This window comes from Rhizobium laguerreae, from assembly GCF_019778565.1.
Classification (GTDB): domain Bacteria; phylum Pseudomonadota; class Alphaproteobacteria; order Rhizobiales; family Rhizobiaceae; genus Rhizobium; species Rhizobium laguerreae.
Window position 1 is genome coordinate 1 of record NZ_JAAXQT010000015.1, and the last position, 55,638, is coordinate 55,638.

At 59.8% G+C, this 55,638-nt stretch carries 57 protein-coding genes and 7 pseudogenes (1 of these 64 only partly in view); 35 read left to right on the forward strand and 29 right to left on the reverse strand.

The annotated features are described in order from the left end of the window. Window positions 1–443: 443 nt before the first annotated feature. On the reverse strand, window positions 444–1,355 hold the full coding sequence (locus HFO71_RS32575; protein ID WP_113544320.1) for a LysR family transcriptional regulator: 912 nt from the start codon (window positions 1,353–1,355) through the stop codon (window positions 444–446). Between the two features lie 502 nt (window positions 1,356–1,857). Here HFO71_RS32575 and HFO71_RS32580 point away from each other — a divergent pair. The 3 genes and pseudogenes from HFO71_RS32580 to HFO71_RS32590 all read left to right on the forward strand — a co-directional run. Next, entirely contained in the window at window positions 1,858–3,336 is a 1,479-nt protein-coding gene (locus tag HFO71_RS32580) for an aldehyde dehydrogenase family protein (protein WP_131586794.1), read from the forward strand. A gap of 40 nt (window positions 3,337–3,376) precedes the next feature. Beyond that, on the forward strand, window positions 3,377–3,886 hold the full coding sequence (locus tag HFO71_RS32585) for a nuclear transport factor 2 family protein (protein WP_026158247.1): 510 nt from the start codon (window positions 3,377–3,379) through the stop codon (window positions 3,884–3,886). Between the two features lie 150 nt (window positions 3,887–4,036). Beyond that, window positions 4,037–4,264, forward strand: a pseudogene (locus HFO71_RS32590) (MFS transporter); the annotation flags it as partial. A gap of 125 nt (window positions 4,265–4,389) precedes the next feature. Here the strand turns inward: HFO71_RS32590 and HFO71_RS32595 are convergent. Together HFO71_RS32595 and HFO71_RS32600 are read right to left on the reverse strand one after the other, a co-directional pair. Continuing rightward, window positions 4,390–5,199, reverse strand: coding sequence for a carbon-nitrogen hydrolase family protein (locus tag HFO71_RS32595; RefSeq protein ID WP_221988886.1), 810 nt, complete (start codon window positions 5,197–5,199; stop codon window positions 4,390–4,392). Window positions 5,200–5,335: 136 nt separating this feature from the next. Then, a complete protein-coding gene (locus HFO71_RS32600) occupies window positions 5,336–5,902 on the reverse strand; it encodes a TetR/AcrR family transcriptional regulator (RefSeq protein ID WP_017957028.1) in 567 nt (188 codons plus the stop codon). A gap of 132 nt (window positions 5,903–6,034) precedes the next feature. Between HFO71_RS32600 and HFO71_RS32605 the strand changes: the two genes are divergently transcribed. The 6 genes and pseudogenes from HFO71_RS32605 to HFO71_RS32630 all read left to right on the forward strand — a co-directional run. Further along, window positions 6,035–6,892 (forward strand): alpha/beta fold hydrolase, encoded by an 858-nt coding sequence (locus HFO71_RS32605; protein WP_221988887.1) that lies wholly within the window; start codon window positions 6,035–6,037, stop codon window positions 6,890–6,892. Window positions 6,893–7,156: 264 nt separating this feature from the next. Continuing rightward, entirely contained in the window at window positions 7,157–7,897 is a 741-nt protein-coding gene (locus HFO71_RS32610) for an SDR family NAD(P)-dependent oxidoreductase (protein WP_017957030.1), read from the forward strand. 127 nt (window positions 7,898–8,024) lie between these two features. Next, entirely contained in the window at window positions 8,025–8,426 is a 402-nt protein-coding gene (locus HFO71_RS32615; protein ID WP_017957031.1) for a RidA family protein, read from the forward strand. A gap of 125 nt (window positions 8,427–8,551) precedes the next feature. Further along, a complete protein-coding gene (locus HFO71_RS32620; RefSeq protein WP_245007048.1) occupies window positions 8,552–8,854 on the forward strand; it encodes a hypothetical protein in 303 nt (100 codons plus the stop codon). Window positions 8,855–8,949: 95 nt separating this feature from the next. Next, window positions 8,950–9,099 carry a hypothetical protein gene (locus HFO71_RS32625; RefSeq protein WP_017957033.1) on the forward strand — a complete coding sequence of 50 codons (150 nt, stop codon included), beginning with the start codon at window positions 8,950–8,952 and terminating at the stop codon, window positions 9,097–9,099. Between the two features lie 306 nt (window positions 9,100–9,405). Continuing rightward, window positions 9,406–9,672: pseudogene (locus HFO71_RS32630) on the forward strand (GMC oxidoreductase); the annotation flags it as partial. Between the two features lie 162 nt (window positions 9,673–9,834). On the opposite strand, the pseudogene HFO71_RS36360 reads toward HFO71_RS32630, so the two are convergent. Then, a pseudogene (locus HFO71_RS36360) lies at window positions 9,835–9,972 on the reverse strand (AraC family transcriptional regulator); the annotation flags it as partial. Between the two features lie 95 nt (window positions 9,973–10,067). Between HFO71_RS36360 and HFO71_RS32635 the strand changes: the two are divergent. From HFO71_RS32635 to HFO71_RS32655, 5 genes and pseudogenes are all read left to right on the forward strand, one after another. Further along, entirely contained in the window at window positions 10,068–10,445 is a 378-nt protein-coding gene (locus tag HFO71_RS32635; RefSeq protein WP_221988889.1) for a DUF1127 domain-containing protein, read from the forward strand. Window positions 10,446–10,488: 43 nt separating this feature from the next. Continuing rightward, a pseudogene (locus HFO71_RS32640) lies at window positions 10,489–11,025 on the forward strand (class I SAM-dependent DNA methyltransferase); the annotation flags it as partial. 87 nt (window positions 11,026–11,112) lie between these two features. Further along, window positions 11,113–11,373 (forward strand): hypothetical protein, encoded by a 261-nt coding sequence (locus tag HFO71_RS32645; protein WP_221988891.1) that lies wholly within the window; start codon window positions 11,113–11,115, stop codon window positions 11,371–11,373. A gap of 315 nt (window positions 11,374–11,688) precedes the next feature. Beyond that, window positions 11,689–11,919: a hypothetical protein gene (locus tag HFO71_RS32650; protein ID WP_221988892.1), complete on the forward strand. Its 231-nt coding sequence runs from the start codon at window positions 11,689–11,691 to the stop codon at window positions 11,917–11,919. A gap of 337 nt (window positions 11,920–12,256) precedes the next feature. Continuing rightward, window positions 12,257–12,655, forward strand: a pseudogene (locus HFO71_RS32655) (P-loop NTPase family protein); the annotation flags it as partial. Between the two features lie 193 nt (window positions 12,656–12,848). Here the strand turns inward: HFO71_RS32655 and HFO71_RS32660 are convergent. Both HFO71_RS32660 and HFO71_RS32665 read right to left on the reverse strand, forming a co-directional pair. Further along, complete coding sequence (locus HFO71_RS32660) at window positions 12,849–13,928, reverse strand: MBL fold metallo-hydrolase (RefSeq protein WP_221988895.1); 1,080 nt, start codon at window positions 13,926–13,928, stop codon at window positions 12,849–12,851. Between the two features lie 43 nt (window positions 13,929–13,971). Further along, window positions 13,972–15,150, reverse strand: a complete 1,179-nt coding sequence (locus HFO71_RS32665; RefSeq protein ID WP_221988896.1) for an NAD(P)-dependent alcohol dehydrogenase — start codon at window positions 15,148–15,150, stop codon at window positions 13,972–13,974. Between the two features lie 120 nt (window positions 15,151–15,270). On the opposite strand from HFO71_RS32665, the gene HFO71_RS32670 reads away from it, so the two are divergent. Next, entirely contained in the window at window positions 15,271–16,170 is a 900-nt protein-coding gene (locus HFO71_RS32670) for a LysR family transcriptional regulator (RefSeq protein ID WP_113544313.1), read from the forward strand. A gap of 13 nt (window positions 16,171–16,183) precedes the next feature. Here HFO71_RS32670 and HFO71_RS32675 read toward each other — a convergent pair whose 3' ends face one another. From HFO71_RS32675 to HFO71_RS32705, 7 genes and pseudogenes are all read right to left on the reverse strand, one after another. Further along, window positions 16,184–16,834: a hypothetical protein gene (locus HFO71_RS32675; RefSeq protein ID WP_221988897.1), complete on the reverse strand. Its 651-nt coding sequence runs from the start codon at window positions 16,832–16,834 to the stop codon at window positions 16,184–16,186. A 126-nt stretch (window positions 16,835–16,960) separates the two neighbouring features. After that, entirely contained in the window at window positions 16,961–17,272 is a 312-nt protein-coding gene (locus HFO71_RS32680; protein ID WP_245007050.1) for a hypothetical protein, read from the reverse strand. Window positions 17,273–17,824: 552 nt separating this feature from the next. Beyond that, window positions 17,825–17,974 (reverse strand): hypothetical protein, encoded by a 150-nt coding sequence (locus HFO71_RS32685; RefSeq protein WP_017957044.1) that lies wholly within the window; start codon window positions 17,972–17,974, stop codon window positions 17,825–17,827. 46 nt (window positions 17,975–18,020) lie between these two features. Next, window positions 18,021–18,276 (reverse strand): annotated as a pseudogene (locus HFO71_RS32690) (ArsR/SmtB family transcription factor); the annotation flags it as partial. A 166-nt stretch (window positions 18,277–18,442) separates the two neighbouring features. Continuing rightward, a complete protein-coding gene (locus tag HFO71_RS32695; RefSeq protein ID WP_221988898.1) occupies window positions 18,443–19,180 on the reverse strand; it encodes an SDR family NAD(P)-dependent oxidoreductase in 738 nt (245 codons plus the stop codon). Between the two features lie 95 nt (window positions 19,181–19,275). Continuing rightward, window positions 19,276–20,229, reverse strand: a complete 954-nt coding sequence (locus tag HFO71_RS32700) for a zinc-binding dehydrogenase (protein WP_338150499.1) — start codon at window positions 20,227–20,229, stop codon at window positions 19,276–19,278. A gap of 68 nt (window positions 20,230–20,297) precedes the next feature. After that, window positions 20,298–21,041 carry an NADPH-dependent F420 reductase gene (locus HFO71_RS32705; protein WP_420910167.1) on the reverse strand — a complete coding sequence of 248 codons (744 nt, stop codon included), beginning with the start codon at window positions 21,039–21,041 and terminating at the stop codon, window positions 20,298–20,300. Between the two features lie 45 nt (window positions 21,042–21,086). On the opposite strand from HFO71_RS32705, the gene HFO71_RS32710 reads away from it, so the two are divergent. From HFO71_RS32710 to HFO71_RS32760, 12 genes and pseudogenes are all read left to right on the forward strand, one after another. Continuing rightward, a complete protein-coding gene (locus HFO71_RS32710; protein ID WP_221988900.1) occupies window positions 21,087–22,016 on the forward strand; it encodes a LysR family transcriptional regulator in 930 nt (309 codons plus the stop codon). Window positions 22,017–22,182: 166 nt separating this feature from the next. Further along, complete coding sequence (locus HFO71_RS32715; RefSeq protein ID WP_221988901.1) at window positions 22,183–22,947, forward strand: 3-oxoacyl-ACP reductase family protein; 765 nt, start codon at window positions 22,183–22,185, stop codon at window positions 22,945–22,947. A 649-nt stretch (window positions 22,948–23,596) separates the two neighbouring features. Then, on the forward strand, window positions 23,597–24,457 hold the full coding sequence (locus HFO71_RS32720) for a pirin family protein (protein ID WP_221988902.1): 861 nt from the start codon (window positions 23,597–23,599) through the stop codon (window positions 24,455–24,457). Window positions 24,458–24,509: 52 nt separating this feature from the next. Further along, window positions 24,510–24,803 carry an alcohol dehydrogenase catalytic domain-containing protein gene (locus tag HFO71_RS32725; RefSeq protein ID WP_221988903.1) on the forward strand — a complete coding sequence of 98 codons (294 nt, stop codon included), beginning with the start codon at window positions 24,510–24,512 and terminating at the stop codon, window positions 24,801–24,803. A gap of 86 nt (window positions 24,804–24,889) precedes the next feature. Further along, window positions 24,890–25,108: pseudogene (locus tag HFO71_RS36070) on the forward strand (zinc-binding dehydrogenase); the annotation flags it as partial. 52 nt (window positions 25,109–25,160) lie between these two features. After that, window positions 25,161–25,460 carry an MDR/zinc-dependent alcohol dehydrogenase-like family protein gene (locus HFO71_RS32730; RefSeq protein WP_245007063.1) on the forward strand — a complete coding sequence of 100 codons (300 nt, stop codon included), beginning with the start codon at window positions 25,161–25,163 and terminating at the stop codon, window positions 25,458–25,460. Window positions 25,461–25,509: 49 nt separating this feature from the next. Beyond that, window positions 25,510–26,469, forward strand: a complete 960-nt coding sequence (locus HFO71_RS32735) for a LysR family transcriptional regulator (protein ID WP_221988904.1) — start codon at window positions 25,510–25,512, stop codon at window positions 26,467–26,469. Between the two features lie 138 nt (window positions 26,470–26,607). Then, on the forward strand, window positions 26,608–27,711 hold the full coding sequence (locus tag HFO71_RS32740; RefSeq protein WP_017957055.1) for a Gfo/Idh/MocA family protein: 1,104 nt from the start codon (window positions 26,608–26,610) through the stop codon (window positions 27,709–27,711). Between the two features lie 68 nt (window positions 27,712–27,779). Beyond that, the gene (locus tag HFO71_RS32745; protein ID WP_221988906.1) at window positions 27,780–28,796 is read left to right on the forward strand and encodes an aldo/keto reductase; all 1,017 of its coding nucleotides are present in this window, start codon (window positions 27,780–27,782) and stop codon (window positions 28,794–28,796) included. Next, entirely contained in the window at window positions 28,793–29,665 is an 873-nt protein-coding gene (locus tag HFO71_RS32750; protein ID WP_338150500.1) for an alpha/beta fold hydrolase, read from the forward strand. The genes HFO71_RS32745 and HFO71_RS32750 overlap by 4 nt, the downstream gene beginning before the upstream one ends. A gap of 60 nt (window positions 29,666–29,725) precedes the next feature. Then, window positions 29,726–30,970 (forward strand): Gfo/Idh/MocA family protein, encoded by a 1,245-nt coding sequence (locus HFO71_RS32755; protein ID WP_245007051.1) that lies wholly within the window; start codon window positions 29,726–29,728, stop codon window positions 30,968–30,970. 179 nt (window positions 30,971–31,149) lie between these two features. Then, window positions 31,150–31,824 (forward strand): response regulator, encoded by a 675-nt coding sequence (locus tag HFO71_RS32760; protein ID WP_014989611.1) that lies wholly within the window; start codon window positions 31,150–31,152, stop codon window positions 31,822–31,824. Window positions 31,825–31,838: 14 nt separating this feature from the next. On the opposite strand, the gene HFO71_RS36075 is transcribed toward HFO71_RS32760, so the two are convergent. Next, window positions 31,839–32,150, reverse strand: a complete 312-nt coding sequence (locus HFO71_RS36075; RefSeq protein ID WP_245007052.1) for a hypothetical protein — start codon at window positions 32,148–32,150, stop codon at window positions 31,839–31,841. Between the two features lie 93 nt (window positions 32,151–32,243). Between HFO71_RS36075 and HFO71_RS32765 the strand changes: the two genes are divergently transcribed. Both HFO71_RS32765 and HFO71_RS32770 read left to right on the forward strand, forming a co-directional pair. After that, window positions 32,244–33,143 carry a sensor histidine kinase gene (locus HFO71_RS32765; protein ID WP_245007053.1) on the forward strand — a complete coding sequence of 300 codons (900 nt, stop codon included), beginning with the start codon at window positions 32,244–32,246 and terminating at the stop codon, window positions 33,141–33,143. 151 nt (window positions 33,144–33,294) lie between these two features. After that, window positions 33,295–33,981, forward strand: a complete 687-nt coding sequence (locus HFO71_RS32770; protein ID WP_221988908.1) for a CPBP family intramembrane glutamic endopeptidase — start codon at window positions 33,295–33,297, stop codon at window positions 33,979–33,981. A 114-nt stretch (window positions 33,982–34,095) separates the two neighbouring features. On the opposite strand, the gene HFO71_RS32775 is transcribed toward HFO71_RS32770, so the two are convergent. From HFO71_RS32775 to HFO71_RS32790, 4 genes are all read right to left on the reverse strand, one after another. Next, complete coding sequence (locus tag HFO71_RS32775; RefSeq protein WP_221988909.1) at window positions 34,096–34,440, reverse strand: hypothetical protein; 345 nt, start codon at window positions 34,438–34,440, stop codon at window positions 34,096–34,098. 47 nt (window positions 34,441–34,487) lie between these two features. Then, the gene (locus HFO71_RS32780; RefSeq protein ID WP_245007054.1) at window positions 34,488–35,051 is read right to left on the reverse strand and encodes a hypothetical protein; all 564 of its coding nucleotides are present in this window, start codon (window positions 35,049–35,051) and stop codon (window positions 34,488–34,490) included. 179 nt (window positions 35,052–35,230) lie between these two features. Beyond that, on the reverse strand, window positions 35,231–35,959 hold the full coding sequence (locus tag HFO71_RS32785; protein WP_221988911.1) for a L,D-transpeptidase family protein: 729 nt from the start codon (window positions 35,957–35,959) through the stop codon (window positions 35,231–35,233). A 120-nt stretch (window positions 35,960–36,079) separates the two neighbouring features. Further along, on the reverse strand, window positions 36,080–37,015 hold the full coding sequence (locus HFO71_RS32790) for a LysR family transcriptional regulator (protein WP_014989617.1): 936 nt from the start codon (window positions 37,013–37,015) through the stop codon (window positions 36,080–36,082). Window positions 37,016–37,859: 844 nt separating this feature from the next. Here HFO71_RS32790 and HFO71_RS32795 point away from each other — a divergent pair. Then, entirely contained in the window at window positions 37,860–40,076 is a 2,217-nt protein-coding gene (locus HFO71_RS32795; RefSeq protein ID WP_245007055.1) for a prolyl oligopeptidase family serine peptidase, read from the forward strand. 352 nt (window positions 40,077–40,428) lie between these two features. Next, window positions 40,429–40,629: a helix-turn-helix domain-containing protein gene (locus tag HFO71_RS32800; RefSeq protein ID WP_017957066.1), complete on the forward strand. Its 201-nt coding sequence runs from the start codon at window positions 40,429–40,431 to the stop codon at window positions 40,627–40,629. 75 nt (window positions 40,630–40,704) lie between these two features. On the opposite strand, the gene HFO71_RS32805 is transcribed toward HFO71_RS32800, so the two are convergent. Genes HFO71_RS32805 through HFO71_RS32815 form a run of 3 tightly spaced genes read right to left on the reverse strand, consistent with a single transcriptional unit; the run spans window position 40,705 to window position 46,143 of the window. Next, window positions 40,705–43,962, reverse strand: coding sequence for an error-prone DNA polymerase (locus HFO71_RS32805; protein ID WP_221988912.1), 3,258 nt, complete (start codon window positions 43,960–43,962; stop codon window positions 40,705–40,707). After that, a complete protein-coding gene (locus tag HFO71_RS32810) occupies window positions 43,959–45,470 on the reverse strand; it encodes a Y-family DNA polymerase (protein WP_221976912.1) in 1,512 nt (503 codons plus the stop codon). The genes HFO71_RS32805 and HFO71_RS32810 overlap by 4 nt, the downstream gene beginning before the upstream one ends. Continuing rightward, complete coding sequence (locus HFO71_RS32815; RefSeq protein WP_025395830.1) at window positions 45,391–46,143, reverse strand: ImuA family protein; 753 nt, start codon at window positions 46,141–46,143, stop codon at window positions 45,391–45,393. The genes HFO71_RS32810 and HFO71_RS32815 overlap by 80 nt, the downstream gene beginning before the upstream one ends. Before the next feature lie 282 nt (window positions 46,144–46,425). On the opposite strand from HFO71_RS32815, the gene ligD reads away from it, so the two are divergent. Next, complete coding sequence (ligD, locus tag HFO71_RS32820) at window positions 46,426–47,490, forward strand: non-homologous end-joining DNA ligase (RefSeq protein ID WP_221976913.1); 1,065 nt, start codon at window positions 46,426–46,428, stop codon at window positions 47,488–47,490. Between the two features lie 61 nt (window positions 47,491–47,551). Then, entirely contained in the window at window positions 47,552–48,325 is a 774-nt protein-coding gene (locus HFO71_RS32825) for an SOS response-associated peptidase family protein (protein ID WP_221976914.1), read from the forward strand. A gap of 291 nt (window positions 48,326–48,616) precedes the next feature. Here HFO71_RS32825 and HFO71_RS36080 read toward each other — a convergent pair whose 3' ends face one another. Genes HFO71_RS36080 through HFO71_RS32840 form a run of 4 tightly spaced genes read right to left on the reverse strand, consistent with a single transcriptional unit; the run spans window position 48,617 to window position 50,990 of the window. Continuing rightward, window positions 48,617–48,931 carry a hypothetical protein gene (locus tag HFO71_RS36080; RefSeq protein ID WP_245007056.1) on the reverse strand — a complete coding sequence of 105 codons (315 nt, stop codon included), beginning with the start codon at window positions 48,929–48,931 and terminating at the stop codon, window positions 48,617–48,619. 59 nt (window positions 48,932–48,990) lie between these two features. Next, the gene (locus HFO71_RS32830) at window positions 48,991–49,830 is read right to left on the reverse strand and encodes a type 1 glutamine amidotransferase domain-containing protein (protein WP_221976915.1); all 840 of its coding nucleotides are present in this window, start codon (window positions 49,828–49,830) and stop codon (window positions 48,991–48,993) included. 53 nt (window positions 49,831–49,883) lie between these two features. Next, window positions 49,884–50,186 (reverse strand): putative quinol monooxygenase, encoded by a 303-nt coding sequence (locus tag HFO71_RS32835; RefSeq protein WP_221976917.1) that lies wholly within the window; start codon window positions 50,184–50,186, stop codon window positions 49,884–49,886. A gap of 12 nt (window positions 50,187–50,198) precedes the next feature. After that, window positions 50,199–50,990: an SDR family NAD(P)-dependent oxidoreductase gene (locus HFO71_RS32840; RefSeq protein ID WP_221988913.1), complete on the reverse strand. Its 792-nt coding sequence runs from the start codon at window positions 50,988–50,990 to the stop codon at window positions 50,199–50,201. A 97-nt stretch (window positions 50,991–51,087) separates the two neighbouring features. Here HFO71_RS32840 and HFO71_RS32845 point away from each other — a divergent pair, with 97 nt between their 5' ends. Next, window positions 51,088–52,008, forward strand: a complete 921-nt coding sequence (locus HFO71_RS32845; RefSeq protein WP_221976920.1) for a LysR family transcriptional regulator — start codon at window positions 51,088–51,090, stop codon at window positions 52,006–52,008. Window positions 52,009–52,060: 52 nt separating this feature from the next. On the opposite strand, the gene HFO71_RS32850 is transcribed toward HFO71_RS32845, so the two are convergent. Both HFO71_RS32850 and HFO71_RS32855 read right to left on the reverse strand, forming a co-directional pair. Beyond that, on the reverse strand, window positions 52,061–52,852 hold the full coding sequence (locus HFO71_RS32850) for an aldolase (RefSeq protein ID WP_221976922.1): 792 nt from the start codon (window positions 52,850–52,852) through the stop codon (window positions 52,061–52,063). A 15-nt stretch (window positions 52,853–52,867) separates the two neighbouring features. Beyond that, window positions 52,868–53,569, reverse strand: a complete 702-nt coding sequence (locus HFO71_RS32855) for a haloacid dehalogenase type II (protein ID WP_221976923.1) — start codon at window positions 53,567–53,569, stop codon at window positions 52,868–52,870. An 87-nt stretch (window positions 53,570–53,656) separates the two neighbouring features. Between HFO71_RS32855 and HFO71_RS32860 the strand changes: the two genes are divergently transcribed. Then, on the forward strand, window positions 53,657–54,523 hold the full coding sequence (locus tag HFO71_RS32860; RefSeq protein ID WP_221969924.1) for a LysR family transcriptional regulator: 867 nt from the start codon (window positions 53,657–53,659) through the stop codon (window positions 54,521–54,523). A gap of 30 nt (window positions 54,524–54,553) precedes the next feature. Here the strand turns inward: HFO71_RS32860 and HFO71_RS36085 are convergent, their stop codons facing one another. Beyond that, the gene (locus HFO71_RS36085; protein ID WP_312885914.1) at window positions 54,554–54,736 is read right to left on the reverse strand and encodes a TetR/AcrR family transcriptional regulator C-terminal domain-containing protein; all 183 of its coding nucleotides are present in this window, start codon (window positions 54,734–54,736) and stop codon (window positions 54,554–54,556) included. A gap of 200 nt (window positions 54,737–54,936) precedes the next feature. Beyond that, window positions 54,937–55,638, reverse strand: the 3' portion of a protein-coding gene (locus HFO71_RS32870) for a LysR family transcriptional regulator (RefSeq protein ID WP_221969925.1). The gene runs 213 nt beyond the window's last position; the window shows 702 of its 915 coding nt (coding positions 214–915); its start codon lies off the right edge, out of view; the stop codon is at window positions 54,937–54,939.

Genomic DNA, 55,638 nt, shown 5'->3' on the forward strand with positions numbered 1-55,638 from the left:
TCATCAACCTGATCGGCGAAGGAGATAGCATCGCTGCTGAGGCGCGATCGCAGGCAACCACGAAGTCCGGCAAGATCTACGAGAACGAATACTTTATTCTGTTCAAGATCCGCGATGGAAAGATTGCGAGCGTAAGGGAATACACCGACCTTATGCATGTCCAGGAAACCTTCGGCTAGTCTAAGGCCATTGCGACCAAGCCCGCTTCCCGCTTTGAGCGCCGCGCAGCGGACGGAACCGGCTCGACGTTAATCGGCCTTCTATCAGAAATCGCTCATTCTGCCCGTTGGCGCCGCGATGCGCATCGCTGGTCTTGAACGGATACGACCTTCGGCTCCTGCGCTTCTGATGTTAAGTGGCTTGAATTAAAAAGCATTTCCCATGAGACCGATCCCAAACAGCAATCTGTCCCATAGCAGTGGACAGAAATCTTAGGTGCCGACTCAATAAAGCTTTTGGGAAACGCGCTCGGCCATGAAATCAATGAAGGCGCGAACTTTGGGCGCTCGTGCCGACATAGGGGGCCAGACGAGCGAAACGCTGCCACGTTCGTCCGTGTAATCTGCGAGGACAGCTTGAAGCCGTCCCGCCGCAATGTCTTCGCTTACGAGATAGCTCGGCGCCTGAATAATCCCCAAGCCACCCAGTGCGGCGGATGCAAGTGCCTCGCCGTCATTTAAAACGACAGAAGGCTTGATTGGCGTTGGTTGGAGTGAATTTTTGAACGCCCAAACTTCCGGCCGACCGGTGGTTGGAAAACGATAAAAAACACAGCAGTGATTATTGAGATCTGACGGAGTTTGCGGGGTGCCGCGGTGTGCGAGATATTCCGGCGAGGCGCACGTTATGAATGTGTGTGGTCCGATCCTCCGTGCGCGTAACGTCGAATCGTCCAGCTCACCTAGCCGCAGCACCACGTCATACCCACCATTGATAATATCAACCTTGACGTCATCGAGGCTGATCTCGGTCGTCACATCTGGAAAGCGGATGCGAAAATCGAGGAGCGCCGGCATGATGATCTTGCGACCTAAGACTGTGGGCACACTCACCTTAATGCGGCCTCGGGGTGCCTTTTGAACCAAGTGAAGCTCTTGCTCAGCGTCATGCAGTTCTTTCAATATGCGGGCGACGTATCGATATAGAATGTCGCCTTCCCCGGTCACGGCTAGCGATCTGGTCGTACGGTTCAGCAATCGCAGGCCTAGACGCGCCTCAAGTCGCTCCACCGCTTTTCCCACGGCCGATGCAGACAGACCAAGCTTCCTTCCCGCAGCCGCAAAACTTCCGGTTTCGACGGCGACTGAAAACGCGACGAGGCCGCTAAGGGATTCTATTGAGACGATTGAAGACATTATGTCCGGTATGATGCGACGAAGACCCCCATTCCGTCAACAGCCGCGATTCTCCAATATCTACACAGCAACTGTTCGCGCAGACCGCTACTAGAACGTCGAGCTAAGCATTGGGAGGAAGTAATCATGTCTCACACTCATGCACGCGTCCCCCGTCGTTGATCATTCAACGCGCCGGGTAAAGGATCAAGCAAGCAATGACAGGATTGCGGCAGGTAATATTCGAACGCCTGAAAACGACTGCGATGGTGTGGCTCGCCGTCTACCCAAGCGTCCTTCTGATTGTTTGGATTGTAGGCGACTGCATGCAGGATTGGCCAATGCCGCTGCGAGTACTGGGCGCAACGCTCATGGTTGTGCCAATTGCCACCAACGTTAGCCAACCCGCAGTCAGGACAATTGTCGGCAAAATCGAACAGGTAATGGTGCAGTGGCAATCACGTAACCGGCTCTAGCCTCGTCCTGTCCGGACGGATACTCGAAAGTGGAAGGATCCACAGATATGACGATGCCCCTCGACAACATACCGAGCCGCAAAGCCTTCAATTGGATCAGCGGATCTCAATGCCAAGAAGGTCAGTTGAAACAGTCAATAGACCCAGCGACTTATAACGTAATCGGCCACTACCCCGACTACGGCCTTGAGGCAGCGAAATTTGCGGTGGCAGCAGCCTCTAAAGCCTTTCGCGAAACAATGTGGGCGCATGATCATGAATTACGGGCTCGTGTGCTCGACCAACTAGCGTGCGCCTTCGAACGCAATCGCGACAGACTACTCGAAATTCTGTCGTTGGAGAACGGCAAGGTAAAGGCTGAAGCTGCATTCGAGCTGGACATGGTTGCGAGCAAACTCCGCTACTCGGCAGCCACTGCCCTGGTCGAAGGTGGACGGGCATTGACACCAAAGCCCGGGAGCATCTCCGTGATCCTTCGGCAACCGATGGGAGTCGCGGCGGTCATTGCACCTTGGAACTCTCCGGTTATTCTGACGATCCGATCACTCGCCCCAGCGCTCGCTGCTGGTTGCACCACCGTCATCAAACTCCCGGCGCAAGTCGCACAGACGGCAAGCGTCATGGCCGAGATTATGGCGGAAGCAGAGGATCTTCCGAATGGCGTGATCAATCTGTTTTTCGAAAGCGGTCCTGAGGGCTCCGCTTATCTCGTGGACTCGCCGGAGGTTCCAGTCGTCAGTTTCACCGGATCTACCCGTACCGGCCGAGCCATTAGCAGCGCCGGCGCGAGATACCTCAAACGTTTCGGAATGGAGCTCGGCGGCAAGACGCCGATGATCGTTTTTGACGATGCAGACCTTGATGCCGCCTTGCCGGCACTGGAAAAGGCGCTGACTGTCTTCAGCGGTCAGTTCTGCATGACGGGGTCCCGCTTGCTCGTGCAGGATGGAAAATATGAGGCCGTGCGCAACGGCTTGGCGGAGAGATTGCGCAACGTCAAGGTTGGCCCCGCCGCCGACCCCTCCAGCGATATGGGCCCGCTGATCGACCGCGCTAACGTTGCGCGGGTCGATGGTGTGGTCGAGGCCGCTATCGCAGCCGGCGCGAAGGTCGTCGAGCGGGGCGGACCCATCAATGTGGGTCCCCTTGCAAACGGCGCTTTCTTCCGCCCGGCCCTTCTGGAAGTCTCCGACAACAGTCTTGCTATCGTACAGGAGGAGACTTTTGGCCCAGTGCTGACGATTCAGCGGTTCTCTGACGAGGCGGAAGCGATCCGTCTTGCCAACGACAATGAGTACGGACTGTCGGCCAGCATCTGGACACGCGATGTAGATCGATCCTTGCGCGTCGCGCAGGCGCTCGAAGCGGGCTCGGTGTGGATCAATGACTGGGCGAAGGTCTACGACGGTACCGAGGAGGGCGGATTCAAGCAGTCTGGCGTTGGCCGCTTGAACGGTCTGGCCGCGCTGGACGATTTCATCGAACACAAGCACATCGCGCTCAAGCCGGGCTTGGCGCAACGCTGACACCTCAATTCCCAAAGTCACTTAGAAGGAGGAATATACGATGTCTATCAATGCGCACGCTAAGAAGTTGTCAAAAGCCGAGCCTGCATCCCCCACGTCACCGTTGGGGGTATTGCAGTCGATCCTGTCGAACCCGACTGACCTGGATTTCGTAAAACAATTCACGACGGACGATTTCATTTATGTTTCGCTGAACTATGAGCACGCGGAGCTGAAGCGGATCATGCCTTGGGCCGGTACCAACGAAGGTACCGAAGGGCTGGTTCAGACTTTTATCGATGTCGGCCGTTACTGGACGACAGACAACTTCGAAATTCAGGACAGCTTCGAAAATAAGAACGGAGCAGCGATCTTCGGCACGTTCACCTACACATCAAACGTTTTGGGCAATACGGTGACGTCGCCCTTTTCGGTTCTGGCGCGCGGTGAGAACGGCAAGCTGTCTTATGTGCAGTTTATGGAAGATACTTTCGCAACGGTCCGCAGTTTCAGAAACGGTGGCGAGTATTCCATCAAAGCGAACCCAGACGGGTCCGAAATCACTGTCTGAATGCAGGTCTGCCCTCGCGGCAACGATCACTAACTTGATGTAATAGGTTTCGGGCAGCAAGTAATCGCTAGGCGAACTGAACGAAACTTTGGTCAGTTTTCGGCAAAACAACGCCGAAAAAACAATCCTGATCCTGCATGCGACACCTCTCGCAGGAGCGATGGCGCCTATGGCTGGGGCGTGACCGAGGATTCTGCCGATCCGCAAAAGATGGTCGAATGGTTCATGGTCGATTCCTGGGCGAAGCACCTGCGCCAGCACAAACGGGTTTCGCAGGCCGATGCCGACCTCCAGGCCAAGGTACTTGCCTACCACTCGGGTCCCGACAGGCCTGTTATTCGACATTTCCTGGCGATCAACCGGCCGGGAAAAGCCTGACACGAAGACGTCTTTGGCAGGAACAGGCAGGATCAAGGTCCTCCTAAGAGCGGGAGGACCGGCAATACGGCAGTGCAACGTAGTGGCAGTCCTGCAGAGAACTACAGTGACTGGTTTTTTGACAATTAAATATCGATATCAGGGACCCCGATGCCGCCAGGGTCACGCAGTTCGTCCACGTAACAGGGATATTCCTGCCGCTGTCGGGCAGAAACCTGCGCATCAATGTCCATTAGCATGATGGAAGAACTGGTTTCTGTCCGCCCAGCCAGATCGCCCCCGGGGGTGATGGCGAAGCCGCCTCCGCCGAAGCGTGGACCATCCGTAGAATGCCCGACCCTGTTCGAACTGACGACGTAACTCCCAGAGACGATTGAGGCCATCTTGCCGGCAGTTATCCAGCTTTCGTGGGCAGAACCGGTCGCCCGAGGAACGGCAATCAAATCGGCTCCGCATCGGCCGTATTGTCTGGCATGTTCGTTGAACATGAGTTCGGTACACAAAAGGACGCCTACACCTAGCCCGCAAATAATCTGGATGTTGAAGCGCCCATCGCCTCGACTGAACCAGGACACCTCGGACCAACCAGGCTCCTGCGGAAGGTAGGTCTTCGTATGCAGGGGGCGAACTTCGCCGTTCTCGATGACGATCGCCTCATTGGCAAGGCGGTCGGCGAGCAGCATTGGACGGCTTGTTATAACGGCCGGAATGTTCAGCGCAGCGAGAGCAGCGGTTCCAGCTTCGTGGATCTCAACACTTTGCTGTGCGTCCTCGACTACGAAATCATTCTTTCGAGCCAGCCACTGACCGAAAGGCATCTCATTCATTAACAGTATATCGGGCCTGCACTTGCCAATAGCTTGGGCAAATTGCTCCCACGCCGGTCCATGCGGCTGCAAGCCATCGGTCATTTCGACGTAAGCACAAACAGGCATTATTATCCTCCACCTCAAGGGATTGAGCTTAGTACTTGGCGTAGGGTCAAAGTTCCAGGGCTGCCATGAGCTTCCCGATGGACGGACGGGTATTCTCAATGCGGTAGCGGATACGGTAACCGGCACGGCTTAGGCGTTATCGGCTAGACAGTGACTTCGCAGCGGCTGCATTTTTAGCTTCTTCGATGGAAAGGCGAACCGCTCGTTTCATGGCATCCTTCTCGCCGAATATCGCAACAAAAGCCGTGGCACCTTCCAAACGGGCTAACGTGTCAGTCGCAATGTCGCGAGCTACATCGACAGGCATGGCGCGGGACAGGATGCTCGACAGATGATCGCGATGCGCTTGAAAAAATGCTCGAACGGCATGCTTCGCAATCGGGGTCTCGTCACTTGTGCCGTAGGCTAGATGCAGACCTACGCATCTGCCGCGATCAGTGAGAGTGGTCGCGATAAATTCGATGACCTCGACGAATTCATCATCCCATTGCCCGGAGGCTGAGTCTCTTTGACCGAATGTCTCTTGCAAAGTGAGATCAAGTACCGCCGGAACGAGAGCTTCCTTATTGGGGAAGCGGACGTACAGCGATGATTTCTTCAGGCCCACGGCATCCGCGAGGTCATTCATCGACGCGCCTGCATAACCTTTTGATCGAAACAACTCCCTCGCAGTCGATACGATCGTTTCTCTCATGACTTTCATACGTCTTCTCCGAGCCAGGGTTCTCCGCATTTGATACAGGAAATCTAAGGGGTTGACAACCGACCGTTCGGTCGTATTTTACCTTCACTCGTGACTGTTGGTTTGTCGAATCCTTTGAGAAGGAGTTCTAAAATGGCCGTAAGCTACAAAACGCAAAAGGTACAAGACGTCGAGGTTTTCTACAGAGAGGCCGGTTCAAAGGAAGCACCAGTCCTTCTTCTGCTCCACGGTTTTCCGTCATCCAGCCACATGTTCCGTGATCTGATCCCGCTGTTGGCAGATCGATACCGCGTCATCGCACCAGACCTTCCCGGGTTCGGTCGAACGAGTTCACCTGCACGTGGAGAATTCCCTTACACATTCGATAAACTCGCCGCTGTCATGACGGGCTTCACAGAGGCACTCGGCCTCAGCCGCTATGCACTTTACGTTTTCGACTATGGTGCACCGATCGGGTTCAGGATGGCGACGGCCAATCCGGACCGAATCTCCGCCATCATCAGCCAGAATGGCAACGCCTATATCGAAGGGTTCAGTGATGAATGGACGGCGTGGGAGGCATATTGGCGTGACCCCTCCGCTCAAAACAGAGAGGCATGTCGGGCATCTCTGTCTCCTGAGGTGATCGAGAACTGGCAATACCGCACCGGGACATCAAAGGAGCGTCTTTCACCCGATGGTTATCAACTTGATATCGCGTTCATGTCGCGGCCGGGTGCTGAAGACATTCAACTGGATCTAATCCTCGACTACAGAACAAACATCGACCGGTATCCGGAGTTTCAGGCGTATTTTCGGGATCACCAACCACCGTTCCTGGCGGTCTGGGGCAGACATGATCCAGCATTCGTACCCGCGGGTGCCGAGGCCTATAAGCGTGACCTCCCCACCGCGGAGGTCCATCTGCTCGATACCGGCCATTTTGCCTTGGAAACACATGCAGACGAGATCGCTCAGTTCATTCGGAGCTTCCTGATCAGACATGTCTAAGCTCGATACGACTGTCGTCGTCGGGCTTGGCTCAAGTGGCCACTGAAAAGCGGACAATCGCGAAGCTTCACGGGGAAGACAGGTACGGGTTTTACGACCTATTCCAAGTGTTCCTGTTCAAGCAACGGAGTTTTGCACGTCTGGCACCTACAGGATGCCAGCAATCCCCGCGAAATAGTGTTCGCTTGTTCGGTTGGATCCGACGGTGTCCTTCGCAAATAACTTGAAACACATCAACCTATCCTGGTGGAAAGGAACAGATACATGATCAATCTTGAAGGCAAACGCGCACTGGTAACTGGCGGGTCGCGAGGCATTGGTGCTGCGATCGCATTGGCGCTGGCAGAAAACGGCGCGGATGTCGCGTTCACCTACCAACGCTCCGCCGAAAAGGCCTCGAAGGTAACGGAAGCGATCGAAAAGATGGGGCGTCGCGTGGCTGCAATCCAAGCAGACAGCGCCGACCCCGAGGCAATTGCTAGCTCAGTAAGCGAGGCCGTCTCCGCTTTGGGCGGGCTGGACATCCTTGTGAACAGCGCCGCGATTGGCCACAACGGCATGATCGTCGACTTGGATGTCTCAGCGTATCAGACCTTGATGGATGTCAATGTACGAGCTCCGGTCCTGTTCGCGAAAGCCGTCATCCCGCATCTCGGCAAAGGCGGCCGCATCGTCACAATCGGCTCGGCTCTGGGCGAGCGGGTACCGTTTCCCGGCATAACACCCTATGCAATGTCCAAGGCAGCACTCACATCCTTCACACGCGGTCTTTCGCGTGAACTTGGTCCAAGTGGTATCACCGTCAATCTCGTGCAACCCGGAGCAACCGATACTGAAAGCAACCCAGCGGACGGCCCGGCTGCAGACTTGCAGAAAAGCTTGACTTCCTTGGGACGCTACGGCGAACCGCGGGAGATTGCCAACGCTGTGGTATTTCTCGCAAGCCCGGCCGCGAGTGTCATCACGGGCGCTATTCTCACCGCAGACGGCGGTGCAATCGCCTGACTTGCTCGTGCAAGATTCTGATGGAGCGATGGTGCCCACCTTTTCGATCGCCCGGACTAACCGGCAACACACCATTTCGGTGGGCGCCATCTCCATGCTTATACCTTCCTCACAATAGGAGACCACAATGGCAAAGCCTGAACTTTTCGTCACGCCTGGGTTCGGGCAGAAATTCCATGAGCTTTTGCACTTTTCACAAGCGCTCAAGATTGGTGATCGCATCGAGATCTCCGGCCAGGGCGGATGGAACGATGAACTCGAAATTCCGGAGTCAATCGTGACCGAGATCGAGAGAGCATTTGAGAATGTCCGGCGAACCTTGGCCACGGCTGGCGCGGACTGGAAGGATGTCGTCCATGTCAACTCTTATCACGTCGGAGGCTTTCCACCGATCGTGAACGAAACGATTGCCGGTCTTTTCCGTGAGTACATGCCCGATCGAGCTCCGATCTGGACGCAGACCGGTGTGGAAGCCCTTGGGCTCCCTGCGATGCGAATTGAGATCCGTGTCACTGCCATCCTGGAATGACTCTGGCGCCTACCACGGCTGCATTACGATGCAAAGGCTAGTCGCGTTTAGCAACGACCGACCCATGGCCAAAGCCTGTGACCGCCTTAATGCGATCAGAATCTCAGCCTCCCAAGGAGAATGTAATGAACACCGACAGTTGCCCCATTCCCACACCGCAGGAGCGCTCCTTCCTAGCCATCCAGCAAGCGGCCGAACAGACGATGCTTGAGAAGGTGTCGCGCGCCATCTCCGATGCGACAGCCGAAGTCACGAGGAACGTTCAAGACGCTGGTTTGGAATTTGAACCGACCAGTGAAGGCTACTTCATGTTCGCGGTTCAGCAGGGCAACATTCGTGCGCCTTTGCGGAGGCAATCCGGATACGCTGCGGGGAGGAAACCCGGAGGTTGGCGAACATGTCATTCGGAACTGTCGCAACATCATTGACACCTATTGGAAGAGCCACACAGCACAGACCGCGGTGCCCTGAAAAGCACTTTCCTGTCCCAGGCAATCGGTCACAGCAATAAACGAGGTCCATCATGAAATGGGAATACCTGACAGTCGACAAGACACTCGATAACCAGCAGATGAACGAACTTGGTGACGCCGGGTGGGAATTAGTTGCGGTCGTTTCACCAGCGCATTTCGTCTTTCATTATTTCTTCAAGCGGGAAGCTCAGCCGCTATAGCAACTATCGAAGGACTGAAGCGTTTACAGGCGTCTTGCCTTCTAGCAATGCAAATGGCGCCCGGTAGCACGGGCGGGACGACCGCGATCCGGCCCCGCAATCGCTGGGCAATCCCTTATCAGTGGAATTCAGCAGATTGGGCTGAGCGCTGCAAGTTGGGTTCATCGGTGAATGACAGTTAGCCCGTGCAGTTACGGAACCGGATCCTGCCTGCGGGCCGGGCAATGTGCTCATTGCCGTAGAGGCTATTTCCATTGAGGGAGGCGACCTCATTGGTGAATTGCACTGAGAGCTGACCCAGGCTCCACCCGCTTCATGTTTCGGACATGGTTCCGCAAGACCATGTGCATCGGCGCTGCCATCCACGAGACGGGCGGCGCGCGGATGGGAGAGACTCCGGAGATATCCATCAGTGCTCAATCGCTACAACAAGTTTGGGACGCGCCTAACCTCATCGTCACCGACGCCAGCGCCTTCCCCGGCAGTGGAGTTGCCGGCACCACCCTCACCGTCATGGCCCTGACCCTTTGCGCCTGCCGTCATCTCGTTGATGGAGAAGAGTATTCCTCTTAAAAAGGCTCTAACGCAGATGAGCAACTGCCCGATTACACCAGGTCTTGAGTGGAATCGAACCGCCGACGGCCTTATTTGGGACAGAAATCCAGCTGGATTTCTTAGTGAAAATTCCTGCTCTTCACCTTCAGCGTATCGATATGATGGTCAGGCACAAACATGTCGCGCCCGGTGGTGCGTATGAAAAGCGTAGGTCCGCCCGGCGGGCTCCGCTCCGCCCTGAGCGACAGCGGTATGCGGATAATCTCCGAACCCGTCTTCCGGCAAATGAACGTTGATCAGGTTGTCGCGGGCAATCATGGCGGCTCAGAGACATAATTTGTCAGACTGCCGATAACACGTCTGACGGCAATTCACTAGGTTGGCATTAACTCAGCACAACTTGGACGAAGGTCATGACACTGGAATTCCAAATAGCGGAAATCCCGGAGCGCCTTGCCCGCGGCCTTCTGACGAAGCTACCAGCTTTGAGGTTCGGAGCCTCCGTCGCTGTGGGCTGGTGGCAACGGAGCGAGACCGAACACGCACTGCACCGACTATCGGATCGTGATCTGGCGGACATAGGTATTGCGCGTCGCGATATTCGCGAGTTCGCTTGGACTGGCACCGTCGCAGCCAGCGAGCGACGAAACAGATCACCGGCCGCCGCCATGGATGCGCTTGCCTGCGGGGAATCCCATGCCCCGAGCGGATGGGTGGAAGCCCTCGCTGATCCCTTTCGCGACGGCTCACGAATTAATGCGATGTCCACGAAGCCGCGGTCAACGCGATAGCGCCGTCGGTCTTGAAACAAGCGTTACCAGAGAGGCAGACAGAATGCATGATGACCGGCTTTTCGACGAGAAGATCGCTGCGACCTACGATGATGACAAAGGCATCTCTGCGCCAGAGGTGATCGAGCCGGCCGTTGATCTCCTGGCCGAGCTCGCAGGAGGCGGGCGCGCCTTGGAATTCGCGATCGGAACCGGACGTATCGCACTTCCTCTCGCGCGGAAAGGGGTGCAGGTGGAGGGCATCGAGCTTTCGAGGCCGATGGTGTCTCGCCTTCGCGCTAAAGAAGGAGGCGCGGAGATCTCGGTAGCGATCGGCGATATGGTAACGACGGATGTCGCGAGACGGTTCTCACTCGTCTACCTGGTTTTCAATACGATAAACAACCTGACATCGCAGGACGCTCAGCTCGCCTGCTTCCGGAACGCAGCCGCGCATCTCGAACCTGGTGGACACTTCCTGATAGAGGTCGGCGTGCCACCGCTTCAGCGGCTGCCGGTCGGCGAGACGATCCTGGCGTTCGACCACGGCGAAACGCATTGGGGCATCGACGAGTACGACGTGGTGAACCAGAATTTCTCGGTCCGGTTCCCATTCGTGTATGGCGACGGCGACGGACATCTTGAATCTCTTCCCAAGTATGTCGGCTCCTAGCATCCGGCGCAACGCATGAGCACGATCCCCCATCGTGACATCGCCACAGCGATGAAGCTGGCGCTGAACGGCTCATTCGATCGGCGCGTCGTAAACGTTGCGGACGAGGCGCCAGCGTCCATCTATGAGATTTCAGACATGCTCGGTGCACGGATGGACTCGAGCGCTGAGCCTCTTTCGAACCCTTGGTACCTGCTCGTCGACAGTTCTCTCGCCCGCAGCCTGGGCTTTCGCGCCAGTGTTCGGACCGTCTATCAGGCCCAGCAAGAGGCTTGATGTGACACATGCTTCTGAAGCTCCACTCGATATTTGTTCAATGTGAACTCTACGAACAAATAAGCCGAAGTCGGGTGTTACTTGGCCGCGAAAATTGGGGCAACGACTGACTGCCGATCAGACTGCCCTTACCGTAATGGCACTTTCAGCGGCCGCAAGAATAGTTTCCTTTGCAGACCGGGGCCGCCGCGCTGCCACCCGATTCCAGACGTAGCAGTCTTGTCGATTTTTCGCAGAGTGAGTTCTGTCTTCTCCTTTCCACAAATACACTCTACCATCGCTTGCATTGATGGTCGCAAGGCTCGGGGAGCGGCTATGCGCAAAACACAATCGAGAGATGGTCTGAAAGTGGTCGCCGTTGCTGGCACCTTTGTCGTATTGCTGGGTCTCGACCTGAAGCGCGAAGACTGTGCTGGTCTGCTCGGCTTTTCGATCCGCGCCGGACACGGCGCGGGCAAGCCGATCGGGAAGGTGCTCGACGAGATGGCCGATCTTTGGACGTTTGCGGCATACTGGACTGGTCTGGAGGTAGGAGCGGCAGACTGACCGATGCAGGTCACCCACGAAGACCTAAGACCAAAGTCGCCGCGGTTTGGCATTGCGGGCTTGAACGCATTCTCCGAGCAAACCGCCGGATGACTTACAGCATTCCGACAGAACGGACGCAAAAGTCGATTTCCGGTTTCCGTGGAAGTCGGAACCGGCACAAGCGGTGCAACTCGAGTTCAGTTGAGAATAATCTGGTCACGCCGTTTCCCTGTCTTTGTACGCAGTACGACGACCACATTTCGGTTGTTGTAATGCACTGATTTCTTCCACTCATCCCCGATCCCGACGTGGCGGCCACTTACCAGAATCGGAGGCAATCCTTCACGGCGCGCGCATGCTGCGCACGGCCCTCGGGCCGGGGATCGCCCAATTTCTGGAAGATCCCACGATCGTCGAGGTGATGCTCAACCCCGATGGGCGGCTCTGGATCGACCGCCTCTCCGAGGGACTCTCCGACACGGGTGAACGGCTGTCACCGGCCGATGGCGAACGCATCGTTAGCCTCGTCGCGCACCACGTCGGCGCGGAGGTTCATCCCGGCAGCCCGCGCGTCTCAGCGGAGTTGCCGGAAACAGGAGAGCGGTTCGAGGGGCAGCTGCCGCCGTTGGTCGCCGTTCCAGCCTTCGCGATCCGAAAGCCCGCCGTCGCCGTCTTTACGCTCGACGACTATGTCGCGGCTGGCATCATGGCGGCCGACCAAGCTGAAGCGCTGCGGGTCGCCGTCGCTGAGCGCCGCACTCGCCGACGAAACGAACGCGCCATTGATCCAATTCTTGGCAGAATAAGTCGTCATCTAAAGTCCTTAGATAGCTGCATGACATGACGGTCCCTCCACCGCCGTGAATGGACTGGTGTTGCTAGAGAGCTGCTGCTCGTGCTTGCGTCCGCTGCGACCTCGCTTCAGCGGGCACAGACCGCGCCGGGGATCAGGTCAGGAATGGCGGAGCATTTTCGCCGCGCAGGCGATAGTTGGGACGCGGGCGTTCAAGACGGATCGATTCGAGCACCGTGTAGGCGTGATACTTGGTCTGTGTGGTCACGCCGGCGAGCCGCTCCGACCAAAGCTGGCCGTTGCTGCTGCGCTTCTCGAGTACATATTTGGTGGCGTAGTTCGCCATCGAGTTGATCCAGTTCTCGGTGCCGACGAACACTTTGTCCCAGCCGGCGCCGTCCAAGATGCTGATCAGGGCATCCGACCGCGAGAACCGGTCGACGGCCGCTTGCGCGCCGTCAAGAACGTCGGCGAAATACTCAATCGATGCCTTGACCGTCTCAGGCGTGCCGTACTTCATGTGGTGACCGGCCACGAGGAAGTCGAAGTCGAACTCGAGGAGCTGTTCCTGGGCCTGATACCAGCCGGTTATGTTCTGCGAAGCATCGCAGTGCATGAAGGTGGCGCTGCCGGGGCTGATGATGTCGATGACGGTCAGCGCCTTCTGCGCCGGCGCGTAGATGAAGATGTTGCCGGGGCAGTGGTTCTCGCCCTTGTACGACAGCTCCAGGGTCACGCCGCCGACCGTCAGCGTGTGTTCCTTGTCGAAGGTCAGCGTCGGGATCGGACGGTTCGGATCGGGAAAGCGCTCGAGCAGTTCCTTGGTGATCTCGTGAGCGACGATCTCGACGTTTGGCCCGAACACGGAGGCGGCGCCGATGTGATCGGTGTGCCAGTGGCTGTAGATGACATGCGTCACCGGTTTGTCGGTGACACCCTCGATCGCTGCGAGCATGTTCTCACCGATCGTGGGCGGGGCATCAATCGCGATCACGCCGTCGTCCGTCACCACGAACGCCGCATCATAGCCGCCGCTGGTGACCCAGTAGAAGCCGCCGCGCAGCTCCTCGACATGGTAGCCCAGCTTCTGGAAGCGCTCGCTGGTGAAATAGGCTGGATAGTAGTTCGGGGGATCGGCTGGATGCTCACCGGCCTCGGGAAAGCCGTAATTGTCGATCGCGAAGAATGCTGGCGTATCGCTGGCATTGATGGCTTTCTGATGGTTGTTGCACATGATCCGCTTCCTTTGCTGATGAATTGGGAGTCGCGCGGAACGCTCAGGCGTCCGTGGCGCCGAACCGGAGGACCGCCTTGATGACGCGACCGGCGGCGACGTCTTCGAACGCCTGGTTGATGTCCGCGAAGTCGTAGAAGGTGATCAGGCGGTCGAACGGGAACCGGCCCGTGCGGTAAAGCCCGATCAGTTCGGGGATCATCAGCGCCGACACGGCATCGCCTTGAATGATACCCTGGAGCGTCTGCCCGACTGTCAGACGCGATGCGTCCACCATCGCGCCCGAATGGGCGTTGAAGGCGACGAAGCCGAAATGTCCCATCGGCGCGAGGGCACCAACCCCAGCATCGAGATTGGCGGCGCGCCCGCTGGTGTCCAGGACGAACTCGACGCCCCTCGGCTCGATCTTCCGGATCGCCGCGGATACATCCGCCTGGGCGACCGCGTTGACGGCGTGGGTCGCGCCAAGCTCCCTGGCGAGCTGCAGGCGTTCCGCATTCACGTCGATGGCAATGACCGTCGCCGCGTCGGCAACCTTGGCGGCCATGATCGCGGCCAGACCGACCGCGCCGACGCCGAAGACGGCGACAGTGGCGCCGACCGGAACTTTCATCGCCTTCAGGAGTGCACCGGCGCCGGTCTGGAAGCCGCAGCCGAGCGGCCCCAGAATCTCCAGCGGAATGTCGCTGGGCACCTTGATGGTGTTGCGCTGATGCGCAAGCGCATAGGTCGCGAAAGAGGATTGGCCGAAGAAATGGGCATGCAGGTCGTCCGCGCCGTTCCGCTCGACACCGATGGAGCCATCCAACCTCGCGCCCGCAAAGTTGGCCTCCCACACTTTCTCGCAATATGCGGCGTGAGACGACAGGCAGGGTTTGCACTGTCCACACGAGTGGTAGGAAAGTACGACATGGTCGCCAGGCTTAATGTGGCCGACCGATACTCCAGTACGCACGACGATGCCCGCGCCCTCGTGGCCGAGGATTGCCGGTAGTGGCGTCGGCATCAGCTGTTGCCGGACATGGGCATCGGTCGCGCAGATCCCCGTTGCGACCATGCGGACGAGCACCTCATCTGGCCGGGGCGCTTCAAGTGTCACATCCTGCATCACGAAGGGTGCATCCTTTCGCTCGACCACGGCTGCGCGAGCACGCGTGATCGTGCTCTGCCCACGCGGATTGCTGGGAATATTCGTTGCTTCAGAGTTTCGCGAACTTGTCATCGGCGGCCTCCAGGGAGTTCGATTGCAAGGGAGGCGGATGTTGTTTCCGCTGCCCTTTCCTCGAAAATACCGATCCTGTAGTGTTGCAGTAGTCGCCAAGGCAGAAACGTGGAGTTGCTGATGCCGGAACCTATACCCGTTGACTTGTTGGACGTGATCGCATTCGTCCGAGTGGTGGAGACCGGGAGCATTGCAAATGCCGCCGCGCGCCTTGGCATCGCCAAGTCTATCGTGAGCCGACGCGTCAGTCGGCTCGAGGCCGTTCTTGGTGCTCAGTTGCTGACCCGCACGCCGAGGGGCACGAGGTTGACCGATATTGGTCGCGAATATCATGCGCATGCGGCCGCAGGCCTATCGCAACTGGAATCGGCGCAGGAGGTCGTCAGCAAGTCGACCAGCGAGATTTCTGGCCAGCTGCGAATTCAGGTTCCAGCCGCCTTTGGCGAGTATCTGCTGGCGCCGCTACTGGCGGAATTCGCGCTTCTCTATCCGCTTATCCAGTTCGATGTTCGCTTTACCGATCGTCAGGTGGACATGGTCGCCGAGGCGTATGATCTTGCGATCTGGCCCGGCGCCGTTCCGGACTCGATTCTTATCACCCGCAAGTTCGCCAAGGTTCGCTGGGCAGTGGTAGCCAGCCCGGCCTATCTCGATGCGCGCGGACGCCCTGCGGCCCCTGCTGACCTGGCGGCGCACGACACGATTCTCTACGCGTTGGATGCTGGCCGTTGGCGCTTTCAGGGCCGCGAAGACTGGGAGCACGTGCGCATGAACTCCCGGTTCCGCACCGATAACGGGCAAATGCTCTTGGCCGCTGCGCGTGCAGGTCTGGGGGTTGTACTTGTTCCAATGTTCATGGTCGAAGGCCCTTTGGAGCGAGGCGAACTCGAAGCGGTCCTGCCCGATTTCCCGCACGAAGGGGGTGACCTGCAGATCTTCATGCCGCCTGCGCGCGCCGGTATCGCGCGTGTGCGGGCATTGGTGGATTTCCTCTACGAGAAGTTCGACCGGGAAATCTGAGTCGTTCGCCGGGTCACGGTAATCTCCAGGCCGTCAGAACCAGCAGCGCACCACCAATCGCGATCGCGGCCAGTGCGGCAGTAACACCTCGGCCAAGGCGTGGCGGCTGCCAGCCACCATCACTCGATGCACCATGGGGGCCGCCCGCGGCCGCGGGTTGATCGATTGTGTTGGCGCTGCGCTGAAGCCGCAGTTCCGCCATCTTCCGCCGGATGCGTAAAGCGAGGATAACCGCCAAATATGCCGTCGTGAGCGCCGCCAGTGCGGCCACGAGATGGAGCGTATCCGATTGCGCCGTGAGCGGAGCGGCGCCAGCTGCCACGCGCCCGTCCATGTAGCTTCCCAGCAGCGCAGGTCCGGCAAGCGCGCCGAGTGCGTTGACGACGCCGAACAGCACGATGAAACTGATCAATTCCCTGCTACCGTACTGGAGTGCGTTGGTGATGCCGAGCAGTAGCGCCGGACCCAGGAAGAACGTCCCCGCGAACGCGATCCCCGCCTGCGATACATAGAAGCGCCACAGATCATGCGGATTCGCCGAGGTGCTCTCACCAAAGGCCGCGATCGCCACGACCCCGATGGCCAGCATCATCGGCCGCGCAAGCTTCTCGACATTCAACGAGAGGGCGCTGGCGAAGACGCCGGCGGCGGCAGCGGGTGCCAAACCGGAGGCAACGGACCTTTCGGTTCTGCCATAACTCGTCCGCTTTGGGCTTTCGTCGGGAAACCTGCAAAGCAGACGTCCGGCCCGACCTGACCTATCGACCAAGATCAACCCGAAGTGGCCATTTCATCGAGCCGGCGCACGTTCCCCAGGCTGAACCGTCAGATAGCTGGTTGGAGTATGGCTGGTGACCACAGCCGGCCCCTCCGGTTCTCCTGGATCGTAAAACAGACGATTGACCGAGTCATAGAGCAGGAAATGGTCCCCATCGACGTGGACGACGGCCACACCTTGAATATCACTCCAATCGCTGGTTCTTATCGGCGCGCCGATAGGCCAGCCGAGCGACCTCAACACCCGGCAGACGTCATCCCACCTCGTATAATGGACTGACCTGTCGCCCCAATCCACCATGGCCGCGACCTGATCATAGGTCATGCCAGTGAGCATTTGCAGGACGCGTACCCCGCAGCCGTCATCCCTTGGCAATTGTGAGTGAAGGGAAATCGAACTTGGCCGGGCTGGCGCAGTGACATGGTTGAACTCCTTGAGATTCACCAGTCTCGGCATATTGGGCAGCAAAGCAAGGTGGCAACGCCAACCTTGGCCCCTAGCTCAAAGACGCTTCGGCGTATGTAGCGTGGTCTGCTCACTGGAGGGGCCGAAACTGAACTAGAACCTTGTCGGCGGCGGGCAATTGGTGGAGGTAGCTCGTCAAGAATCGCGGAATTTTATTTCTGTCCTGTCGTGCTTCATGCGTCTATTCAAAATCACTATTGCCGCCTTCATCATTTCTTTGTTTTCGGTAGCCACCGCCAAATCGCGGCAGCAACTTACCGCGCCAACGCCGAGCGGGGAGACTTTGGTTGAGAGCTTCGGGAGCTGCGCAAACGCAACCTGTCCGGCAGTTCTGATCTTGAGCGGCAGCAGGGGCCTTGCAGCGCCCCTTTATGACGAAATCGGGTAGACGTTCCGGGCGGCGCGTGGGGATCATGCCTTGCCTTGCCGGTTCCAGCAGCATCTCGGCCGCGCGGTTGATGGCGGCCGGATGCCGCTCGCCTCCGCCAGCCGCTTGAACTTGTAGAGCACCGTGAGATCGCCGATGCCGTCGCCCTTTATTGCGCTATAGGTCGATTGCACCAGGATTTTTTCGAGACCGGAATCCTTAAGCGTGCCTCTCGATCTATGCCGCCTCTTCCTCCAGTCCGAGCAGGCCGAGCTTGCAGGTTCGCACCCGGCCGACTTTCTCCGTGGTGACGAGTCCCGCCTGCTCCAGGACGCCGACGTGCTTCTTCATGCCCGTGAGGGTCATGTGGAATTTCTCGGCAAGCTCCGTGATCGAAGCGTTCTGACGTCCAAGCTGCTCCAGGATGCCGCGTCGGGTGGGCGTCCGAAAGCGCCGCGAAAGAGGCATCGAGGCGGGTCCGCCGCTGTTGCTCGATTCCCCGCGCGACGGGTCGGTCCGCTCCTGAAAGACACGCGACCTACACGCCGTTCGAACACGCTGATGATGGTGCAAAGTGGAATGAGAGTGGAGAGCTAGTAGGTGGTAGTATCTAGTTAGCTCCCACTCTCCTATGTACAAGTCGCGGACCCGCGGGAGTGTATTTAGGTCAGCGTGCCGCCATCAACGGTCAGGATGGTTCCGGTGATTTGTCGGGCCGCAGCAGATGCGAGGAATGCTACCGCAGCCGCGATATCCTCCGGCTCGCCGTACCGGCCGAGCGGAATTAGGGCACGCTGAAAATCTCCGAACTCGCCCTCGGCCGGGTTCATTTCCGTGTTGGTTGATCCCGGCTGAATGAGGTTGACAGTGATGTCACGGGCCCCAAGTTCTCGCGCCAGACCGCGGGTAAATGATTGAAGTGCCGATTTGGTCATTGAATAAACCGTCGATGGTCCGACAATGCGTTCTGCGCCTGCGGAGCCGATTGTGACGATCCGGCCACCTTTGCCAAGATACGGCATCGCGGCTTGCGATGCCAGGATCGGGGAGCGAGCGTTGACAGCAAAAAGGGCGTCGATCTCGGCGACGGTGAAATCTGCCACATCCTTGTAGATCGCGATAGCCGCATTGTTCACCAATATGTCGAGGCCGCCCAACACTTGCGCCGCTTGATCAACCGACCGCTTGACCGCGTCGGGGTCCATGCTATCAGCCTGGATAGCCAACGCCTTGCGCCCTTTGCCCTCGATCGTCGCGACAACTTGCGCTGCCCGATCAGCGGCGCGTTCGTACGTTATCGCAACGTCGGCGCCTTTTTCGGCCAGAGCGATCGCGATCGCGGCGCCAATGCCGCGGGACGCACCAGTCACAAGCGCACGTTTACCTGCTAATTCACTCATCGATCATTCCTTTCGTTATCGACAGGGGAAATGTTTCGCCCGGCCGCCTCGCGGCGGGCGTCCGTGCGGCCTGCCGCCGTACGATTATTTTCGGTTTAAGCGATCAAGACCGGCAGACCGCTTAAGCGGCGGTTGTCCATGTCGTCATGCGCTCGGGCTATCTCATCGAACGGATAGCGTGTGGTTTCGAGATCACTGAAAATGCCTGTGCGCAGCGCATCCCATAGCTGAGAAGTTGCGATCTCGACTGCCGGTCCCCGGACGTATTGCGGGGAACCACCGCTGCGGACATCTACCCCCCGTCGCACAAGATCGGGGGCCGGCGCTGGCTGACCCGACGCGGCTCCAATCGCGGCAATCACGCCACCATCACGGACGCTTGACACGCCTAGCGCGAAGGTCGCCCGGCCGACCAAATCATAGACGACGTCGACACCGTCAGGTGCGATCGCACGTATCTTGGCGGCGATGTCCGGCTCGCCAGCGTGGAAGGCATGGGTGGCACCGGCCGCGACCTTGTCGAACTTGTCCGGCGATCCGGCGACGCCGATCACGGTTGCGCCCAGCGACTTTGCCCAGCGAGCCAGGATGGCGCCAACGCTTCCCGATGCCCCAAGTACCAGCACCGTGTCGGCGGATTTGAGATCGTGGAGACCACGCATCCCCATCCAGGCCGTCCCACCCTTCGCCAGGAAGGTCGCCGCAGTCTCGTTCGAGATATCGGCGGGCAGGCGGATGAGCGCCGCGGTCGGAATGATCCTCTCGGTGGCATATGCACCTTCCGAAAAGAAGTAAGCCACTCGGTCGCCGACCGACAGCCCCTCGACGCCGGATCCGACCTCGGTGATCGTCCCGGCTGCTTCGAAACCGGGAACCGCCGGCAACGCCATCGGATACTGGCCTTTTCGTATCATCGTATCGACAAAGTTGAGGCCGATCGCGTCCTGGATGAGCCTGACCTCGCCGGCTCGTGGCGCGCGCAGGTCTTTCTCGATGATTTGCAGGACGGAGGGGCCGCCGGTTGACTGCATTTGAATGAATTTTGACACGATATCGTCTCCGGGTTTCAGATGGCTTGCGGCGCTTCCGATTGCAGACGGATGGAGCGCAGCGATGTTCAGTCGAACTTGACGAGGTTGAGAGCGGGCAGCGGGCCGCCCGGGAACTGAACCAGCTGGCTGCCGACCGCAAGCGCGCCGAGATCGATCCCGAAGAAACCGATGCGATCAATGATGGCGGCGACCTCCGCCTTCGCCCTCATATCGTTGCCCGAATAAAACAGGACGCGCCTGCCGCCTTCCGAGTGGGGGTCGCCCGACAGTTGCTTTGGCGTCAGGTGGTTGAACGCCTTGACGACGCGCGCGCCTGGCACAAGGGCGGTGAAAATATCCGTAGAGGTGCGGCCGCCAAGGTCCGCCGGCCTGTAAAGCGGCGCTTCGATGGAGTTGTTGGCGTCGATTACGATCCTGTCGTCGAAGTTCAAACCGGCGAGCGCCCCAGGTATCTTTGACCACGGGACTGCCACGAGAACGATGTCTTGCGCCGCGGCCTCTTGCAGGCTTCCAGCCCGGATTGTGCTGCCGAGCTCCGAAACAAGCGTGGTGAGGCTTTCCGGTCCACGGCTGTTTGCGATCACGGCTTCGATTCCTGCCTTGCCGAGCGCCGTGGCAAATGCGCCCCCTATATTGCCGGCTCCGATAATTCCAACGGTCATGATCCAGTCCTTTACGGTGCGGTGAGAATTGTATCCGCGACGGTCGGTTTTCCCGCTACACCCTTGGCCTGATGCCGGTGGCGTTGCAGAAAACCGGTGCTGCTGTTGACTGGAATATGGCTGGCAAATACACGCAGCATAAGTCAGAGATGAATTGTTTTAGTTTCAATCAATGTTTGAAGGTTGCTTATTATGGAGACGCTGGCAAACCTAGAAGCGTTCGTTCGAAGCGCGGAAGCGAGCAGCTTTTCCGGGGCTGCTCGGCGTCTCTCGATCACACCGGCCGCAGTCAGCCGGAACGTTGCGATGCTGGAACGGAACCTCGGCATACGGCTGTTTCACCGCTCGACGCGGAAGTTGACCTTGACCGAGGCGGGGGAGTCCTTTCTGGCAAGCATCGGCGACAGCCTGAACCACCTTCAGGGGGCAATCGACGGGGCATCACAAACCAAGGGTGAGCCTGTCGGCGTTCTGAAGCTCAGCATGAGTTTAACGTTCGCTATGGGATACGTTCTTCCCGCACTGCCCGACTTTCTGGCCCGTTATCCGGGCATCAGACCTGACTGGCATTTCGACAGCCGCAAGGTCGATCTTATCGCCGAGGGTTTCGACGCCGCGATCGGCGGTGGTTTCGAACTCAATCCGGGCATCGTTTCCACGACGCTCGCACCGGTTCACGTTATCGCGGTCGCATCGCCTGGCTATTTCGCTGGACGGCGCCGGCCGACTAGCCCCGCCGATCTGGCCGATCATGCCGGAATACTGATGCGGTCCTCGAATTCGGGCCGGATTAGGCAATGGATGATGCGCGACGCCCAAGGGCGCGAAGAGCGCGCGCTGCTCAACGAAACGATCGTGATGAGCGACGCCGCGCCCATGGCGCAGGCGGCAATCGCGGGGTTGGGCATTGCATTGTTGGCCGTACCCGATGTGCTGCCGCATATGGAAAGTGGTGCGCTCGAACGAATCCTTCCGAAGTGGTATGCCGATGCCGGATCTATCTCGCTCTACTATTCAGGCCGCGTGCTCCAACCGCTGAAAACCCGCGCTTTCATTGACTTCTACACTGAATATTTCCGTAGTGAGCGTCTTAGCGCCCGATTTGCAGGCAGCCTCAGATAGCGTCCACGCGTCCTTGTCATATTCTCCGAAAAAACGTGGACCGCATCAAGTCTTCCATTATCAACAGATGCTTGAATATGATCCAAATGATATGCCGCTAATATTCTAGGAAAAAATGGACAAATATCATTCCACCGAAACACTCGGCACGTAAATGGAGTGAGAAATGACTGAAGTGACCGCTTCTGGGTACCTTCCACTGAGCGGCAAGACCGCACTCGTTACCGGTGGATCGCGATCAATCGGCGCATCAATCGCCCAGCGTCTCGCAGCGGATGGTGCTCAGGTGGCCTTCACCTATCGCGGATCACCTGCGAAGGCTGAGGAAGTTGCTGTCGCCATCGAAAAAATGGGCGGGCGCGCGCTGGCCATCGCCGCTGATGCCGCTAATCCGGATGCAATACGCGCCGCTGTCGCCGCGACAGTCGATAAGTTCGGCGGCCTCGACATTCTGGTGAACAATGCCGGTATTGCCTTCGCGGGTCCGATCGACGAAATCGCATTTGATGACTATCAGGCAATGCTCGCAGTCAATGTAACGGGCGTTTTTGTTGCCACGCAGGAAGCCGTACGCCATATGAAGGATGGCGGCCGGATCATACAGATCGGCAGCTCAATCACGAAATATGCCGGGGTTCCTGGGCTGTCAGCATACGGCCTCACCAAGGGGGCAGTCGCCGGCTTCAACCGGAGCTTGGCTCATGACCTCGGCCCACGCGGCATCACAGTCAACACAGTTCATCCGGGCCCAACCGACACTGACATGAACCCTGTCGATGGCGAGTTTGCCGCTATGCAAGTCTCGCGCATCGCGGCGGGCCGCTATGGAAAGCCCCAGGAAATTGCGAGCGTTGTCGCATTCCTTGCAAGCCCAGAAGCCTCCTTTGTAACGGGTGCCGACATCCGGGCTGATGGTGGTTTCACATCCTGACCCGGCCTGAACTCCTTCAAAGCGGCGCTGTCGCGCCGTTCGGTGGCCATCGGTTTTGGAACGGCATTCCTCGTCGTGTCAGGGCACTTCGCCGGGTTCACCTTCATCCGCCCCCTTTTTGGAGGAGGTCACGCGCCTCGACATTTCGACCGTCTCGCTCGCTCTCCTGGTCTTCGGCCTTGGCGGCTTCCTGGGAAATTTCGCCGGCGGGGTCATCGCCGAGCGCAATCCCGCCTGGGCCGTCGCCTTGTTCTCACTCCTGATAGCCAGTGCTGCATTTGCGCTCAGCCTTTTCGGCACAGTCGCGGGAGTTGCGTTCGTGGCGACCGCTCTATGGGGGGGTGCCTTCGGTGGTTTCCCCGTTGCGATCTCGATCTGGAATCCAAAGCGCGAGCGCAGAATCAGGCCGGCCTTCCTTCGGCGACCTGTAGCAATACGTTTCGATCATCTCAGGACTCTGAACTCAGTCCATCCCCCTAGTCGATCGGTTGCACTTCTTCACGCATCTTTGGGTTCCTCGTTGCGCAACACTGGGTTCTCGAACCCCTATCTTGATCGAGGCCGGTCCGATCCGAGATGATTGGCGATGATGCCGAGGTGGCGCCGATCGTGGCGAACTCGGTCCCAAGTTACGAGAAGGACCAGAATTATGCTGCAGAGATCGATTGACCGCGTCACAAGCATACCTCCACTCGGCCCGGGCTTCGACGGCGAGCGGCACAAGGCCGCATTGGTGATCGCGCCCGGCGACCTTGCCTCGACCGATCCGTTCTTCCTGATGGCCGACGACAACATCACACTGGAGGGACGTTTCGGCGATGCCCATCCCCATGCCGGCCTCGAAACCGTGACCTTCATGCTCAAAGGCACGATGGAGGATACCGGCGGCCGGCTGGAGGAAGGCGATGTGGAGTGGATGACGGCGGGCAGCGGCATCGTCCACTCGGAGAATGCGGTGGTCTCGACGGGGATGCGTCTGTTCCAGCTCTGGCTGATCCTGCCGGAAGCGCAGCGCAACATGCGCCCCCGGGTGCAGGTCCTGCGCCGTGCCGATATGCCGGTGCACGCTGAGCCGGGGGTCACGGCGATAGTCTACAGCGGCCAGCTGGAGGATGCGGCAGCGCCGACCTTGAACACGGTGCCTGTCACCTTGATCGACGTTCATATGGAAGCAGGAGCCGCCTTCGCGCCGCAACTGCCCGCCTCCTACAACGCCTTCGTCGTCTTGATCGATGGCGAGGTGGAGGCTGGCGTCACCAGCGAGCAGCTGGCCACAGGCTCGGTGGGCTGGACCGCGCCGATGGGCGATGGCACGAGCTCGCTCACGATGCGCGCACGCGATCGCGGCGCGCGGGTGCTGCTTTACGCCGGGCAGCCACAGAGCATCGAGGTGGTAGCGCAAGGGCCGTTCATTGCGGGATCGGCGAGTGAACTCGCCGGCTACTATGCCGCTTACCGTCAGGGCAAGTTTCCTCATGCCGGCACGATGCGGCCGGTCGCCCACGCGTAGGAACGTTTCGTCGCGCCGCGATTGTCGTGCGGACCCTCCAAGGAAAAGGGTTATGGCCAGAAAAGTCGAAATGCAGTCGATCGGCACGCCCGCCGTTCTCAAGATCGTCGAGACGGACGTCGGATCACCCGGGGCGGGTCAGGTGCGACTGGTCCAGGATGCGATCGGCATCAACTATGTCGACGTGATGGTGCGCACCGGGCTCTTCCAGATGCGCCCGCCCGCCACGCTGGGCTTCGAGGCGGCGGGTGTGATCGACGCTGTCGGACCGGGCGTGACGGGATTCGAACGGGGCGACCGCGCCGCCTATTCTTCGTCGAGGGGGCCTATGCCACGGCGTCACTGAAACCCGCAGAGAATCTGGTTCGGCTGCCCCATGACATCTCCAACGAGGCCGCGGCAACGTTCCTGGCGAAGGGCCTGACCGCGTGGATGGGGTTGTATGCGCTGCACCGGATCACCGCCGGCGACGTCATCCTCGTGCTCGGCGCATCGGGCAGTGTCGGTTCAATTCTTTCGCGTTGGGCACGAGCGCTCGGCGCGACGGTGATCGGCGTGGCCGGGACGGCTGAGAAGCTCGCCAAAGTCGAGGCGGGCGCGACCCACGCGTTCCTCGCAAGCGACCCGGAACTGTCCACCAAGATCCGCGCGATCGTGCAGTCAGGTGTCGAAGTGGTCTATGATTTTGTCGGGAAAGCGACCTTTGGGCGTTGCCGCCGTGCGCGATGGCGGCGTGATCGCAGCGATCGGCGCTGCGTCGGGGCAGCCTCCGGCAGTGACCGAGCAGATGGCGTCGCGCGGCGGCCAGGTCCGTGCCGGCGGTACCCCGCAGTATGTGCATGGCGGAACCGTTGCGGTCGCTACGGAACAGCTCTGGGATGCGGTCCGGGCAGATCTTTTCAGCGACCTCAACGTCGTCCGCTATCGCTTCGACCAGATCGGTGCAGCACATGCCGACATGGAGAGCCGGCGGCTGGCGGGCCTTGCTGATCTGATCGTCTGATGGGCTGCCCCATGCTTGTCACTGATGGCACGTGCGACTATACATCCACATGATGGATTTACACGGCATTGACCTCAACCTGCTTGTGGCGCTCGACGCATTGATCGCCGAGCGGAACGTCACGCGTGCCGGCCAGCGTATCGGACGCACGCAACCGGCGATGAGCGCCGCCCTCAATCGTCTGAGGGGATTGTTGCGGGACGAATTGTTCGTCAGGGGACCCCACGGCCTTCAACCCACGCCACGCGCGCTGGAGCTGGCGGAGCCGATCTCCCTGGCACTGCGCAACATTCAGCAAACGCTGGAGTTCACGCAAGAGTTCGATCCATCTGCTGCGGCGATGACGTTCTCGCTGGGACTCTCGGGGCATACCGAAAGTGTGGTTCTTCCGCCTCTGATCCGGATCCTCGCCGACCGGGCGCCGTCCGTTGACCTTCGGGTTCGCGACTATGGCAGCCGGGACGAGGCCACGCGCATGCTGGACGCCGGCGAGGTTGACATGGCGGTCGGACTTCCGCCGGTCGAGACCGGCCGAATCCTGAGCGCCCGTTTGTTTCAGGAACGCTTCGTGTGCATCCTGCGCAGAGCCCATCCTGCGGCAAACCAGCCGCTCGACATGGAACGGTTCCTGGCGCTGCCACACATCCTGGTCTCGCCGGAAAACGAAGGGCTGGACGTGGCCGACGCCGCGCTCGCCACTAAGGGCCTGAAGCGCCGGGTCGCAGTCACGGTTCAGCATATGGCGAGCGCGCCGGAACTGGTCGCCGCTTCCGACATGGTGGCAACCGTTCTCGAGAGCGTCGTCAGGCGATCGGGTTGTTCGGAGCAACTCGCGGTGCGGGACTTTCCGCTGCGGCTGAACCCCGTGCCGTTCGTCCTGAATTGGCATCGCCGCAATGACGTGCATCCGGCGCAGCGCTGGCTCCGCAGCTGCCTTTCCGGCGTCTTCCCGCACGTGTGGCAAGGCTCTGAACAGGTCTGCGCCGACCTCCGACAGCAATATTACTGAGGCGGGCCTCGCGTCTAGTCATCCATGCGATGGATGATGATGCATATCAGATATCGATTTCAAGATATCGATCCCACCCGTTTAAATGCCCGGCGACAGCGCCAATGAGCGCTCGAATATCAATGCTGGAGCATAATCATGACGGACAGAAAGTTTCGTGTCGGGATCATCGGCGCGGATACGCAGGCGAGCTGGGCTGGCGCATCACACGTCCCCGCGCTTGCGGCGCAGCCATCGCTGGTGCTGGCAGGCGTGGCGACACGCCGGGAAGATAGCGCGAGGGCTGCGGCCGAGGCGTTCGGCGCCGAGCGCTGGTATGCGGATCCCTATGAACTCATCCACGACGAAAGCATCGACGTCGTAACCGTCGCCGTGAAGGTTCCGGCGCACCATGACCTGGTAATGGCGGCGTTGAAAGCGGGCAAGGCGGTTTATTCAGAGTCACCGCTCGGAGCGACCTTGGCGGAAACCGAGGCGATGGCGGCTGCGTCCAAGTCGCTTCACACCGCGATCGGATTGCAGGGTCGCCACAATCCGGCTGTGCGCCGCGCCGCGGAGCTGGTCGCGTCCGGCAAGCTTGGACGTTTGCTGTCGGCCCGCGTCGATGCGACGACATTCGGCTACGGGCCTCAGACGACGAGCAGTTACGACTATTTCAACAAGGCCGCGTCGGGCGCGAGTTTCATGACGATCACGAGCGCCCATGTTCTCGATGTGATCGAAGCGGTTCTTGGCAACATCACCGAGGTCGACGCTCGCGTCGCGCTCCTCTGGCCGGAGATTGAGGTCGTCGATACCAGGGAGATCTCGGCCCGCGAGATCTCAGACCATCTCGACCTGATCGCCAAGACGGCGAGCGGAGCGCCGGTGTCGGTCCAGGTGCTCGCCGGCGTTCCGGCCGAAGAGGCACGCTTCACTTTCGAGATTCGTGGAAGCGAGGGGCACCTGACCCTGACCGGCAACCACCTCGCCGGCGCACAGGTCGGCGATCTCAGCCTCACGGCGACCGTCGCATTCACACCACCCGACGCACCGATCGCGACAGGTGTAGGCCCAACCGCCGCCGACTTCTGGGCGGGCGCCGCGATCAACGTCGGGGAAGTCTACGCCTCGCTCGCGCGTGACCTGATCGCAAGCACTTACAAGACACCGGGGTTCGATCACGCGCTTCGCAACAGCCGCCTGGTTGCTGCGGTGGAGCGCGCGGCCCGGACGGGCGAGCGGCAGCGCGATCTCGGCTGATCTGATTTTTCAAACGGCACCCGGCGTCACGTTCTACGCGCCGGGCCGTCAAGACAAGGAGATGTGGTATGCGGATGCGCAAGCTTGGCAGCAGCGGACTGTTCGTGTCCGAGCTCTGCTTCGGTGCGATGACCTTCGGGGGATCGGACGGTCTGTGGGGACAGGTCGGAAAACTGGGGCAGGACGATGCGGATGCGCTGATCGGCGCCGCGCTGGATGCGGGCGTCAACCTCTTCGATACGGCCAACATCTATGCGCATGGCCGGAGCGAGGAGATCCTGGGCCGGTCGCTCAAAAATTTGGGCGTGGCGCGGGACGATGTGGTTGTCGCGACGAAGGTGGCGTCGTCCATGGGCAATGGACCGAACCGAGGCGGCGCGTCGCGGCGTCACATCCTGAGCGAATGCCGCGCCAGTCTGCGCCGATTGGGTCTCGACCATATCGATCTCTACCAGATCCATGCCTTCGACCCGGCGACACCGATGGAGGAAACGCTGGAGGCGCTCGACACCCTCGTTCGTGCAGGCGATGTTCGCTACATCGGGCTGTCGAACTGGGCCGCCTGGCAGATCATGAAGGCGATCGGCATTACGCGCGCGAGAAATCTGGCGCCGATCACCTCGCTGCAGGCTTATTACACGCTCGTCGGCCGGGACGTGGAGCGCGAGATCGTGCCGCTCCTCGCCTCCGAGCAGGTGGGCCTGATGGTATGGAGCCCGCTCGCCGGAGGCTATCTGACCGGAAAGTACGCCGACGGCGGAAATCCCGAAGGCGCACGGCAGACCGAACTCGACTTCCCCCCGATCGACCGCGTCCGGGGTGAGCCGCTGATCCGCGTCCTCAAGGACGTTGCCCACAAGCATGATCGCAGTCCCGCGCAAGTCGCGATCGCGTGGCTCCTCAAACAGCCGGTGGTGTCGACCGTCATCATCGGCGCCAAACGGGTCGAGCAGTTGCGCGAGAACGTTCAGGCCACAGAGGTCCAGCTTGACCCGGACGACATGGCGCGTCTCGATTCCATCAGCCGCCTGCCGGTCGAGTATCCGGGCTGGCTTCTGAATGCGCCGAGCAGTCGCGGCTCGTGATCCTTGCGGGTTACACGGCTGCCGTTCGCCTGGGTTCCTCAAACAGCAACCCCATGTTTCATGACTGCCAGCTACTGCAACGCTATCGAGACGATTATCTTCCTGACAACGCTCAACAACGCGCAACGCTCAACAAGGAGATATTCATGCCGGCAGTCCTCGTTCACGGTGTTCCTGACACTCATCGCCTTTGGGATCCCGTCCGCTCACATCTGGCGCGCACCGATATCGTCGCACTCGATCTCCCGGGCTTTGGCACGCCGCTGCCATCAGGCTTCGCCTCGACCAAGGAGGAGTATCTCGACTGGTTGATCAAGCAGGTCGAGCAGATCGGCGAACCCGTGGACCTGGTCGGCCATGACTGGGGCTGCCTGCTGACAGGGCGCCTCGCGTCGATCCGCCCCGATCTGGTGCGAACCTGGACCGGAATCAGCGGGCCCATCGATCCAGAATACCCATGGCACTATCTCGCCAAGATCTGGCAGACGCCAGGTGAAGGCGAGCAATGGATGAAGGACCTCGACCTCGAGGAATTTGCGGCGAAGCTCGTCGAGGCGCAGATGCCGCGAGATGCCGCGGATGAATCGGTTCGGCATCTCGATGCCACTATGCGGGCAAGCATTCTCGCACTTTACCGTTCCGCAATCGAGGTCGGCGCGGAGTGGAAGCCGGGTTTGAGCAGCATGACCGCGCCAGCGCTGGTTATCTGGGGCCTGGACGATCCGTTTTTGCCGCACCGCTTCGCCGAGGAGCTCGGCAATGCCACACGCGCACGCGCCGTCGTGAAGCTGCGCAGCTCACATTGGCCGATGATAGAGCGTCCGGCCGCTGTCGCGCGCGAACTCGAGGCCCATTGGACTCACGTTTAATTACCTGCGTTTGCGTTACTTGGGCTCAAACCCACGCAGCCGCAGCGCGAACGGCAATGATTGGTCACCCGCTATGCGCCCAAGCATTTGTCCGGAAACGAAACCATGGTGAAGCAGCACGGCGAGCATTGCCCGGGTTGCACCAGACAGGAGCACGCCTACATGACAAATTCAGCAAACACCCGGATCGGCGTCGGCATCGTCGGCGCCAGTGCTGATCGAGGCTGGGGCGGAATTGCTCACGTCCCGGCGCTGCGGGCGCTCGAGGCGTTCCAGATCCGCGCCGTCAGCACGACCCGTATGGAGAGTGCTAACGCGACCGCTAGCCGACTGGGCGCCGATCTCGCCTTTGACTCACACCAGGCGCTGGTCCTGCGGCCGGAGGTCGACTTGGTGGTGGTTGCCGTTAAGGTGCCGGAGCACAAGCAGATCGTTTCCGACGCGCTCGCCGCGGGCAAGATGGTCTATTGCGAATGGCCGCTCGCGCGAAATCTATCGGAAGCCGAAGCGCTGGAGGGGTTTGCCCGCGAACGGCGGCTGCGAACGGCTATTGGGTTGCAGGGCGGCCTTCACCCGCCGATCCGCTACCTTCGCGACCTCGTCCGGCAGGGCGTGATCGGCATGCCGCTCAGTACGAGCATCCGAGCGCATTTGACCGACGCTATGTGGCTCGGCCGATATGACCCGCCGTTCGAGTACATGGCTCGCGCAGAGAATGGCGCCACGCTTCTAAGCATCATGCTCGGCCACGCGCTCCAACCGCTCGCGCACGTACTCGGCGCATTTGAGAGCCTGTCCGCCGTCGTCGCCAATCAGCGAGGCGACGGTGTCCGCCTCTCGGATGGCACGTCCCTCCCGAAGGACGCGCCGGACGAGATCGTCGTCGCCGGCGTTCTCGAAGGCGGGATCGTCACTTCGCTGCACTACAGTGCCGGGCAATCCGCCGGCTCGGCGATGGTGTGGGAGATCCAAGGCACCGAAGGCAGTCTGCGCGTCGAGACGGCATCGGGCTACATCCACTTCGGCGATGTGACCATCACTTTGCGCCGCGGCAGCGAGCCTGTCCAGCGGCTACAGGTCCCGCCCGCATATGCGGCTCCCGACCTGCAACTCGACGCACCCGCGGCTGGTGTCGCCCGCCTCTACGCCCAGTTCGCCGCCGACCTCCGCGATGGAACCGCCGATGCGCCGGACTTCGCGGTCGCGCTCGATCGTCACCGGGTGCTCGAGGCGATCACACAGGCCGCTGAAACAGGTCATCGCCAGCATCTGTCCGATCCCGACCTAGTCAATTCCAATCTCTGAAAACCCGGGGAGTTTCCTGACCATACCCGTGCACCTCATGCACGAAAAAGTTCAGTCAATAACGCGGCTGCGGCGAAGATCGTCATCTCAGCTTTCCGTCGAAGCCCCCAGATACGTGTCTCAAATCTGGGCAAATCAGGGAAAATGCGGCGTATCGGTATTGTTGCGGGAGCACTAGCATGAGGATACTTCTGGTCGAAGACGAGGTGGAGTTCGCCAAAGCAATGCGCGGCGCCCTCGAACGTGATCGCTTCGTGGCCGACTGGGTGACTAGCATTTCGCTTGCGAGAGAAGCATCCCGGTCGCAGGTGCACGAGCTCGTTTTGCTTGATCGCACTTTGCCTGACGGCGACGGCCTCAGCCTTATTCCACAGCTGCGGGTAGACAATCCGGGCGTGCCTATCATTGTGTTGAGCGCTCGCGGGGAACTGAGCGACCGCGTAGCCGGGCTCGATGATGGCGCCGACGATTACCTGGTGAAGCCTTTCGACCTGGAGGAAATGCTTGCTCGCATCCGGGCGGTGCAGCGCCGCCCGAACGAACTTGCACCAGACGAGATCGTCGTCGGTGACCTCGTATTCGACATGGCCTTTGGCGAAGCACGGGTTCACGGAACGCAGTTGGTACTGCAAAGGCGTGAAGTTGCAGTGCTCACTGCGTTGATTCGGCGTCGCGGGCGCGTTGTCCTGCGCGAGTCCCTTGAGGAAGCAGTCTACGGCTTCGACGACGCTATCCAGTCGAACACACTCGATTCCCATATCTCACGTCTGCGTCGAAAATTCAGCGATGCTGGCGCCGGCGTCGAGATTCATACGGTCAGAGGGGTGGGTTATTTGCTCAGGGCTAAGGATTGAAGCGCCGTCAGCCATCATTGAAGTCGCGCCTCGTTACCAGGCAGTTGATCCTCCAGTTTCTGACGGTCGCGGCCACCGCCATCGGATTCATCATCTTTTTCCTCAATTCGGCTCTTGATGGGATGTATGTCGAGGAGGCCGTCGTAAAAGTCGCGGCAAACTCGATCGTCCGAGATGCTGCCGGTGCCCCAATAGTGGAAGTGACGCCCGAGTTGGCGAAACTTCGCGAGGAATCGCCGGATCTCTGGTTCGCGGCCCGGCTTGGCGACGGCAATATGGTTGCCTTCGGCCAGGTGCCGGCGGAATACGCTCCCCTCGTTCCCCACCTCGACAAACTGTCTTCGGCAGACATGCGCGGGCAGTTCGAGCCATTTACCCTTTCCGCCCTCGTTCGACAGGAATCAGGCCCCGCAGGCGATATGAAGATCATTGCGCATGGTCGGGTCCAACCCTTCACGGCGCTCATCACAATAGCATCCAATCTCGTAGCCACTGCCATTTTCCTCGCTCTGGCTCTCGTCTCCATCGTCGCGACGCCCATGATCGTCAAGCGCGCTTTAGCCGGTGTCATAAAGACTGCGGAGGAAGCGAAGCGGATCGACACCGGGAGTCGCGGCATCCGCCTTTCGGAAGACAAGGTTCCACGTGAGATCGGCCCGCTCGTCCGCGGCGTCAATGAAGCCCTCGACCGCCTCGATGAAAGTTATAATCGTCAGCACCGCTTCATTGCTTCGGCTGCCCACGAGCTGCGAACGCCGATCGCTATATTGAGAATGAAGATTGACGCTGCGACCGACATGGGCCTGCGATCGCTCTTGCCAGACGTATCACGGCTTGCCACCCTGTCCGAGCAACTGCTCGATCTTCACCGCTTGGACAATGGCGCGCCGAGTGACCGGATCGACCTCGTTGCGATCGCCCGGCTTGTCGCTGCGGACCTGGCGCCGGTGCTGATCGCATCAGGCAAGGCGATTGAGGTGATCGTTGAGAAACCCCGAATGATCATGGGCAATAGCGGCTCGATAGAACGCGCGCTCATAAATCTCATCCAGAACGCTGTCGAGCATGGCGGAGACGAGGTGATCGTGCGGGTCAACGGCCCCTCGGTGGCAGTGGAGGATAACGGGCTGGGCATACCGGGAGACCACCACGAGCGGGTGCTTGAACCCTTTCATCGGCTGCGGCCGCGCTCTTCCGGTGCTGGCCTGGGTCTCAACCTCGTCAAACAAGTCGTCGATCATCATGGCGGCCGCATCACAATCGCAGAGGCCCCCAGGGGTGGGGCGATCGTACGATTAGAGTTCACTGCGGTGTCGTAACCGCGGCCGTGCCAATGTTGGCGCAATGTTTCCCTGCGCATCTACACGGACGCAGCGCGATGCCGGGCTGCCTGCATCCATACTCGCGGTCTTGCGCCTTTGCAGTGAGCTGCGACCGCGAGGCGCCGCCTTGTCATACTTGAGGTTGATAATGACCACAGATGATCAATGGCAACGACCCGGCTGGCCAGAAATACTGATTGGACTCGTCGCATATGCAGTGCTTCTTGTTTCGTTCGGCCTGCTGATGGGACTTCTGCCCAGCAACGATCCCGTTCTCCTAGGAGTTGTCGGCTCGACGGCAGGAGGTTTCGTCGGCGTCGGTGCTTTCGCCGCAGCATATAGCCTGCGGATACGGGTTCTGCGCTCGTTCGGGTTCCGACCGGTCTCACCTCGCTGGCTCATGATCGCGACTGGAGTCGGAATCATCGGATACGGTCTTAACCTGATCATACAGTTCACATATCAGGCGTGGTTCGGCAGCAATGATTCTCAAAGCATCCTGCATGCAGCGGCGCGTGGCGGCCCGCTCCCCTTTCTCTTATCATTTCTGGGCGGCGCCATTTTCACGCCTTTCGGCGAGGAAATCCTGTTCAGGGGCGTCGTTGCGAATGCGCTAAACCGCTACGGTGCGTTTGCCGGCGTCGTACTAAGCTCAATTATATTCGGCATCGCGCACGGCGTGAGCGTGATCCTGCCTGTCGCGATCATGGTGGGTCTTCTATCTGCCATCCTCTTCCGGGCGACGGGATCGGTTTGGCCCAGCGTCGTTCTTCACTGCGTCTATAACGGTGCTAACAGCATCGCGTCGGCGTTTGGTTTCGCACCGATGCCGTAAATCGCCATAAACGCAGTCCGATCTGCTGAAACGTGTCGTGCGCCAAAGGGGTGAGACATGGCGAGGAAATCGTCGCGCCCGGAACAACCTGCGCCGGTTGTCATGAGACAGTCTTTACTGCTTCGGTGGATAGGGCTCAATGTCCGCGGACCAATAGTGTCTGGCGATGTTCTGACTGTTTCGGATGATGTGGTAGGCAATATCCGGATCGCCTCCTTCAAAAGTGTCCGGATCTGCACCGCACATCAGGCAATACATTCGCTGATGAACGACGCCTGCAAAATATTTCAGCACCGGCGTGGCGTCTTCCTGATCTATTGCTCGCATGTCTTCGGTAACCTGTCTGACCGCCTCTTCCAAAGCCAGAGAGACCGCAGCAGCCAACGCCGTGTCCGCACGTTTGATGACGTCGACGGTTTTTGTTTCAGCCGGCGTAAGAACCGGACAGCTTTTTGTCACTACTAACTCCGTGCACTTTGATAGTTTTGGTTGTGCCGCCACTGCGCCTAATCTGGTGGAGTGGTGAGAAGCCACAGGTAGCTTTTTGCTCTTTCGGTAAACTCCCGGTCGGTGTCAGAGAGGGGCTCAAGCCTTGCATGGCGGGCGTCGATTGCCGCTTCGAGGCGATCTGCGATTTCCGGATCCGACGCACGGGCGTGGTCGACCAATGCGCGAATAACAGTTCTCAACGCGAAGTTCTGTGCGGAGAGTGCCAGTTGCTGGCGTTCACTCGCATCTTTCTCGGTATCCTCCCGGCGTTCCTTTTTCTTCCGAAGCGCTGGTTGACCGCCGCGCTCCCTCTCCCAATGACGCGCGGCATTGCGCCCTGCATAGAGAATTTTCCATGCTGTTTCGGGATCTCCTCCCGTATTGGTTTTTGGATTGGCGCCGCACAGACGCAGGAACAGGTGACGGAGTGCGGCGTCCGCAAAGTAATCATATGGTGATCTGCCGACACCGGGCGACTGAAGTTCATGCCCTGCAGCCTCAACGGCGCGCTCAATGGCTTCATCGACAGCGGCTATCAGGGTCTTATCTGCCTCCTGGAATAGGTGGGGTTCTTTCTGCATGCTATCCTCTAATGCTGTGCAGCCAGGCTCCCTGAGCAGTGGCTCACTTGCGAAGAATATCCTGCCACTCACGACGACGGGAATAATTGCGGTCCCTTCTCGTCAGGCGTCCTGGACCGCTTGCCGTACAAGGCGTTCACCGACCTTCCGGCCCCGCCAAGTGAGCCTTATCTCGAAACCTATACCATCCTGATAAATGGTTCCTGATGCACGACAATTCGCGCATGATAGGGGACACGGTCATAAAGATCGACGATGTCGTGGTTGATCAATCTTACGCATCCGGAAGAGACGCTCTTGCCGATAGACTGCCACTCGGGACTACCGTGTAGCCGATATAGAGTGTCTTGTCGGTTCTGGAAGATGTAGAGCGCCCGTGCGCCGAGCGGATTCATGATCCCGGGATCCATGCCGCCGTTCGCGACGGAATAGATTTCCAATTCCGGCTGACGAGCGATCATCTCTGCAGGAGGTTTCCATCGTGGCCACGGCTGGCGCCAGTGGATGATACCCTCGCCCTTCCAGGCAAACCCGTCTCGGCCTATGCCGACGCCGTACCGCATGGCCGTACCGCCCTCTTCAACGAGATATAAGAAACGGTTGGGCGTATCGACGACCACCGTGCCAACCTTTTCTCCCGTCGGGTCAGCAACACGCTGGCGATAATACTTCCGGTCCATATTCTGGTAGGGGATGGCAGGCACGAAGTGCCCTCCATCCTCGAATGCCGCATAACGAGCTAGAAGCTCAGGATCGGATGCAACTGGCGAAGGTGATTGAACTTGCTTCGCCAACGTCATCTGCTCCGGACTTGGGTTGTTCGTCGCGCAGCCGGAAAGAGCGGCGGTGGCGGACATGGAGCCAAGGAGAAAGGTGCGGCGGGATATATGATGGGTCACTAGCTGCATAGATAGTATTCACTGGTCTCTAACCGTCGTTGCCCGAATGGCAACATCTCGGGACCAGAAGAACAATTTCGTGCGAGTAATGTCTATCGTTTATCGAGTAATTGCGCGCATAACCGATTGTTATAAAGCGCATCCCAAATCATCAGCACTTTGGCTTATTCCTTCAATTTCTTTCAGACGCGGCATGACAAAGTCGGTAAAGGCGCGCACCACGGGACGCATGAACTTGTTCGACGGGTAGGCAAGGAACGCCTCAGTCGGCTTCACTGCGTAGGCGGGGAGTACGCGCACAAGCCTGCCTTCGGCGATCAGGTCTGTTACGAGACACCATTGCACCTGTCCGATCCCCCGGCCTGCCAGGAGCGTGTTGAGAAGAACGTGAGCATCATTCGTCCGGAAGACAGGTTTGACCGGAATTTCGATTGTCGGAGATCCGGATCGCATCAGCGGCAACATATTCTTGCCCGACAGGACGACGAAGGTCGAAATTATGCTGAGGTCTGACAACTGCTCCGGAGACCTCACCTCGCCGACGCGTTCCAGATAGCTGGGAGCGGCAACGAGAATACGTTGCATCCAGCCAAAGCGCCGGGCAATGACCTCCTGAGCCTCTATCCGGCCATAGCGTAGCGTGAGATCAAAATTCTCATAGATGAGATCGACGGTACGGTCGTCCAAGACAAGATCGACGGCAATTTTTGGATGCAGGTCCTGAAAATCCAGAAGGATGCCGTGGAGGTGCTTTGAACCGATACAGGATGGCGCATGAATGCGGAGATTGCCCTCGATTTCGCCTACGTTCAATCGGATACCCTCGAGGGCGGCATCGATGGATGCGATCGCGCCGCGGCTTGCTTCGTAAAGCTCCAGACCGTGTGTGGTCGGGCGGATATTCTGGGGCGATCGCTCGAGAAGCCGTGCATTCAGATGTCGCTCAAGATTGAGAAGATGTTTTGTAACAGCGGGCTGCGAGATGCCGAGATCTCGAGCCGCGCCGGTCATGGAGCCCTTCTCTACTGTTCTGATGAATGCCTTCAGGGCTGCGTTCAAATCCACTTATAACTCCTGGCTATCACATCGATAATGCCATAACTAAAATGCAAATGTGGCCACGCCGCGACTGATCGTGAGTTCAGAAGCCCGAATTTCGAGGCTCAAGGTCGGGGCCTTTAGGGATGAGCGGATTCTCCACTTCGAACTCGGTCGTGATGACCACTGCAACGTTCCCGAACGGTTGTCCGAAGGACGTATAACTAACGCGCCGCGCGCTGATTTTTCTCGGTTGTGTGCTTAGCGCCGGAAAGGCGCATCCAAGCGGCGATCGGACTGCTCCCGGAGGATTTTGCAAACTCGGACAATGTTGCCGCAATCTTCTCCTGCTCTGTGGGGTTTCGGCTGGTCATGGCGGCCGCGGGGCGCCGCTGTGTCTCGCTCGCGTCGTCAACGAACCGCCAGCGCTCATTCTCGAAAGGAGATCAACAGAATGCTGCAACGCCCTTCCATTGACGATCGTCGGCCCGCGGTAGCCATCCTCTCCATCGCCCTCGTTGGCTTCGCTCTATCAGCGTGTGTGTCGACGGAAGAACGGCAGTACAGGGACGCGAATACCTGCCAGAGCTTTGGGGCACCCTACGGGTCCCGCGCTTATACGAACTGCATGTTGGAACAACAGGCGCGGCGCGACAACGCGCAACGGGAGTCGCTCGAGCGGACCCGATTGACGCAAGAGATTGCGAGAGACGCTCAGGTCATGGCCGACCGCGCGCGCTGGGACCGCTGCAGGCGGGATCCTGACCGGCGCGAGTGCAGGCGATAGGAACAGTCGGCCGCTGATACTTCCGTACGCCGGCTCCGCGTCGCGGCGGCAGACGCTGCGGCGCCCGACAACAAGGGGTTTCCCATGAGATTGCTTATCCCGCGCCTTGTATGGCGCGAATCTTCATCCAAGCGCGAGGCGCGGCATTCGTTGCAAACGAGGCTCGTCGCCCTGGCGGCGACGGCATTGGCCATAGCTCTCCTGCCGGAAATTAACACGGCATCATCCGAAAACAAGGGAAACACAATGACCTATCCGCTCACCGAGCACACCGAAACCGTCGTAACGCATTTCGGCACAACGGTTGCCGACCCTTATCGCTGGCTGGAAGGCGACATCCGCCGCGACGGGAAGGTTGAAGCCTGGATTACTAAGCAGAAAGATTTGACCGAAGACTACCTCGCCACGCTTCCCGGTCGCGATCTGTTCAAGCAGCGCCTCCAGGCGCTTTTCGACCACGAACGCCTTCCGATCCCACCTGAAAAGCGCGGCGACCGTTATTTCTTCGTGCGAAGCGCCGGTTTGGAGGCGCAACCCGTCCTGTATGTCCGCGAGAACGGAACGGATCGCGTTGTAGTCGACCCCAACATCTGGTCTGAGGACGGAGCAACCGCGCTTGCCGAATGGGCGGTCTCGCACAACGGCCGCTATCTCGCCTACGCCATCCAGGAAGGCGGCGCCGATTGGCGGACCATACGCGTAATGGATATCGACACCGGCAGGATTCTCGATGACGAGATCCGCTGGGCGCGCTTCATGAAGATCGGGTGGGCGCAGGATGATTCCGGCTTCTTTTACTCCCGCAATGCCGAGCCAGAAGAAGGTGCCGCCTTCGAAGCGCAGGTGCTCGAGCATACCGTCAACTTCCACCGACTTGAGACGCCGCAGTCGCAGGACCGCCTTATCTATGCTTCCGACACTGATCGGCCGCTCATCCACATGGCGTTGACGACAACGGACGGCCGCTATGTCGTGATCCATTCATCGCGGCTTGGAGGCGGCAACGGCATTACCGTCATTGATCTGGCGGAGGATGGATGGACGCCCGAAACACTGGTCTCCTCGCTCGATCATGCATGGACCTTGATCGGAAACGTCGGCGCGCGGTTGTTCTTCACCACGGAGGAAGGCGCCGAACGCGGCAAGGTCGTCGCGATCAACTTCGATGCGGAAAAGCCGGTTTTCCAGGACTTCCTCCCGCATCGGGAGGATGCTGTCATTCTCGGGAGCAACATCGTCGGCGATCGGCTCGTGGTTTCCTACATGGTGGATGCAAAGACGCAGGTCGAGCGCTTCAAGCTGGACGGCACGCGCGATGGTGTTGTTGAACTTCCCCGCACCGGCACGGCTGGCGCCTTCAGGGGGCGGCCTGGCGACAATGAGTCATTCTACGTCTTCAGCAGTCAGGATACGCCCACTACGATCTATCGCTACGACGTGGCGACCAACACGAGCACTGTCTGGGCGAAGCCCCGGATTGCGAGCGATCTCGATCAACTCGTCGTGGAGCAGCGCTTCTTTGCCTCGAAGGATGGTACGCGCATTCCGATGTTCGTCATGCGGCGCAAGGACGTGACAGGCCCGGCCCCCACCATGCTGTACGGCTATGGCGGCTTCGGAATTCCGCTCATCCCATATTTCTCTGCGGAAGCGCTAGCTTGGGTGGAGCAAGGCGGCATCTACGCCATGCCCAACATCCGCGGCGGTGGCGAATATGGCCGGGCGTGGCACGAAGCCGGGCGGCTAGCGAACAAGCAGAACAGCTTTGACGACTTCATCGCCGCTGCCGAATTCCTGAAGCGCGAGGGCATTACACCGCCCGACGGGCTGGCGATCCACGGCGGGTCGAACGGTGGCCTTCTGGTTGGAGCGGTGGTGAACCAGCGTCCGGATCTCTTTGCCGCGGCCTTACCCGACGTCGCCGTGCTGGACATGCTGCGCTTCCCCCTGTTCACGGGCGGAACGTTCTGGACGCAGGAATACGGTGACCCGGCGGTGCAAGCCGACTTCAAGAACCTTCTGTCCTATTCACCGCTCCACAACGTCCGGGACGGCACGGAGTATCCCGCCATCCTGACCACGACCGGCGACACGGACGATCGAGTTGTGCCAGCGCATTCGTTCAAGTATGTGGCCGCGCTCCAGGCAGCCGCCCTTGGAAATCGGCCTCGGCTCCTGCGCGTCGAAACGAGAGCGGGACACGGCGTGGGCAAGCCGACGGACAAGATCATCGAGCAGACAGCGGACATGTGGGCCTTCGCGGCACACTGGTCAGGCCTGCGCCTCCAAACCGGAAGGTAACCGGCGTCGGCGGCCGTCCCGCCTTTGTCGGCAGCGAGTTCGTCGCTCGCTTGGTGTGCGCTTGGTGCTGATGGCGACAAGCGTGCACGTCCATTTTCACTGTGACGAGCATTCGGTCAGAGGAACCGCCCATGTGAACCAACATCGCGCTGATCCGGCAGGCCGCAGCCTTCCAAACCGCGCATGATGCGGATGCACTCGCCGCCTTGTTCAAGGAAGACGCCGTGTTCGAGGACGTGCCATTCGACGCGGTTCTGGGATCCAGCGCTCGAAACAGGACTTCATACCCTTCAGCAGATTGGTCGATAATGCGGGGGCAGACTCGAAATGATATAGTTGCAAGAGCAACGCATTGTCTAAGGGTCCGCTCGAGGCAAACATCGATCGTTCTTATGTGAGGCGCATCGAGCGCGGCATGGAAAACGTCACTGTTTCCGCCTTGGAATCACTTGCTGGGGTACTTGGGGTCAATGTCGCGGAACTTTTTGTTGAGGTAGACGGCGATGCTTCCCGTCGACCTCCATTGAGGTCCGGTAGAAAGCCTAAGGTTTGATCATTAGAGGTGAGCGCCTTGAGCAAAATCGAACCGCCGACGGCCTTATTTGGGACAGCAATCCAGCTAGATTTCTTAGTGAAAATTCCTGCTCTTCACCTTCAGCGTATCGATATGAAGGTCAGGCACGAACATGTCGCGCGGGGCTACAACAGGCTTCGGCTTGTCCCGCGGATCCGGCCCACCGCCCCTGGCGAACTCATCACCACGGCCTGCCGGAAGCTTGAACTCTTCATCGCGATCGGCGAGGCCGACAAGGTCGCCTGAAAGGTCGAACAGCTGCTGTGCGACAAGATGCACCACCTCCCCTTCCCGCTGTATCCGGCCATTGATCGCCATCATCGAGGATCCGAGAACGACCCGCCGGCGTTTTTCAAAAAGTGTCGGCCAGACGACGAGATTGGCCGGCCCGGTCTCGTCCTCGATGGTGATGAACATCACGCCCTTGGCCGATCCAGGCTTTTGCCGCACCAGCACAAGTCCGGCTGTATAGACCCATCGCCCGTCCCTCGAATTCATCGCCTCGGCGCAGGTGATGATATTGCGCACTGACAAATCCTTGCGCAGGAAGGCGATCGGATGCTGACGCAATGTCAGTCCGGTATGGCTGTAGTCCTCAATGACGTTATGCCCGTCCGTCATCTGCCGAAGTGCGACCTCCGGCTCCTGCTGCTCGGCGATTGCAGCCATCTCCCGTTCGGCCGCGGCGGCAAACAGCGGCAGGGGTTCATCGCGCAGCGCCTTGATCGCCCAGAGCGCGTCGCGGCGTTCAAGCTTCAGCGAGGGCAGAAAGGCGTCGGCCTTGGCAAGCTGAACGAGCGCTTCCGATGGCACGCCGGATCGTCGCCACATGTCGTCAACCGAGGCAAAGGCATTGTCCATGCGTGCCGCGACGATGCGCGCCGCGTCAGCGACCGCCAATCCTTTCACCTGCCGGAAGCCCAGCCGGACAGCGTGGCGGCCAGATTTGCCGATCCGCTCCAGCGTGCAGTCCCACCGGGACCGATTGATGCAGACCGGCCGCACCTCGACGCCGTGGGCTCTCGCGTCGCCGACGATCTGCGCCGGCGCGTAAAAACCCATGGGCTGGGAGTTGATTAGCGCCGCGCAGAAGGCTTCCGGATAGTGGCATTTGATGTAGCTCGACGCATAAGCGATCAGCGCGAACGAAGCCGCATGGCTCTCCGGAAAACCATAGGAGCCAAAGCCTTCGAGCTGGGAGAACGTCCTTTCGGCGAATTCCGGCGTGTAGCCGTTCCTCACCATGCCGGACACCAGCTTGTCCTTGAAGCGCGAGACGCCGCCGGTGAACTTGAAGGTCGCCATTGACTTGCGGAGTTGGTCCGCCTCGCCACCGGTAAAGCCGGCGCAGACCATCGCCACCCTCATCGCCGACTCTTGAAACAGCGGCACGCCCAGCGTCTTGCCGAGCACCGCTTCCAGCTCTGGCGTCGGATATTCGACCGCTTCCTTGCCTTCGCGTCGGCGCAGATAGGGATGCACCATGTCTCCCTGGATCGGACCGGGCCGGACAATGGCGACTTGCACCACTAAGTCGTAGAAGGTTCGGGGTTTCAGCCGCGGCAGCATCGCCATCTGCGCGCGGCTTTCGATCTGGAAGGTGCCGAGCGTATCGGCCTTGCGGATCATCGCGTAGGTCGCAGGATCCTCCTGCTCGATGTCAGACAGGTCGAGATCCCGATCCTTGTGCTCGCGGATCAGATCGAAGGCCTTGGCCATGCAGGTCAGCATTCCCAGCGCCAGGATGTCCACCTTCATGAATTTCAGGGCTTCGACATCGTCCTTGTCCCATTCGATGATCTGACGATCCTTCATCGTCGCCGGTTCGATCGGCACGAGATCGTCGAGCCGATCATGGGTGAGGACAAACCCGCCGGGGTGTTGGCCGAGGTGCCGTGGCGCGCCCATCAATTGCTGCGCCAGCTTCAAAGTCAGCACAAGACGCCGGTCGTCTGGATTGAGATTGAGATCGCGGACATTGCGATCGCAGACTTCCTCCGACCAGGCCCACATGCCCGATGACAAGGCCTTGATCACGTCCTCCGGCAGGCCGAGCGCCTTGCCAACATCGCGGATCGCGCCGCGGGCCCGGTAGCGCGTCACGGTGGCGCAGAGTGCCGCCTTTTCTCTGGAATAGGTCTGGTAGATCCACTGGATCACCTCTTCGCGCCGCTCGTGCTCGAAATCGGCGTCGATATCCGGCGGCTCGTCGCGCTCCTGGCTCACGAAGCGCTCGAACAGAAGATCGTTTGTCGAGGGATCGATACTGGTGATGCCGAGGATGTAGCAGACGGCGCTGTTGGCGGCGGAACCCCTCCCCTGGCAAAGAATGCCCTGGGACCGCGCATAGCGCACGATCGAAAAGACGGTCAGAAAATAGGGCGCGTATTTCATGGTGCGGATGAGATCGAGCTCGTGCCGCACGACCTTCAACACATCGGGCGGCAGACCCTCGGGATAGCGATCGGGCACGCATTGCCAGACATAGTGCTCCAGCGATGCCTGAGCATCCTTGCCCGGCACGATCGCCTCCTCCGGATATTGGTAGGTGAGCTCCTCGAGCGAGAACGTGCAGCGACGGACGATCTCCATGGTTCGTGCCAGAGCCTCAGGATATCGCGGAAACAGGCGCTCCATTTCTTCCGGCGGCTTCAGATAGCGGTCGGCATGGCGCTCGCGCTCGAAACCGACCTCGTCGATCGTGGTGCGGGTGCGAATGCAGGTGACGATGTCCTGCAGCTGCCGGCGGCCTGGCTCATGGAAGAGGACATCATTGGTGACGACCGTTCGCACCTTAAATCGTGTTGCGAGATTTGAGATTTCGTGCAGCCGCAACTGGTCGTTCTGCCGGCGCCACAGACAAAGCGATACATAGGCCCGATCACCAAACAGCTCGGCCATCTTGCGCAGCTGGATCGCGCAGGCGTCATCCGGCAGGTCCGGCACAAGAATGCCGATCATGCCGTCGGTGTAGGCGATGAGGTCGTCCCAGTGCAGGATACAGTTGTTCTTGCCGCCGTGCGATTTCCCGAGCGTGATCAGGCGGGTCAGCCGGGAATAGGCAGCCCGGTCGGTGGGATAGACCAGCAACGACATGCCGTCTTGCAGATCGAGCCGGCAACCGACAACGAGACGTAATCCTGTGGCGCGGGATGCTTCAAGTGCCCGGACAATCCCCGCAAGCGAATTGCGGTCGACGACACCGATCGCCTCGATGCCGAGAGCCTTGGCGGTCTCGAACAGCTCCTGCGCCGAGCTTGCACCGCGCAGGAAAGAAAAATGGGTCGTGACCTGCAGCTCGGCATAACTCATGCGAAGATCCCGTGGATGAACCAGCGGTGGCTTCCGGTGTCAGGATCGATGCCATCACCGGAGCGAAACACCCAAAGACGCTCGCCGGCCTCGTCTTCGATGACGAAGTAGTCCCGCACAGCCTCCATCTCGGCGTCGCGCTGCCACCACTCGCCAAAAATCCGTTCCGGACCGTCGGCCCGCTTGACCTTCCGCCGCTTACCGCGCCAGGTGATCGAGACCGGCGGACGGTCCGGCAGCAACACAATGGCCTCGATCAGCTCCGGACGCGCCAGCAGCCTGACAGGCCGGCGCCAATGGCTGACCCAGGTAAGCTCGACGGGATCGGCAGCAGGACTGATGCGACGGACGGAGCGCTCGGGCACATCGGAGGCAACGGGTGCCACTCGATAAACGCGCTGGCCACGGTTGCCGTAAATGTCGATCAGCGGCGTCACGTCCTTCACTTCCTCCTCGACCAGCGAGGAGGATTTCTGGCGCTCCTCCAGCGGCTCGACTATGACCGCAACCAGGGTCAGCTTCTCGATACCGAAGCCGGGCTCGATCTTTTCCGTCCGGTCGCGAAACAGCTTGGTCAGCCAGGCGACATCGCGCACCGGCTTCACCGTGCCGGCGCGGATTGCCTGCCGCGTACCGTCAACCTTTTCGACGATCAGGTCGGCGCGCCGGACACCAAGGCCGCGCCTTTGCAGCTCCTCGATCAGTCGCACAACCAGCCGGCCGACATATTTGTCGATGGTTTCAGCAGCACCGATCGGCTCGGCGAAGGCGCGGCTGACCTCGACGAGCTCGGGGGTGCGGATCGGATCGATCGGTTCGCAGACGCGGCCCAACATCTGGTCGAGCCGCCGGCCAATCTCCGGACCGAAACGGAGCGTCAGCGGCGCGCGCGGCGTGTTGGCCAATTCGCCGATTGTCTGGAAGCCGAGCGTGCGCAGATCGCCGACGACTTTCCCGGGAAGGCGCAGCAACGCTATCGGCAGCTTTTCGACGGCGCGGACGGTCTCACCTGAAGGCACGATGACCGTTTCGCGGCTGATGGCACGGGCGCAGGCGTGGGCCGCACCCCAAGTGTCGGCGATCGCGACACGGGCGGTGAGTTTTTTTGCCAGGAACTGATTGGCGATCTTCATCACCATGGCGAGCTCGCCGCCCTGCAGGTGATCGGCACCCTCTGTGTCCATGACGATCCCATCGATCCCATCGACCGCGACGATCGGCGAATAGAGCGTCAGCGCCCAGAGGGTAATGCGCTCAAGTGCTGCGGCATCCATCTCAGGATCCGCATCGACCAGCATCAGGCCGCGGAACAACGCCTGTGCTTTGGCCGCCGGCATGCCGACATGAACGCCGGCTTTCCCGGCGGCCGCGTCGGCGGCCGACACCCAGCGCTTCGAGCCGCTCCTGGCAATCACGGCGATCGCCTGTTCAGGCGGAATAGACGGATCGGCGCGACGAATGCGATCCGTCGGCAGATCCGGAAGATAGATCGAGACGACCCTTGTCATCGCACGCCCTCACGAGAAACTCAGCACATTCACCCGCCTTCACGCGCATCAATTCCAGCAACCATTGGGCTCTCCCCACACCCGGCACTGGCAATTCCTCCGACGGCATGACGCTCACCCGCCACCGCGTCGTCGACGCCGTCGGCTGCCCGAAGTCATTGGCCTCCGTCTGTCGCCGCCAACGTCGCACGGCAAGCGCCATCGTGCCCGTTCGCTCAGCCGCCAGCTGCAGCCGGCGCGAGCTGACCATCGGCAGGCGAACGAGTTCACCGACGACTGCGCCGAGCCCGCCAAAGGACAGCCCCTCCTCCATGTTTGCCAGAACGTCCTCCTCCCTGTCGGATTCGACAAAGATCACCCGATCGGCATGGAGGCCGACCTGGGCGAGCGCAGGAAAAAACAGATCGGGGCGCGTCAGGCACCAGACGATCGGGCCTTTGGTGCGGGCCGCAATGCCCGCCGCACAGAGCGCTGCTGCTGCACCATCCACCGTGCCCGACCCGCCGCCTGCAAATTCGTGTAGGGCGCCATAGGCCAGACCACCTCCCGGGAGCACTGCATCGATTTCCGCCACCCCAAAGGACAGACAGCCGGCTTTCCTTGCTGATACGCCTTCCAGCGATGCAATGCGCTCGCGCAAATCGGAAATCACCCTTTCACGGGCAGCAGTCATCGTTCACGGCTCCCTTCAAGGTCGTGTTGGCGGCCGACATCATGTCAGACAAATGCAGATGTTCTCTTTCTGTTCCCGAGCAGCAAAAGAGTCAAGCAACCGGAGGAATGGGAATATTATCCTGAACATTAGAAATCAGCAGAATACCGAAGGGAATCAGCAGAATAGCGGGCGGCGGATTTTTTTCCGAGCGTTTGCGAGCGCTAATCCCTTTGTGTGAATTGCGGGGACAAGTCGGCATCGTCACAGTGTCTTAAAGAATTTTTCTGCTGAACTGTCGGCATGCCGAAGCCTCCGAGATCAAAACCCCTTCTTCGTGACACCGAGGCCCCGGTCCGTTCCCGGCCGCGAGGCAAGCGCAATCCAGCCCAACCACAGCTGCTGTTCGATCCCATGCCCGAGCGCGTCGAGCCCGCGCTGGCGCAATTGAAGTCCCATCCCCCAAAAGGAAACGAGTGGAGCTGGGAGCTGAAATGGGATGGCTATCGCCTTGCCGTGCATATCGAACCCCAAGGGATCCGGATCCTCACGCGTGGCGGACATGACTGGACGCACCGGTTTCCGGCAATCGCAGAGGCCGCCCGAGCGCTTGGGCCGGCGACGATGATCATCGATGGCGAAGCCGTCGTGCTCGACGAAGAGGGTCGGCCGGTTTTCGGGCTGCTGCAGCAATCACTGGGCGCATCCGGCAAACAGGCTGGCAACCGTGCCTCCAACGCCGTCCTTTACGCTTTCGATCTTGTTTATCTGGACGGGCACGATCTGCGCGGTGTCGAATACCGGTCCCGCCGACACCTTCTCGAGGACACGTTAAACGGCGCAAAAAATGATGAAGCCGGCGCCATTCGGCTATCGGAAACACTCGATGCTGAACCAACCGTCCTGCTTGAGCATATCTGCCGCCTCGGCCTGGAAGGCATCGTCGGCAAGCACCTCGACCGGCCCTATCGTTCGGGCCGGACCGGGGATTGGGTAAAAGTCAAATGCATCCAGAGCGAGGCCTTCTTCATCGTCGGTTATGAGAAGTCGGCAGCGTCCTCTGCTGGCTTCGGCTCGTTGGTGCTCGCTGCATATAGTGGTGATGAGCTCGTCCACGTGGGGAGCGTCGGCACGGGCTTCAAAGAAGCCGAGATCACCAGGTTGCGGAAGATGCTGGACACGCTACGATGGAAGCGAAAGCAGGCGCCCCTGCCCTATTCCGGAGGTGCCGATGTTATCTGGGTCGAGCCGACCTTGATTGCCGAGATCGAGTTTCGCGCCTGGACGACCGACGGTAAACTCCGTCATCCGTCCTACAAGGGCTTGCGAGAACGCCAGGACAATGCCGACGTCTTCCGGCTCGACTAGCGAAACCAGCGCCATGCGCTAGATTGTGCTCGTTCGAGCTCAGTGGAGTGGATGGCCTGCAATGTGCAATCTTTATCGCATGGAAGACAAGGACTGGGTCTCGAAGTGGGCCCAGGACGCCGAAAGCCTGATCAACCTGATGCCGGCCTACCAGATGAACCCCGATCAGATGGGGCCGATCGTCCGCAACACCGCCAATGGCAGGAAGCAACTGGTCCATGCGCGCTGGGGACTGCCCTCGCCGCGCTTCGCGCTTGAGAAGGCGGCCAAAGCCAAGGCCGAGAAACTTGCGGCCAAGGGCAAGGCTTTCGACCTCGAAGAGCTGATCCGCATGGAGGCTGACCGCGGCACGACCAATGTGCGCAAGCTCAGTTTTCCGCACTGGACGCGATGGTTTGGCGTCGAAAACAGATGCCTCGTCCCGGTCACCAGTTTCGCGGAACCGGATCCGGACAGCCAGCAGGATGGAGGAAACGTGCCCAATGCCTGGTTCGCCCGCGACGAAAGTAAGCCGCTGATGTTCTTCGCCGGTCTCCATGTGCCGCAATGGCAGAGCGTCCGAAAGGTCAGGGACGGGCTGACGACCGACGATCTCTATGGGTTTTTGACCACGGATCCCAACGACCTGGTGAAGCCGATCCATGAGAAGGCCATGCCGGTCCTTTTGCTGACCAAGGAAGAGACCGACATCTGGATGCGGGCGCCATGGGAAGAGGCCAAGGAACTGGCCCAGCCGTTACCGAATGATGCGCTGATCATCTCCTCACGCGAACCGTACGGATCCACGATCGTGTCCAAATCCGGGGAGCCGGTGGAACAGGGCAGCCTGCTTTGACGCCTGAATTCCGGACTTGTTTCGGAAAATGAAAAAGCCCGCCGCGGGAGGAGGTGCGGCAGGCTTTTCCAAAAGATTGGACAACGGCTGGGAGGAGGAGTGCCGCTGTTCCGTCAGGCTCCCCTTGGGAGGAGGAGTGGGTCGCCTGAAACACGAAGCTCTGCGGGAGGAGGTGCATCGCTTCGTGGACTTGAAGATATCAGAGGCTGCCCCGACCGCCAGCGCTCAGATCACAGTGCAGCCATGCACTTGCTGCAATGCAATATAGACCCTGTGCTGAATTTTCGACCATTATGAGCGAGACGCGGCTTTCGCTGTGCTGGGCTCGAAACCGAAAACGAATTCGATCACCTTGGCGGAGGACATTTCGCACGGCTTAAGTATCGACCCGGGTCCAGCCAGTCGATAGAGGTTGAAACTGACGATATCGGTTCCGCCAAGCTCCTCGCCATAGAGCCACGTCCGTTTGCCATCCTCCGACCGCTTGACGGTCACACCCCATGATCGATAATCGAAATATCCGTCGACATAGCCGTCCGGTAACCTCGCAAGCGCGTCTTCGAACGTTGCCTGAACCGATGGAAGTATTTTGCCGCCGCCGTTCATAAGCCCGGTGGATAAGATTGTGTGACGCCCCGCTGGCCTCGCCACGACTTATAACAACGCTACTTCAATCGGCTCAGCATCTCCTGAGCCACCGCAGGAGCGGACGCGGGATTCTGACCCGTGATCAGCTCGCGATCTGTAACGACATGCGCCGAGAAAGCTACGTCAGCCTGACTGAATTGGCCGCCTGCTTGCGTGAGTGCATCCTGCGGGTAGAACTTCATCTCGCCTCCACCCAGAAGTCCCTTGGCCATTTCCTCCTCCCGGTTGCTGAACACCGTGAACTTGTAGCCCGCATAGATCCAGTCCGTTTGAGCCTTTGCGGTTCCCGCCGTCTCGAACTTCGTCACAAATTCTTGTGCGTCCGGCAGCGTTGAGAGAAGCGCGATCGGGCCGTGGCAGGCCAGCGCGGTCGTCTTTCCGTTTAGGTGGAAATACGTTAGCAGCTTGCCGAGTTCAGGATTGACCAGAAGATCCTGCATGGGTGCGTGGCCGCCGGGCACATAGACGGCGTCGAAATGGTCGTAGCCGATCTGCTCGACGCGTGCGAGGCTGATGACTGGCGACTTGTCGCTCGACATCAGGCCCAGTTCCGACAGTTGTGCTTCGCTGGCCTTCATCGCGGCTTCATCACCTCCAAAATACATCTTGTCGATGGATGTCCGGTCGACGGAAGGCGCCATACCTTTGGGTGTGGCGAAGGTGATATTATGGCCAGCGTCGAGCAGTGCCTTCACCGGCTGCATCAGTTCATTAAGGTAGAAACCGGTCTTGAATACCTTACCGTCCCTCAGGTCGAGGCGATCGGAATCGGACAAGACAATCAGCACGTTTCCGGCATGGGCGTAGGTGCTGGTACCGAGTGCAAGGATGGTGGCGAGGCTGCGCAGAATTTTCATGGTTGGTCTCTAAGTCGGGACGTTTGATGTGATGATGAGAAGGCGTGCGCTGCTTAGCCTGCGACCTTTGTCAGCCTGTGCAGGGCGAAGTCGGCGAAATACTCGCCCACGCCGCTCGCCTGAAACCGCTGCATGGCTGCACCCTGCATATGGGCGCGCCATTGGTCCTCGCTTGCCCAGGTTTCGACGAAGATGCGGACGCGTCCGTCATCGAGCGACTGGTGCAGTTCGTAACGAAGGCAGCCGTCTTCAACCAAGGTCTCCGTGACCAACTTTTCCTGGACAGCGCCAAGGGCCGCCTCCTTGCCGGGCTTTGCCGTGGTGATGGCGATGATGGTCAGAGGTGTGTTCGACATAGCCGGTATCCTTCAGGCGATGGTGTTGACGAGGCCGCCTTCGGCACGCAGAGCGGCGCCGTTCGTGGCTGATGAACGGGGGCTGGCGAGATAGGCGACGAGGTTTGCCACCTCTTCCGCTTCCACCATGCGCTGAAGGATCGAAGCAGAGCGGGCTGTGGCGAAGAACTCGGTCTCGATTTGCTTGATGGGAGCGGACGGGTCGCTGGCCTGACTGCGCAGGAAGGCCTCGATACCTTCCGAGCGGGTCGGTCCGGGCAGCACGGAATTGACCGTGACATTGCTGCCACGGGTCAGTTGCGCCAATCCGCGCGAGACCGAAAGCTGCGCCGTCTTGCTCGTTGCGTAGTGGATCATATCCTGCGGAATGGCGAGGCCTGACTCGCTCGAGATGAAGATGATCCGGCCCCAGTTGCGTTCCAGCATGCCGGGAAGATAGGTCCGTGACAGGCGCACGCCGCTCATGACATTGACGTCGAACAGATGGCTCCAATCGGCATCGGTGATGTCGCCGAAGGCTTTGCTCTCGTAGATACCAAGATTGTTGACGAGGATATCGACCGAAGGCTCCACGCTGGCGATGCTCGCGGCTCCCTCGGCGCTGGCGGCGTCCGCCACAATTCCAGAGATTTCCAATCCGCCGGCTGCCTTGACGGAAGCGAGCGCGTTGTCGAGTTTGGCGCGGTCGCGTCCGGTGATGACGACGCGGGCGCCTTCTACGGCGAGAGATCGGGCGATTTCGAGACCGATGCCGGCGGTGGCGCCGGTAACCAGGACGGTCTTGGCGGTGAGTTGCAGATCCATGACGTGTCTCCAGATTGTTGATGGAGACAATTTATGATTTAAGAGCTAGAGGCACTATTGCCTGCGGCAGACATGCACCTGTGAATGGGGATCATCAATGCCACGTATCCTGATGGAACGTTCTGGCGAAATGGAAGTGTTTGCCCGCGTCGTTCAGGACGGAGGTTTCTCTGCCGCCGCCCGCAACCTGGACCTTACCCCATCAGCGGTCAGCAAACTGATTGCACGCCTGGAAGCAAGGCTTGGCGCACGTCTGCTGGTGCGAACGACTCGCGCACTCACGCTGACAGAAGAAGGAGAAGCCTATCATCATGCCGCGCTTCGGATTTTGCAGGAACTGAACGATGCAGATCAGGAGGCCGCGGGTGGTGCGGTCCGCGGGCGGCTGCGGGTCAATACAACGATACCCTTCGGCACGATGTTCGTCGCACCGGCCATCCCCGAGTTCATCGCGCGCAATCCCGATCTGATCGTCGATCTTTCCTTCACCGATGGGATCGTCGATCTGGTGGCGGAAAAGACCGACGTCGCTATCCGCATGGGCAACCTGCCGGACAGCGGGCTGATCGCCCGCAAGCTGGGACAGAGCCGGCGCGTGGTCTGTGCTTCACCCGACTACCTCAAGCGCCGGGGTTCGCCGCAAACTCCGACGGATCTCCAACATCACGACTGCCTGACATTCAATTTCCGGCGCGCAAGGCCGTCCTGGCCGTTTCGCTGCGAAGGCCGGGAAATCGCACAACCCGTCAAAGGCAGCATCGTCGTCAACAACGGCGAGACGATGAAGCAGATGGTGCTGGCCGGCGCCGGCATTGCCCGAGTGGGGCTGTTTCACGTCGCGGACGAGATTGCGGCGGGACGGCTGATCCCATTGCTCGAAGATCAGAATCCGGGCGACCTGGAACTGATTCATGCCGTCTATGTCGGCGGCGGCCCACTGCCCCACCGCGTGCGCGCGTTCATCGAGCACATGGTTGCAACATTGGCTGATCAGCCCCTGCTGAAAGGGATGCCCTGACCCCGAAAAAGAAGAAAGGCGAGCTACAAGACGCGCCGCCTTTCTCAACCAATCAATCGCGATACTCGCGAGCTTGCCGGTCAAGGACACGCCGGATGCTTTCCAGATGCATCCTGGCACTTTCCGGGTCCCCTTCCCGCATCTGTCGCGACGCTTCAGCCGCGACGTCAGGCAACACCGGCAGGAGTTTGCGACCTGAACTCATTGCCTTTAACTGAACCTCGGCGGCCCGCTCGAGATAGTAGAGATCGTCCCAGGCTTCGGCGATGTTCGGCGCGCAGACCATCACGCCATGGTTTTTCATGAAGAGGATATCCTTATCGCCAAGGACGGAGGCGATCCTGTCGCCTTCGCTTTCGTCCAGGGCGAGGCCATTGTAATTCTCATCGACAGCCACGCGGCCGTAGAACTTGAGCGCCGTCTGACCTGCCCAGACCAGCGGTTCGCCTTCCACCATGCTAAGCGCCGTTGCGTTCGGCATATGGGTATGAAAGGCAGCTCCTACCCGTGGGGCCATCTTATGCAGGCGCGCATGGATGAAGAAGGCGGTCGCCTCCGGCACTCCGTCGCCGGCAACGACATTGCCCTCGAAATCGCAAATCAGCAATGACGAGGCGGTTGCCTCTTGAAAGGCCCAGCCCAGGCGGTTGACGATGAAGAGGTCGGGATGTCCGGGCACTACGGCCGAGAAATGATTGCAGATCCCCTCTTCGAGACCGAGCTGTGCTGCCATCCTGAGGCAGGCGGCCAGATCCACACGCGCCTGCCAGATCTCCTCGCTGTCCAGCGGGAGATTGTGCCGAAGAGTGTGGTTCGCTTTCGAAACATTCAGTTCGTGAGCCATGCTTGTCTCCTTGAGTTACATCCAGCCCGCTGCGCCAAGGACGGCAGGGACCCTGTCGAGGGTCGGCACGATTTCATTCGGGTGGTAGTCAGCGAGCGGCTTGCGCCCTGTTCCGCGATCGACCCAAACCGTACGGAAGCCGAGTTCGCGCGCCGCCGCAAGGTCGAGATGCGGGCTGGCGCAAATATGCACCAGATCGTCCATAGCGATGCCAACGCTTTCCCATGCATGATGGAAGATCTGCCGGGAAGGCTTGTAGGCCCCGGCCTGCTGGGCTGTAATGACCCGATCGATATGCCCGCCAAGTTGGGCGACGTTGCCGGCAATGATCGCGTCGTCTGTGTTCGAGATGATCGCAAGGCGGAAACCCGCGGCCTTCAGCTTTTCCAAGGTTGCTACGACTTCTGGAAATGGCGGCATCTTGCCGATCGAGGATGTCAGGATCTCAGCATCCGCAGCGGTGAACGGCAGGTCGAATTCAACCATGGCCCGTTCCAATGCAAGGGCACTGACCTCGGCAAAAGTTCGGTGAGGACGCTCCTCTTCCAGCGTATGTTCATAGCTGTCATAAACTGCAATGAAAGCCTTCTGATCGATATCGCGACCTTTCACGGACAATATCCTGTTCATCGCTGCAAGCAGCCCCTCATCCCATTGGATCAGGGTTCCGTAGCAGTCAAAGGTCAGCCAGCTCGGCTTAGGTCCAGTCAGCGTCATATGTCTTCTCCTAGCTTTTCCCGACATTGACAAGACTGGCATAGATTGAGAAATTAAATCTCATCATCATCCTCATCGAGAAATCAAATGAACTTCGGCTTCGATCTGGATCTTCTGAAAACCTTTACTGCAGTGGTCGATTGCAGCGGCTTCACCAAGGCGGCCGAACGGGTGCGCTTGACGCAGTCGACAGTGAGCCAGCAGATCAAGAAGCTGGAGGTCAATTTAGGCACCTCCCTGCTGCGTCGGGATAAATCGACCGGAACAGTGGAAACGACCGAAGCTGGCGAGCTGCTATTGAGCTATGCGCGTAGGCTGCTCGCCACGGCGGAGGAAGCCGCCGAGGTTATGCGAAAACCGCTGGCGCCGCGGACCGTTCGCCTTGGCGTTCCGGAGGATTTTGCCGGACGGCGCCTCATCGATCTGCTGTCGGGATTTTCGGCTGCATCCCCGCATATCAGGCTCGACACGGTTAGCGGCTGGAGCACTGAGCTCCGCCGCCTGCTGGATGCGGGCGAGATTGATCTTGCGCTGATCAAGCGCGAGCCCGGAGATGGGGCCTGTCTCGCGAGCTGGAAAGAAGAGCTGATCTGGGTGGAGAGCGCCACCCGTTCTGTCGAGACGGATCCGGTGCCGCTCGCGGTGTTCCCCGTTGGCTGCATCTACCGGGATCGCGCCATCCGCGCGATCGAGCGCAGCGGTCGCCGTTGGCGGATTGCCTATACCAGCCAGGGTTTGATGGGAGTGCAAGCAGCCGTCGCCTCCGGCCTCGGGATTAGTCTTTTGCCTTCCGACGCCGTACTTACCGAACACCGCCAGCTCAGGCCAACGGATGGGTTCGACGATCAGCCCGCGTCCGAGATGGCACTGGTGAAAGGTAGGACGAGTTTGTCCAACGAAGCCCAGTCCGTCGGGCAATTTCTGGCGGATAGCCTGGGATCCAAATGCCCATGATGCCGGTGCATAGATTGGCTTGCTACCTCCTCAGGAGCTATGAAGCACCGCCTTCAAGCCTTCGATCTGCAGACCGAGCCCAAAGGCAAAACGCTGATCGGCGTTCGCCTTGGTGATTTCCATCATTGCAATCGCAGCAAACGGAAACTTTGATGCCAGTGACATCTCCTCATAAGGCATTCTAAGACGCGGAGCGTCCGCGACGCCGGACACCTGCGTCTCATTCCATGAAGGCCGCGAACATGATGCGACCATCACGCCTTAAAGGGATACGAACCGTCTTCCCACTCTCCAGATCCGCTAAGCGCTTGATAATGTGGGAACGTTGTGGTGGGCGCAGTGCTGTACACCTCCTCACCGTCGTGGTCCGGCGGATCGTGATCATGAAACATGCAGGCATGTTTTCCGACGGTCTAGCCGGCCGCTATTGGATCATCAATGTCCTGGCTCTGGAAGTGGTCGATCAGAAAACGCGCGGCAGGTCCTGGCGGCGTATCGGTGCGGTAGATGGCCTGAAGGCGGTATGGACCACCTTTGCAGTCCGGAAGATCCAGCTGCACGAGGCGCCCAGATTCTATGTCGTCTCTCACCATCGGCTCTGGCATATTGCCCCAGCCGATACCCTCCTTGAGTAGCATGTGCTTGGCGCCAAGATCGGCGAGTCGCCAGGTATGGTTTCCGACGACAGCGAACTCGTGGCCCTGAGTGAGGGGCGATCTGTCGGTCAGGACCAATTGGATATGTCCTCGTGCCGCGCCCGGTGGATGAGATCCGCCAGACAATGGGTGATCCGGTGAGGCGACAGGGATAAGTTTGACAAAGCCCACCCCGATGCGCTCGAGGCCTGCGATCTCAACATCGAGTGGGCCACTGATGCCGATCGCCGCGGTTCGATTGAGCACGATTTGCGTCACGGCGCCCAAGGCTTCGACATAAAGCCGCAGAGATACGCTCGGAAACTCTTTTCGAAACGCCTTCAGCGCATCCATCACGCGTGCCGCCGGCAGCATCACGTCCAGCGCAAGGTGCACCTCCGGCTCCACGCCGCGGAGCATGCTTTTTACTTTAGCCCGAAGATTGTCGATGCCATGGGCGACGCTCTTGGCTTCGGCGAG

Excerpts from the sequence above, each read along its gene's own strand:
- HFO71_RS32780 (WP_245007054.1), bottom strand. The coding sequence starts at position 35,051 with ATGCAGAAAGAACCCCACCTATTCCAGGAGGCAGATAAGACCCTGATA.
- HFO71_RS32785 (WP_221988911.1), bottom strand. The coding sequence starts at position 35,959 with ATGCAGCTAGTGACCCATCATATATCCCGCCGCACCTTTCTCCTTGGC.
- HFO71_RS32620 (WP_245007048.1), top strand. The coding sequence starts at position 8,552 with ATGAACACCGACAGTTGCCCCATTCCCACACCGCAGGAGCGCTCCTTC.
- HFO71_RS32815 (WP_025395830.1), bottom strand. The coding sequence starts at position 46,143 with ATGACTGCTGCCCGTGAAAGGGTGATTTCCGATTTGCGCGAGCGCATT.
- HFO71_RS32745 (WP_221988906.1), top strand. The coding sequence starts at position 27,780 with ATGCGGATGCGCAAGCTTGGCAGCAGCGGACTGTTCGTGTCCGAGCTC.
- HFO71_RS32635 (WP_221988889.1), top strand. The coding sequence starts at position 10,068 with ATGACACTGGAATTCCAAATAGCGGAAATCCCGGAGCGCCTTGCCCGC.
- HFO71_RS32645 (WP_221988891.1), top strand. The coding sequence starts at position 11,113 with ATGAGCACGATCCCCCATCGTGACATCGCCACAGCGATGAAGCTGGCG.
- HFO71_RS32860 (WP_221969924.1), top strand. The coding sequence starts at position 53,657 with ATGAACTTCGGCTTCGATCTGGATCTTCTGAAAACCTTTACTGCAGTG.
- HFO71_RS32610 (WP_017957030.1), top strand. The coding sequence starts at position 7,157 with ATGATCAATCTTGAAGGCAAACGCGCACTGGTAACTGGCGGGTCGCGA.
- HFO71_RS32680 (WP_245007050.1), bottom strand. The coding sequence starts at position 17,272 with ATGACCTATGATCAGGTCGCGGCCATGGTGGATTGGGGCGACAGGTCA.
- HFO71_RS32600 (WP_017957028.1), bottom strand. The coding sequence starts at position 5,902 with ATGAAAGTCATGAGAGAAACGATCGTATCGACTGCGAGGGAGTTGTTT.
- HFO71_RS32835 (WP_221976917.1), bottom strand. The coding sequence starts at position 50,186 with ATGTCGAACACACCTCTGACCATCATCGCCATCACCACGGCAAAGCCC.
- HFO71_RS32825 (WP_221976914.1), top strand. The coding sequence starts at position 47,552 with ATGTGCAATCTTTATCGCATGGAAGACAAGGACTGGGTCTCGAAGTGG.
- HFO71_RS32850 (WP_221976922.1), bottom strand. The coding sequence starts at position 52,852 with ATGGCTCACGAACTGAATGTTTCGAAAGCGAACCACACTCTTCGGCAC.
- HFO71_RS32595 (WP_221988886.1), bottom strand. The coding sequence starts at position 5,199 with ATGCCTGTTTGTGCTTACGTCGAAATGACCGATGGCTTGCAGCCGCAT.
- HFO71_RS32770 (WP_221988908.1), top strand. The coding sequence starts at position 33,295 with ATGACCACAGATGATCAATGGCAACGACCCGGCTGGCCAGAAATACTG.
- HFO71_RS32715 (WP_221988901.1), top strand. The coding sequence starts at position 22,183 with ATGACTGAAGTGACCGCTTCTGGGTACCTTCCACTGAGCGGCAAGACC.
- HFO71_RS36080 (WP_245007056.1), bottom strand. The coding sequence starts at position 48,931 with ATGAACGGCGGCGGCAAAATACTTCCATCGGTTCAGGCAACGTTCGAA.
- HFO71_RS32765 (WP_245007053.1), top strand. The coding sequence starts at position 32,244 with ATGAAGATCATTGCGCATGGTCGGGTCCAACCCTTCACGGCGCTCATC.
- HFO71_RS32810 (WP_221976912.1), bottom strand. The coding sequence starts at position 45,470 with ATGACAAGGGTCGTCTCGATCTATCTTCCGGATCTGCCGACGGATCGC.
- HFO71_RS32665 (WP_221988896.1), bottom strand. The coding sequence starts at position 15,150 with ATGACAAGTTCGCGAAACTCTGAAGCAACGAATATTCCCAGCAATCCG.
- HFO71_RS32695 (WP_221988898.1), bottom strand. The coding sequence starts at position 19,180 with ATGAGTGAATTAGCAGGTAAACGTGCGCTTGTGACTGGTGCGTCCCGC.
- HFO71_RS32795 (WP_245007055.1), top strand. The coding sequence starts at position 37,860 with ATGAGATTGCTTATCCCGCGCCTTGTATGGCGCGAATCTTCATCCAAG.
- HFO71_RS32805 (WP_221988912.1), bottom strand. The coding sequence starts at position 43,962 with ATGAGTTATGCCGAGCTGCAGGTCACGACCCATTTTTCTTTCCTGCGC.
- HFO71_RS32845 (WP_221976920.1), top strand. The coding sequence starts at position 51,088 with ATGCCACGTATCCTGATGGAACGTTCTGGCGAAATGGAAGTGTTTGCC.
- HFO71_RS32830 (WP_221976915.1), bottom strand. The coding sequence starts at position 49,830 with ATGAAAATTCTGCGCAGCCTCGCCACCATCCTTGCACTCGGTACCAGC.
- HFO71_RS32575 (WP_113544320.1), bottom strand. The coding sequence starts at position 1,355 with ATGTCTTCAATCGTCTCAATAGAATCCCTTAGCGGCCTCGTCGCGTTT.
- HFO71_RS32615 (WP_017957031.1), top strand. The coding sequence starts at position 8,025 with ATGGCAAAGCCTGAACTTTTCGTCACGCCTGGGTTCGGGCAGAAATTC.
- HFO71_RS32760 (WP_014989611.1), top strand. The coding sequence starts at position 31,150 with ATGAGGATACTTCTGGTCGAAGACGAGGTGGAGTTCGCCAAAGCAATG.
- ligD (WP_221976913.1), top strand. The coding sequence starts at position 46,426 with ATGCCGAAGCCTCCGAGATCAAAACCCCTTCTTCGTGACACCGAGGCC.
- HFO71_RS32660 (WP_221988895.1), bottom strand. The coding sequence starts at position 13,928 with ATGTGCAACAACCATCAGAAAGCCATCAATGCCAGCGATACGCCAGCA.
- HFO71_RS32650 (WP_221988892.1), top strand. The coding sequence starts at position 11,689 with ATGCGCAAAACACAATCGAGAGATGGTCTGAAAGTGGTCGCCGTTGCT.
- HFO71_RS32840 (WP_221988913.1), bottom strand. The coding sequence starts at position 50,990 with ATGGATCTGCAACTCACCGCCAAGACCGTCCTGGTTACCGGCGCCACC.
- HFO71_RS32740 (WP_017957055.1), top strand. The coding sequence starts at position 26,608 with ATGACGGACAGAAAGTTTCGTGTCGGGATCATCGGCGCGGATACGCAG.
- HFO71_RS32605 (WP_221988887.1), top strand. The coding sequence starts at position 6,035 with ATGGCCGTAAGCTACAAAACGCAAAAGGTACAAGACGTCGAGGTTTTC.
- HFO71_RS32710 (WP_221988900.1), top strand. The coding sequence starts at position 21,087 with ATGGAGACGCTGGCAAACCTAGAAGCGTTCGTTCGAAGCGCGGAAGCG.
- HFO71_RS32855 (WP_221976923.1), bottom strand. The coding sequence starts at position 53,569 with ATGACGCTGACTGGACCTAAGCCGAGCTGGCTGACCTTTGACTGCTAC.
- HFO71_RS32670 (WP_113544313.1), top strand. The coding sequence starts at position 15,271 with ATGCCGGAACCTATACCCGTTGACTTGTTGGACGTGATCGCATTCGTC.
- HFO71_RS32580 (WP_131586794.1), top strand. The coding sequence starts at position 1,858 with ATGACGATGCCCCTCGACAACATACCGAGCCGCAAAGCCTTCAATTGG.
- HFO71_RS32585 (WP_026158247.1), top strand. The coding sequence starts at position 3,377 with ATGTCTATCAATGCGCACGCTAAGAAGTTGTCAAAAGCCGAGCCTGCA.
- HFO71_RS32625 (WP_017957033.1), top strand. The coding sequence starts at position 8,950 with ATGAAATGGGAATACCTGACAGTCGACAAGACACTCGATAACCAGCAG.
- HFO71_RS32725 (WP_221988903.1), top strand. The coding sequence starts at position 24,510 with ATGGCCAGAAAAGTCGAAATGCAGTCGATCGGCACGCCCGCCGTTCTC.
- HFO71_RS32720 (WP_221988902.1), top strand. The coding sequence starts at position 23,597 with ATGCTGCAGAGATCGATTGACCGCGTCACAAGCATACCTCCACTCGGC.
- HFO71_RS32735 (WP_221988904.1), top strand. The coding sequence starts at position 25,510 with ATGATGGATTTACACGGCATTGACCTCAACCTGCTTGTGGCGCTCGAC.